General features: G+C 67.2%; 38 protein-coding genes, 1 tRNA gene and 1 pseudogene. 21 read left to right on the forward strand and 19 right to left on the reverse strand.

Annotated elements, in window-relative coordinates; all coding sequences use genetic code 11:
* Positions 1 to 130: 130 nt before the first annotated feature.
* Positions 131 to 838: an alpha/beta fold hydrolase gene (locus QRO93_RS08180; protein ID WP_180879425.1), complete on the forward strand. Its 708-nt coding sequence runs from the start codon at positions 131 to 133 to the stop codon at positions 836 to 838.
* Between the two features lie 115 nt (positions 839 to 953).
* Here QRO93_RS08180 and dkgB read toward each other — a convergent pair whose 3' ends face one another.
* Positions 954 to 1,763 carry a 2,5-didehydrogluconate reductase DkgB gene (gene dkgB / locus QRO93_RS08185; RefSeq protein ID WP_180879404.1) on the reverse strand — a complete coding sequence of 270 codons (810 nt, stop codon included), beginning with the start codon at positions 1,761 to 1,763 and terminating at the stop codon, positions 954 to 956.
* An 87-nt stretch (positions 1,764 to 1,850) separates the two neighbouring features.
* Positions 1,851 to 3,065, reverse strand: a complete 1,215-nt coding sequence (locus QRO93_RS08190; RefSeq protein WP_180879406.1) for an MFS transporter — start codon at positions 3,063 to 3,065, stop codon at positions 1,851 to 1,853.
* A 106-nt stretch (positions 3,066 to 3,171) separates the two neighbouring features.
* On the opposite strand from QRO93_RS08190, the gene QRO93_RS08195 reads away from it, so the two are divergent.
* Entirely contained in the window at positions 3,172 to 4,074 is a 903-nt protein-coding gene (locus QRO93_RS08195) for a LysR family transcriptional regulator (RefSeq protein WP_164086432.1), read from the forward strand.
* Positions 4,075 to 4,236: 162 nt separating this feature from the next.
* On the opposite strand, the gene QRO93_RS08200 is transcribed toward QRO93_RS08195, so the two are convergent.
* Positions 4,237 to 6,357, reverse strand: coding sequence for a methyl-accepting chemotaxis protein (locus QRO93_RS08200; RefSeq protein ID WP_180879408.1), 2,121 nt, complete (start codon positions 6,355 to 6,357; stop codon positions 4,237 to 4,239).
* A 184-nt stretch (positions 6,358 to 6,541) separates the two neighbouring features.
* On the opposite strand from QRO93_RS08200, the gene QRO93_RS08205 reads away from it, so the two are divergent.
* Together QRO93_RS08205 and QRO93_RS08210 are read left to right on the forward strand one after the other, a co-directional pair.
* A complete protein-coding gene (locus QRO93_RS08205; protein WP_180879409.1) occupies positions 6,542 to 6,997 on the forward strand; it encodes an Rrf2 family transcriptional regulator in 456 nt (151 codons plus the stop codon).
* Positions 6,987 to 7,892, forward strand: coding sequence for an NAD(P)/FAD-dependent oxidoreductase (locus QRO93_RS08210; RefSeq protein ID WP_180879411.1), 906 nt, complete (start codon positions 6,987 to 6,989; stop codon positions 7,890 to 7,892). The genes QRO93_RS08205 and QRO93_RS08210 overlap by 11 nt, the downstream gene beginning before the upstream one ends.
* A gap of 127 nt (positions 7,893 to 8,019) precedes the next feature.
* Here QRO93_RS08210 and QRO93_RS08215 read toward each other — a convergent pair whose 3' ends face one another.
* The 4 genes from QRO93_RS08215 to QRO93_RS08230 form a co-directional block, all read right to left on the reverse strand.
* Positions 8,020 to 9,240 carry an RtcB family protein gene (locus tag QRO93_RS08215; RefSeq protein WP_180879413.1) on the reverse strand — a complete coding sequence of 407 codons (1,221 nt, stop codon included), beginning with the start codon at positions 9,238 to 9,240 and terminating at the stop codon, positions 8,020 to 8,022.
* A 56-nt stretch (positions 9,241 to 9,296) separates the two neighbouring features.
* Entirely contained in the window at positions 9,297 to 10,421 is a 1,125-nt protein-coding gene (locus QRO93_RS08220) for a slipin family protein (protein ID WP_180879415.1), read from the reverse strand.
* Between the two features lie 355 nt (positions 10,422 to 10,776).
* Positions 10,777 to 10,848: transfer RNA gene (locus QRO93_RS08225), tRNA-Gln, on the reverse strand.
* Positions 10,849 to 11,491: 643 nt separating this feature from the next.
* Entirely contained in the window at positions 11,492 to 12,448 is a 957-nt protein-coding gene (locus QRO93_RS08230; RefSeq protein ID WP_180879417.1) for an aldo/keto reductase, read from the reverse strand.
* Between the two features lie 169 nt (positions 12,449 to 12,617).
* Here QRO93_RS08230 and QRO93_RS08235 point away from each other — a divergent pair, with 169 nt between their 5' ends.
* From QRO93_RS08235 to QRO93_RS08245, 3 genes are all read left to right on the forward strand, one after another.
* A complete protein-coding gene (locus QRO93_RS08235) occupies positions 12,618 to 13,475 on the forward strand; it encodes a class I SAM-dependent methyltransferase (protein WP_180879419.1) in 858 nt (285 codons plus the stop codon).
* 50 nt (positions 13,476 to 13,525) lie between these two features.
* Positions 13,526 to 13,840: a hypothetical protein gene (locus QRO93_RS08240; protein WP_238581836.1), complete on the forward strand. Its 315-nt coding sequence runs from the start codon at positions 13,526 to 13,528 to the stop codon at positions 13,838 to 13,840.
* A gap of 68 nt (positions 13,841 to 13,908) precedes the next feature.
* Positions 13,909 to 14,448 carry a pseudouridine synthase gene (locus QRO93_RS08245; RefSeq protein WP_180879427.1) on the forward strand — a complete coding sequence of 180 codons (540 nt, stop codon included), beginning with the start codon at positions 13,909 to 13,911 and terminating at the stop codon, positions 14,446 to 14,448.
* A 73-nt stretch (positions 14,449 to 14,521) separates the two neighbouring features.
* Here QRO93_RS08245 and QRO93_RS08250 read toward each other — a convergent pair whose 3' ends face one another.
* Positions 14,522 to 14,896, reverse strand: coding sequence for a hypothetical protein (locus QRO93_RS08250; protein ID WP_008266133.1), 375 nt, complete (start codon positions 14,894 to 14,896; stop codon positions 14,522 to 14,524).
* Between the two features lie 135 nt (positions 14,897 to 15,031).
* Positions 15,032 to 17,536, reverse strand: a complete 2,505-nt coding sequence (gene hrpB / locus QRO93_RS08255; protein WP_180879421.1) for an ATP-dependent helicase HrpB — start codon at positions 17,534 to 17,536, stop codon at positions 15,032 to 15,034.
* A 67-nt stretch (positions 17,537 to 17,603) separates the two neighbouring features.
* Here hrpB and QRO93_RS08260 point away from each other — a divergent pair, with 67 nt between their 5' ends.
* On the forward strand, positions 17,604 to 18,401 hold the full coding sequence (locus QRO93_RS08260) for a TatD family hydrolase (protein WP_164086442.1): 798 nt from the start codon (positions 17,604 to 17,606) through the stop codon (positions 18,399 to 18,401).
* Between the two features lie 76 nt (positions 18,402 to 18,477).
* On the opposite strand, the gene QRO93_RS08265 is transcribed toward QRO93_RS08260, so the two are convergent.
* The 4 genes from QRO93_RS08265 to QRO93_RS08280 form a co-directional block, all read right to left on the reverse strand.
* Entirely contained in the window at positions 18,478 to 19,362 is an 885-nt protein-coding gene (locus tag QRO93_RS08265) for an NAD-dependent epimerase/dehydratase family protein (protein WP_285304081.1), read from the reverse strand.
* Positions 19,359 to 20,297: a 2-dehydropantoate 2-reductase gene (panE, locus tag QRO93_RS08270; RefSeq protein ID WP_180879429.1), complete on the reverse strand. Its 939-nt coding sequence runs from the start codon at positions 20,295 to 20,297 to the stop codon at positions 19,359 to 19,361. The genes QRO93_RS08265 and panE overlap by 4 nt, the downstream gene beginning before the upstream one ends.
* Before the next feature lie 261 nt (positions 20,298 to 20,558).
* Complete coding sequence (locus QRO93_RS08275; protein WP_008267475.1) at positions 20,559 to 21,350, reverse strand: ABC transporter permease; 792 nt, start codon at positions 21,348 to 21,350, stop codon at positions 20,559 to 20,561.
* Positions 21,347 to 22,315 (reverse strand): ABC transporter ATP-binding protein, encoded by a 969-nt coding sequence (locus tag QRO93_RS08280; protein ID WP_180879431.1) that lies wholly within the window; start codon positions 22,313 to 22,315, stop codon positions 21,347 to 21,349. Before QRO93_RS08280 ends, QRO93_RS08275 begins: the two co-directional genes overlap by 4 nt.
* Positions 22,316 to 22,400: 85 nt before the next feature.
* Between QRO93_RS08280 and QRO93_RS08285 the strand changes: the two genes are divergently transcribed.
* Positions 22,401 to 23,150: a ferredoxin--NADP reductase gene (locus QRO93_RS08285; RefSeq protein ID WP_285304082.1), complete on the forward strand. Its 750-nt coding sequence runs from the start codon at positions 22,401 to 22,403 to the stop codon at positions 23,148 to 23,150.
* Between the two features lie 89 nt (positions 23,151 to 23,239).
* Here the strand turns inward: QRO93_RS08285 and QRO93_RS08290 are convergent, their stop codons facing one another.
* The 3 genes from QRO93_RS08290 to QRO93_RS08300 form a co-directional block, all read right to left on the reverse strand.
* Complete coding sequence (locus tag QRO93_RS08290; RefSeq protein WP_180879435.1) at positions 23,240 to 24,403, reverse strand: lytic polysaccharide monooxygenase; 1,164 nt, start codon at positions 24,401 to 24,403, stop codon at positions 23,240 to 23,242.
* 181 nt (positions 24,404 to 24,584) lie between these two features.
* Positions 24,585 to 25,757, reverse strand: a complete 1,173-nt coding sequence (locus QRO93_RS08295) for a lytic polysaccharide monooxygenase (RefSeq protein ID WP_180879437.1) — start codon at positions 25,755 to 25,757, stop codon at positions 24,585 to 24,587.
* A gap of 233 nt (positions 25,758 to 25,990) precedes the next feature.
* Entirely contained in the window at positions 25,991 to 26,476 is a 486-nt protein-coding gene (locus tag QRO93_RS08300; protein WP_180879439.1) for a DUF1203 domain-containing protein, read from the reverse strand.
* Between the two features lie 155 nt (positions 26,477 to 26,631).
* On the opposite strand from QRO93_RS08300, the gene QRO93_RS08305 reads away from it, so the two are divergent.
* The 7 genes and pseudogenes from QRO93_RS08305 to QRO93_RS08340 all read left to right on the forward strand — a co-directional run bounded on the left by QRO93_RS08305 (position 26,632) and on the right by QRO93_RS08340 (position 36,116).
* On the forward strand, positions 26,632 to 27,834 hold the full coding sequence (locus QRO93_RS08305) for a GGDEF domain-containing protein (protein WP_164086472.1): 1,203 nt from the start codon (positions 26,632 to 26,634) through the stop codon (positions 27,832 to 27,834).
* A gap of 67 nt (positions 27,835 to 27,901) precedes the next feature.
* The gene (locus QRO93_RS08310; RefSeq protein WP_180879441.1) at positions 27,902 to 29,428 is read left to right on the forward strand and encodes an alpha/beta hydrolase; all 1,527 of its coding nucleotides are present in this window, start codon (positions 27,902 to 27,904) and stop codon (positions 29,426 to 29,428) included.
* Positions 29,425 to 30,171 (forward strand): ATP-binding cassette domain-containing protein, encoded by a 747-nt coding sequence (locus tag QRO93_RS08315; protein WP_040006902.1) that lies wholly within the window; start codon positions 29,425 to 29,427, stop codon positions 30,169 to 30,171. The genes QRO93_RS08310 and QRO93_RS08315 overlap by 4 nt, the downstream gene beginning before the upstream one ends.
* A complete protein-coding gene (locus QRO93_RS08320) occupies positions 30,168 to 31,352 on the forward strand; it encodes an ABC transporter permease (RefSeq protein ID WP_053451114.1) in 1,185 nt (394 codons plus the stop codon). The genes QRO93_RS08315 and QRO93_RS08320 overlap by 4 nt, the downstream gene beginning before the upstream one ends.
* Before the next feature lie 204 nt (positions 31,353 to 31,556).
* Positions 31,557 to 32,405 (forward strand): DUF4123 domain-containing protein, encoded by an 849-nt coding sequence (locus QRO93_RS08325; RefSeq protein WP_148565002.1) that lies wholly within the window; start codon positions 31,557 to 31,559, stop codon positions 32,403 to 32,405.
* Positions 32,402 to 35,107: pseudogene (locus QRO93_RS08335) on the forward strand (T6SS effector BTH_I2691 family protein). The gene QRO93_RS08325 and the pseudogene QRO93_RS08335 overlap by 4 nt, the downstream one beginning before the upstream one ends.
* A gap of 4 nt (positions 35,108 to 35,111) precedes the next feature.
* Entirely contained in the window at positions 35,112 to 36,116 is a 1,005-nt protein-coding gene (locus tag QRO93_RS08340; protein WP_180879446.1) for a DUF6708 domain-containing protein, read from the forward strand.
* Positions 36,117 to 36,161: 45 nt separating this feature from the next.
* Here QRO93_RS08340 and QRO93_RS08345 read toward each other — a convergent pair whose 3' ends face one another.
* Positions 36,162 to 36,950, reverse strand: a complete 789-nt coding sequence (locus QRO93_RS08345; protein WP_180879448.1) for a helix-turn-helix domain-containing protein — start codon at positions 36,948 to 36,950, stop codon at positions 36,162 to 36,164.
* A gap of 77 nt (positions 36,951 to 37,027) precedes the next feature.
* On the opposite strand from QRO93_RS08345, the gene QRO93_RS08350 reads away from it, so the two are divergent.
* Positions 37,028 to 37,282 carry a hypothetical protein gene (locus tag QRO93_RS08350; protein ID WP_006475840.1) on the forward strand — a complete coding sequence of 85 codons (255 nt, stop codon included), beginning with the start codon at positions 37,028 to 37,030 and terminating at the stop codon, positions 37,280 to 37,282.
* A gap of 69 nt (positions 37,283 to 37,351) precedes the next feature.
* On the opposite strand, the gene QRO93_RS08355 is transcribed toward QRO93_RS08350, so the two are convergent.
* Together QRO93_RS08355 and QRO93_RS08360 are read right to left on the reverse strand one after the other, a co-directional pair.
* Entirely contained in the window at positions 37,352 to 38,353 is a 1,002-nt protein-coding gene (locus tag QRO93_RS08355; RefSeq protein ID WP_006475839.1) for an energy transducer TonB, read from the reverse strand.
* Positions 38,354 to 38,554: 201 nt separating this feature from the next.
* A complete protein-coding gene (locus QRO93_RS08360; protein ID WP_053451107.1) occupies positions 38,555 to 39,196 on the reverse strand; it encodes a TIGR00645 family protein in 642 nt (213 codons plus the stop codon).
* Between the two features lie 110 nt (positions 39,197 to 39,306).
* Here QRO93_RS08360 and QRO93_RS08365 point away from each other — a divergent pair, with 110 nt between their 5' ends.
* From QRO93_RS08365 to QRO93_RS08380, 4 genes are all read left to right on the forward strand, one after another.
* Positions 39,307 to 39,996 (forward strand): glutathione binding-like protein, encoded by a 690-nt coding sequence (locus QRO93_RS08365; RefSeq protein ID WP_180879450.1) that lies wholly within the window; start codon positions 39,307 to 39,309, stop codon positions 39,994 to 39,996.
* A 188-nt stretch (positions 39,997 to 40,184) separates the two neighbouring features.
* On the forward strand, positions 40,185 to 42,410 hold the full coding sequence (locus tag QRO93_RS08370) for a S9 family peptidase (protein WP_180879452.1): 2,226 nt from the start codon (positions 40,185 to 40,187) through the stop codon (positions 42,408 to 42,410).
* Positions 42,411 to 42,435: 25 nt separating this feature from the next.
* Positions 42,436 to 42,951 carry a cytochrome c oxidase assembly factor Coa1 family protein gene (locus QRO93_RS08375; RefSeq protein WP_133935869.1) on the forward strand — a complete coding sequence of 172 codons (516 nt, stop codon included), beginning with the start codon at positions 42,436 to 42,438 and terminating at the stop codon, positions 42,949 to 42,951.
* A gap of 67 nt (positions 42,952 to 43,018) precedes the next feature.
* On the forward strand, positions 43,019 to 44,818 hold the full coding sequence (locus QRO93_RS08380) for a DUF885 domain-containing protein (protein ID WP_180879454.1): 1,800 nt from the start codon (positions 43,019 to 43,021) through the stop codon (positions 44,816 to 44,818).
* Positions 44,819 to 44,983: the final 165 nt, after the last annotated feature.

Genomic DNA, 44,983 nt, shown 5'->3' on the forward strand with positions numbered 1-44,983 from the left:
CGACTCTACGGCGGGAAGCAGTCGAGCAAGCTCGACTCTACGGCGGGAAGCAGTCGAGCAAGCTCGACTCTACAACCCAATGACCCGATGCGGCATGGCTCCGTCACCGTACTGGCGCGACAATACCGCCATGACCGACCGCATTCCCTTGCTGCTGCTACCCGGCCTGCTCAACGATGCCGAGCTGTGGCGCGCCCAGCTGGCCGACCTGGCCGATATCGCCGACTGCACGGTGGGCGACCAGACCCGTGGCGAAACCCTGCAGGCGGTTGCCGAAGACGTGCTGGCGCAGGCACCGGAGCGGTTTGCGCTGGCCGGCTTCTCACTGGGTGGTTTCGTCGCCCAGCAGATCCTGCGTATCGCTCCGGAGCGGGTACTGCAGCTGGCATTGATCGACACCTCGATCCATGCCGATTCGCCCGAGCGCGCCGAACAGCGCCGCAGCCAACGTGCCAGCGTGCGCCTACCGGGGAAATTCCATGGCTTCGGTGACGTACTGATGCGCAGCTATATCGATGCCTCCCGGCTGGACGACTATGTGCTGGTTCAGCGCGTGCGCGACATGACCGCACGGCTGGGCGCCGAAGTGTTCCTGCGCCAGAGCGCGCTGGAGCGCCGCGATGGGCATGACGTGCTGGCGAGCTACCGTGATCCGTTGCTGATTGTGTGCGGTGCCAACGATCGCATCACGCCGCTGGCAGTGAGCGAGGAAATGCACGCGCTGGTGCCGCACTCGCAGCTGGTGGTGGTGCCCGATTGCGGGCACCTGGCGCCGATGGAAAAGCCGGATGAAGTGAGCGCCGCCATGCGTGGCTGGTTGCTGCAGGACGAGGAATAACCCCTGCACTTGGTAGGTGCCGACCTTGGTCGGCACGCTGTGTCATCGACCGATCAGAGCCCAGCGCCGACCAAGGTCGGCCTCTACCAAAGCAACTCCGCGCCCGCCGCTGGGATCAATCCCAGGCCGGGGCGATGCCTTCCGGGTTGGCCAGACGCTGGCCGCGGTCGAGCTTGGCGATCTGCGCCATGTCTTCGTCGGTCAGGCGGACGGCCGCCGCGTCCAGGTTGGCCGCCAGGTTGTCGCGCTTGGTCGACGACGGAATGACCGAGAAGCCCTGCTGCAGCGCCCAGGCCAGCGCAACCTGCGCCGGGGTGGCCTGGTGGCGGCCGGCAATGGCCTGGATCACCGGGTCCTTCAGCACTTCGCCATAGGCCAGGCTCATGTAGGCGGTGATGTGGATGCCATTGTCCTGCAGGAACTTCACCAGCAGGCGGTTCTGCAGGTACGGATGGATCTCGACCTGGTTGGTGGCGATCGCGTCGGCACCGAGGATCTCGATCGCCTTGCGGGTCTGCGCGATGGTGAAGTTGGAGATGCCGATCTCCCGGGCCAGTCCCTGCGCCTTGGCTTCGGCCAGTGCCGGCAGGTATTCCTCCATCGGCACGTCGACCTTGTCGTTCGGCGACGGCCAGTGGATCAGCGCCAGGTCGACGCGGTCGGTGCGCAGTTTTTCCAGGCTGGTGCGCAGGCTGGCCAGCAACGCATCGTGCTTGAACTCGGTGATCCACACCTTGGTGGTCAGGTACAGATCGTCGCGCGGCACACCCGATTCGGCGATGGCCTGGCCGACTTCGGCTTCATTGCCGTAGATCTGCGCGGTGTCGATGGCGCGGTAGCCGACCTCCAGCGCATTGCGCACCGAGTCGATCACGGTCTGGTCCTTCAGGCGGAAGGTACCGAGACCAAAGGCGGGGACAGTCATGGGAAGCTCCAACGGGGGGAAGGGAGTAGCAGGAGAAGAGGGTAGGGCAGGCACCGTATGCATGCCGGCAACGGTGCATTGCATGAATCAATGCACGGTGGCGGCAATGCCGTCGGCGCGCGGATCGATACCATCGCGACGGTCGAGGCGACCGCTGAGCGCGGTCAGCGCATAGGCGCCAACCACCACCAGCGCACCCAGCCACGGCGTGTGCATCAGGCCGATGTGTTCCACCACCAGCCCACCGAGCGAGGCGCCCAGGGCGATGCCGATGTTGAACGCGGCGATGTTCAGGCCCGAGGCCACATCGGTGGCCTGCGGCGCATAGCGCTGCGCCTGCTTGACCACGTAGACCTGCAGGCCTGGCACGTTGCCGAAGGCCACGGCCCCCAGCGCCAGCACCGTCAGCAGCATCAGCACGCTGTTGGAGGCGGTGAAGGTGAGCACGAACAGCACGATGGCCAGCAGCGTGAAGATGCGCTTCAACGCCGGTACCGGGCCCAGGCGGTCGGCCAGTCGACCGCCCCACAGGTTGCCGATGGCCACCGACACGCCGTACACCAGCAACACCAGGCTGACCGCATTGGCCGAGAAGCCGGTGACGTCCTGCAGGATCGGCGCCAGATAGGTGAAGGCCAGGAAGGTGCCGCCGTAACCCAGTGCGGTCATTGCATAGACCAGCAACAGGCGCGGCTGGCCCAGCACCGCCAGCTGCTGGCGGAAGTTGGCCGGCGCGCTCTGCGGCAGGTTGCGCGGAACGAACAGCAGCGCGCCCAGCAGGGCGATCACGCCGAGGCCAGCCACGGCCAGGAACGTGGCGCGCCAGCCCAGGTGCTGTCCGATGAAGGTACCCAGCGGCACACCGGTCACCAGCGCCACGGTGAGCCCGGTGAACATGATGGCGATGGCACTGGCGGCCTTCTCCTTCGGCACCACCGCGGTGGCGATGATCGCGCCGATCGAGAAGAACACGCCATGTGCCAGGCCGGTGAGGATGCGTGCGGCGATCAGTGAGCTGTAGCCCGGTGCCATGAAGGCGATGACGTTGCCGAGGGTGAACAGCACCATCAGCGCCACCAGCAGGGTCTTGCGCGGCACGCGGCCGGTCAGCGCGGTCAGCACCGGTGCGCCGATGGCCACGCCCAGTGCATACAGCGAGACCAGCAGGCCTGCCGAGGGCAGGCTGACCTGCAGGTCGGCGGCAATGGTCGGGATCAGGCCGACGATGACGAATTCGGTGGTGCCGATGGCGAACGCGCCGAGGGTCAACGCCAGCAGGGCGAGGGGAATGCCACGGATCATGACAGGGTCCAGCAGGGGAAGAGGCTGCGCAGTCTGCGCCGCCATCTCTGGCCGAAAAACCGGTCTTCACGCCAATCACTCTTGCCGTGCAGTCAATAATGGCGGCATGAAGACGACGCTTGATGAAATGCAGGCCTTCTTGGCGGTGATCGACAGCGGTTCGATCAGCGCCGCCGCCGAGCAGCTGGGGCAGACGCCGTCGGGCGTGAGCCGCGCGCTGGGGCGGCTGGAGGACAAGCTGGGCACCACCCTGCTGACCCGCACCACCCGCCGCCTGCACCTTACCGCCGAGGGCGAGGCGTACCGGCGCCATGCGCGCGCGATCATCGACGCGGTGGAATCGGCCGAGGAACAGATGGCGGCGCGCCGCGAGCGCCCGGCCGGGCGCCTGCGCGTGGACGCGGCAATGCCGTTCGTGCTGCACGTGATCGCGCCACTGGTGGCCGGCTATCGGGAGCGCTACCCGGACGTGCAGCTGGAGTTGAACAGTTCCGACCGCTACATCGACCTGCTGGAGAGACGCACCGACCTGGCGATCCGGATCGGGCCGCTGGCCGACTCCACCCTGCATGCACGGCCGCTGGGCCGCTGCAGGCTGCGGCTGGTGGCCAGCCCGGCCTATCTGGACAGGCTGGGCGAGCCGAGCACGGTCGCCGCGCTGGGCCAGCACACCCTGCTTGGTTTCAACGAGCCGGAATCGCTGAACCGCTGGCCGCTGCCCGGGGAGTCGGAGGGATTGCTGCTGGTGCGACCGGACATCGCCGTGTCCAGTGGCGAGACGCTGCGCCGGCTGGCGGTGGAAGGGGTGGGGATCACCTGCCTGTCCGACTTCGTCACCGATCGCGACCGCGCCGCCGGCACGCTGGTGCCGGTGCTGGCCGCGCAGACGCTGGAGGTGTACCAGCCGATCCATGCGGTGTACTACCGCAACACGGCGGTGTCAGCGCGGATCAGCTCGTTCCTCGATTACCTCGGTGAAGCGATGGCGCAGAGCGATTACCTGCGCTGAGCGTTGCCGCCGGGTTGCCGGCCAGCGGCCTGCACTACCGTGGAGCGCGGACATGGGTGGCGCCCGAGCGTGGGTCGGGCGACGGCAGGTTCGGTGCGGACCGACGGTCCGCACCCACCAGAGCGTGCGGTAGTGCCGGCCGCTGGCCGGCAGCCGGATCAATCAGGCCGCGCGTTGCAGCGCATTCTTCGCCGCCGCCGTGGTCGACAGGTCAAATACATCCACGGCGTCGATCAGGCGGTTCGCCTGCTGCTCCAGGCTGCGTGCAGCGGCGCTGGCCTCTTCCACCAGCGCAGCGTTCTGCTGGGTGGTCCCATCCATCTGGATCACGGTCTGGCTGACCTGCTCGATGCCAGCGCTCTGCTCCTGCGACGCGGCGGAGATCTCGGCCATGATGTCGGTCACCCGCTGCACCGAGGCCACGATCTCGGCCATGGTGTCGCCGGCCTCGCGCACGCGCTGCGCGCCGTGCCCGACCTGTTCCACCGAGGCTTCGATCAATGACTTGATCTCCTTCGCCGCAGCGGCCGAGCGCTGCGCCAGCGTGCGCACCTCACTGGCGACCACGGCGAAGCCCCGGCCCTGTTCGCCGGCACGCGCGGCTTCCACCGCCGCGTTCAACGCCAGGATGTTGGTCTGGAACGCGATGCCATCGATCACGCTGATGATCTCGGCGATCTGCCGCGACGAGGTCTCGATCGCGCCCATGGTCGCCACCACCTGGCCGACCACGCTGCCGCCCTGCGAGGCGACGCTGTGCGCGCCGATCGCCAGCTGGTTGGCCTGGCGTGCGTGCTCGGCATTCTGCCGCACGGTGGAGGTCAGTTCCTCCATCGACGCGGCGGTCTCTTCCAGGTTGGCAGCCTGCTGCTCGGTGCGACGCGACAGATCGTTGTTGCCGGCGGCAATCTCCGCCGCAGCCGTGTGGATGTTGCCGGAGGCGTGCTTGATGTCGGTGACGATGGTCGCCAACTGCGCGGCGGTGGTGTTGGCGTCGCCTGCGATGCGGGCGAAAACGCCCTGGAAATCGCCGTGCATGCGTGCGCCGAGGCGACCATCGGCAATCGCGCGCAGCATGCCGGAGACCTCACCGAGGTTCAGTTCGGTGGCCTGCATCAGGCGGTTCAGGCCGTCGACCATCGCGCGGAAATCATGTTCGAAACGCGCACTGTCGCCGCGCTGGCTGAAGTCGCCGGCGGCGGCGGCTTCGGCCAGGCGGCGGATCTCGCCATTGATGGTGCCCAGATTGGCCTTGGCGGTATCCAGTGCTTCGGTGATCACCGCCTTTTCGCCGGGCAGGCGTTCCATGTCCTGGCTGAGGTCGCCGATGGCATAGCGGCCCATGATCGCGATCGCGCGCATCTTCACCTGGATGTGCGCGTCCACCAGCGCGTTGCTGTCGGCCACCATCTCGCCGAACGCGCCGGGGAAGGCGCTGGCATCCATGCGATGGCTGATGGTGCCGGCCTCGTGCGCCTGCGCCATCGCGCCCTGTGCGTCCAGTACGCCGCGCAGCGTCGATTGCACCGCCTGCATCGCCTGCGCAAGGCGGCCGATCTCATCGCGGCTGCTCACCCGCACCACGTGCTGCAGGTCGCCAGCGGCGACCGCGCGTGCGGCAGCTTCCACCGCCAGCACCGGCTGCACCACCGCACGCCGCAACCACCAGGCCAGGCCGATCAGCAGCAGCACTGCGGCCAGCACGGTCAGCGCCGCGCACAGCAGCAGGGTCTGCCGCGCCTGCTGCGAACGTGCCGCCAGTGCCGCTTCGGCCACCTGCGTGGCCTGCGTGCTCAACGCATCCAGTGCGGTGGCCACCGGACGATCCTTGCCACGCACCAGGGTGTCGCCAGCGGCGGGATCGTAGCCGGCGGCGGCGAAGGCCTGCAGCGCGGCGTGATAGTCCTTCTGCAGCTGCGCATGCAGTCCGATGAAGGCCTGGGCCTGCTCGCGCGTGCGCGCATCCGGGCTGCTGGCGAGGCCCTTGGCCAGTTGTTCGACCAGACGGCCTTCGCTGTCGAAGGCCTCCAGGTGACGCTGACGCAACGCGTCGTCGTGCCCGCGCAGCAGTACGTTCTTCCATTCCTGCACCTGGCCGCGGAACTCGCGCTGCAGGCGTTCGGCATCGCGGCTGTGCGCGACTTCGGGCGGGACATCGGTGGACAGCTTCAACCAGGCGGAAGCAAGACCTGCAAGGGCGCACAACAGGACTACGGCCAGGCCAACGGAAACCGCGCCGAGCAGCTTGGACTGCAGGCGGGGTGCACGGACAGACGCATTCATCGGAAGGGGCTCTCGGGAAGGGGCGATGCGGTATCGACCGGTTTCGATCACCTCTGAAGTGCGACGTTGATCACATTCGCGTTTCGTTTAGCGAAGTGAAGGAAACATTTCATAGGACAAATGTGTCCATATGGAACGAAAGCAGACTCTGGACAGGGGATTTAAATGTAACTATTGTTGTTACATGAAATCCGCGAACCCGCTTTCCGATGCCCTGCACGTGATGGCGCACCTGGTCGGCCAGAGCGCACCGCGCACCTCCGAACAGCTGGCGTCGTGCCTGCCGACCCATCCGGTGGTGATCCGGCGCCTGCTGGCGCAGCTGCACAAGGCCGGCCTGGTGCACACCGCACGCGGCCACGGCGGCGGCAGCCAGCTGGCCCGCGACGCCGCCACCATCACCCTGCACGACATCTATCTGGCCGTGGGCGCGCCGCCGCTGGTACAGGTCGGTGCCCGCGATTCCGGGCGTGGCTGCCCGATCCAGCAGCTGGTCAACAGCGCCCTGCTGGAGGGCGCACGCGAGGCGCAGCGGCTGCTCGAACAGCGCCTGCAGGCGGTCACGCTGGACCAGCTCGGCGCCGAGTTCGCCCGCCATCTCGCCCATCACCGTTCCCTGGAAGGTCACCATGAATCCTGATGTGCTCATCGTCGGCGGCAGCTACGCCGGCATCGCTGCAGGCCTGATCCTGGCCCGCGCCCGTCGCCCGGTCACCGTCATCGATGCCGGTTCGCCACGCAACCGCTTCGCCAGCCATTCGCATGGCGTGCTGGGGCTCGATGGTGTCAGCGGCGCCGAGCTGCTCAAGACCGCCCGCCAGCAGCTGCTGGACTATCCCAGCGTACGCTGGCTGCATGCCGATGCGGTGCATGCCCGCAGCACCCGCGATGGGGTTGAAGTGGAGACCGCCGACGGCCAGGTGCTGGCAGCGCGCAAACTGCTGCTGGCCAGCGGCATCGCCGACCAGCTGCCGGAGCTGCCCGGCCTGGCCGAACGCTGGGGCAGCACCGTGCTGCACTGCCCCTACTGCCATGGCTATGAAGTCGGTGGCGGTGCGATCGGCCTGCTTGGTGGCCACCCGATGTCGGCCAGCAAGGCGCCGCTGTTCGCCGACTGGGGCAACGTCACCTTCTTCAGCCAGGGCCTGCCGATCACCGATGACGAACGCGCCGCCATGCAGCAGCGCGGCGTCCAGATCGAGACCTCGCCGGTACTGGGCGTGCAGGGCGACCAGCCGAGCTGGCTGGAAGTGGAATTGGCCGACGGCCGTCGCATCGCCCAGCGTGCGCTGTTCGTTCCGGCCACCCAGGCGATGGCCACGCCGCTGGTGCAGCGGCTGGGCTGCACGTTGGCCGAGAGCCCGCTGGGCGTTCTGATCGAGGTCGATGCGATGAAGCAGACCTCGGTGCCGAACGTGTATGCCGCAGGCGATGCGACCACGGTCGGCAACATCACCCTGGCCACCGCCGAAGGAGTGCGCGCGGGAATCGGCATGCATCATGCGCTGGTGAGCGAAGACAGCGTGCCGCGCTGATCGGGCTTGTTCTGTAGAGGCCGACCCTGGTCGGCGCCGCTGCATCCACGCATGGCGTGGATCTACTGCAGGGTGGTCGGGCACCATTGAGGCACGGTGGGTGCCGGCCTTGGCCGGCACCGTTCCCTCATCCCTTCACGCACAGCACCTGGCGCAGGGTGTGCACCACGTCCACCAGGTCCAGCTGTGCCGCCATCACGTCATCGATCGACTTGTACGCCGCCGGTGACTCGTCCAGCACGCCGCTGTCCTTGCGGCATTCCACGTGCGCGGTGGCTTCGCGGTGCTGGGCCAGGGTGATCTGCTGGCGTGCGCTGCCACGGCTCATCACCCGGCCGGCGCCGTGGCTGCAGCTGTGGAAGCTGTCCGCGTTGCCCTTGCCACGCACGATGTAGCTGCGCGTGCCCATGCTGCCGGGAATGATGCCCAGCTCGCCTTCGCGGGCACTGACCGCCCCCTTGCGCGTCACCAGCAGCTCCTGCCCGTTGTGCGTCTCCTTCTGCACGTAGTTGTGGTGGCAGTTCACCGCCATCGCCGCCAGCTGGAACTTCGGCAGCCGGTGGCGCATCTCGGCCAGCACCCGCGACATCATCGCCTCGCGGTTCTGCCGGGCGTAGTCCTGCGCCCACGACACCGCCTCGACGTAGTCATCGAACAGCGGCTCGCCTTCCATGAAGAACGCCAGGTCCTTGTCCGGCAGGTGGAAGCCGAGCACGCGCCGGGCCAGCTCCTCGCGCGCCTTCTCGATGAAGTAGGTACCGATCAGGTTGCCGCTGCCACGCGAGCCGCTGTGCAGCATCACCCACACCGTGTCCGTCTCGTCCAGGCACAGTTCGATGAAGTGATTGCCGCCACCCAGCGTACCCAGCTGGCGGTCAAGCTTGTCGGTGCGGATCCGGCGGTGCTTGTCCTTGATCTTCTCCAGCCCGGCCCCCAGCCCGGACTGCACCAGCCGGGTGTGGATGCTGTCGGGCATGCGCTGGTGCTCGCCACCGCGGCCGTTGCCGACCGGAATGCTGCGCTCGATGCTGTTGCGCAGCTGCCGCAGGTCATCGGGCAGGTCGTTGGCGCGCAGCGTGGTACGCACCGCGGCCATGCCGCAGCCGATGTCGACGCCGACCGCGGCCGGGATGATTGCGCCGCGGGTCGGGATCACCGAGCCCACGGTCGCGCCCTTGCCCAGGTGCACGTCCGGCATCACCGCCACCCACGGCCCGACGAACGGGATCGCGGCGATGTTGCGCAGCTGCTCATGCGCCTGTGCTTCCAGCGGCACACCGTTGACCCAGCCCTTGATCGGCGTGGTGCCCTCGGCGTGCAGCCATTGATAGTTGTGTTGAGTGTCCATGTCTTCGTGTATGTCCCTGATGGGCCGGCGGCGCGTCCCTGCGCCGCCGCTACCCCCTACCTGATCGTCACCAGCTGCTTCAGCACGCCATCCAGGCCGCCGAACACGGTGAGCGTGTCGATCTTCTCGGTGACCTTCTCCAGTGCCTCCAGCTCCTTCAAGCGCATCAGCACCGGGTTGTCCTCGATCAGCTTTGCGGTGTTGAGCTGCGAACGCGTGGCGTTGGCCTCCTCGCGCCGGCGGATCACGCTGGCCTGGGCCTGCTTCTCGGCCAGCACCACACCGTTGAGGATCTCCTTCATCTCGCCCGGCAGGATCACGTCCTTGATGCCGACGCCGAGCAACCGCACGCCGTGGCCCTCGATCGCCGCCTGCACATGCGCGGCGATCTCGCCGTCCAGTGCCGCCTTGTCGCCCAGCAGCTCGTCCAGGCTGCGCGCGGCGATCGCCTGGCGCAGGCCGAACTGCAGCTGCCGGTAGACGAACTCGTCGGCATTGCTGAGCGTGCGGTGTGCACGCACCGGGTCAACCACCTGCACGGTCGCGGCCAGGTTCACCCGCAGGGTCACCTTGTCGCGGCTCAGCAGTTCCTGGCCGGACACGTCCAGCGAACGCGCACGCAGCTCCACGCGCTCCACCGACACATTGCCGTTGAAGTTCCAGAACGCGTGCAGGCCGGCGTCCAGCGTCTGCCGCAGCGTGCCATCGATGAACAGCAGGCCGACCGACTCGCTCGGCACGGTGCTGATCACCGCTACACGCGGCAGCACGCCCAGCTGGCCCAGGCGCTGCTGCACGTCCGCCGCAATGCGCGGCTCGTCACCCAGCGCCATCACCCGCACCCGGGTGTCGACCGAACCCCGCCAGTACAGGCGGCGGCTGCCCGGCGGCAGGACTTCATCGATGCGGCCATTGCGCAGCAACAGGCCGACCTCGGCAGCACCGACGTTGGCCAGCGCGAAGTGCGTGTCCAGCCGTGCGCCCAGTGCCTCGATCAGGCTGTCCTGGTCGCTGCCGGTGTAGGCCGCGCCCTTCGATGCGGTGTGGATGTCCACCTGCGGGCGGCCGCCGAAGGGCGACAGGCGGTGCACGCCCGGCAGCAGGATCTGCTGGAAACGACGGTTGCGATACACCAGGCCGCGCTCGCCGTCGCCGATCACGACCTTGATGGTCCAGAACATGGGAATCTCTCCTTGTATGGCTCTGGTGGTTCGACCCGATGGGATGAAACGCCATGACCCGGGCCGATCAGGTCGTGGCGTGGCCGGCTGCACAGCGTGTGCAGCCCGCGGAAGAGGGCGGCCATCGCCGGACGGTCCGCACGCGGAGCCTGCGGCGGGTCATCACCCGTGCCATCGTCGTTGCCGGCAGACGGCACCGGTGCGGAGCGGGGCAATGGGTGGCGACGGGCCAGGGCCCGGCGTGTGGTCCGTTGCCTTCCTGGCCGCGCCCGAAGGCGGTGGCAGGGAAGGCGGCGATGGCCGCTGGGGCTTGCGCCCCCGGGTGTTGCTTCAAGTCATGACGTGACAGGTCATGTGGTTGGAGTGGGAATCGAACCCACGACAGACGGAATCAGGATCCGTTGCTCTGACCAAGCTGAGCTATCCAGTTGGGAACCGCGCGGAATCGAACCGCGTACCGGCGAACCGGTGCCTGCGTCCAGCAGGCGATCCAGGCGATGGCTTGTCCGCGACCTCCGGCATACGCCACGGCAACGCCGCGCGCACCAGCCCGTGGTGGAAACGGGACCGTTGGAAAATCGAGGGTGCAGGCCGCCGACATTATCGCGAGCGATAATGTTTGGGTGCGATGCAGATAATGTCCAGGCGTCGCCGTTCGCGCGAAGTAAATCCTTCGGCGGGGCGGAAAACCTGGGTCAGTGAGCGGCGGGTTGCCGCGCGGGGTGCAGTTCTGGCATCGCGGGTCCTTGTGCCGACGCAAACGAAAACGCCCCCGGGACTTGCGTTCCGAGGGCGTCGTCAGGCCTCGGAGATCGGGGTGGCCGATCTCCGCAGGGCGGGTATCAGGCCGTTGTCAGCTCGACTTCCTTGCCGAACGCGCGCGCCAGCACGTCCATGCGCAGGCATGGCAGCAGTTTGGCGATGGCGACGGAATGCGCGTTCAAGGGAAGTTTCCAGTGGTTGTTGAAACGAGGTGCGCACGATAAACCACGATTTAGTCGTGCGCAACCATTTTGTTCAATTATTTTCTTCGCTGTTGTGCGATGCCGGCCAGCGGCCGGCACTACACCTCAGCCCTCTTTGCTGGCGGCATCCAGCTGCGCGACATCCTGCACGCTCAGTGACACGTTGGCCGCCGCCAGCAGGTCGTGCAGCTGCTCGACGCTGGTGGCGCTGACGATCGGTGCGGTGATCGACGGCCGCGCGATCTGCCACGCCAGCGCGATCTGCGCGGCGCTGGCGTTGTGCTTGCTGGCCACGTCATCCAGCGCTTCCAGGATGCGCAGGCCGCGCGGGTTGAGGTAACGCTTCACCACGTTCTCGCCCCGCGCCGGGCTCTTGGCCGCATCGGCCGCGGTGCGGTACTTGCCGCTGAGGAAGCCACTGGCCAGCGCGTAGTAACCGATCACGCCGATCTGCTCGCGCTGCACCAACGGTTCCAGCTCCTTCTCGTAGCCGGCGCGGTCGTACAGGTTGTACTCCGGCTGCAGGGATTCGTAACGCGGCAGCTTGTAGTCGGTGGACACCTTCAGCGCATCGGCCAGGCGCGTGGCGCTGTAGTTGGAGGCACCGATGGCGCGCACCTTGCCGGCTTCGATCAGGCGGCCGAACGCGGCAAGCGTGGCTTCCAGCGGCGTCGACTCGTCATCTTCGTGGGCCTGGTACAGATCGATCACGTCGGTCTGCAGGCGGCGCAGCGAATCCTCGACGGCGGCATTGATGTTGTCCGGGGTCAGGCCGGGGCGCTCGGCCCACTTGGCCACCTTGGTCGCCAGCACCACCTTGTCGCGCTTGCCGCTACGGGCAAACCATTTGCCGATCAGCGTTTCCGATTCGCCGCCGGCATTGCCCGGCACCCACGCCGAGTACACGTCGGCGGTGTCGACCAGGTTGAAGCCGGCGTCGACGAAGGCATCGAGCAGGGCGAAGCTGGCCTTCTCATCGGCGCTCCAGCCGAACACGTTGCCACCGAAGGCGAGCGGACGTACATGCAGGCCGGAACGGCCCAGTTCGCGGGTTGCCGTCATGGGCACGGACTCCTTGGGGGAAGTGCTCCAGAATAGAACGCGTTGTGTGACCGCGCTGCGGCGGCGACCACAAAACAGTGTTCCGCCGCGCGCCTCCGGCTAACGTTTTGTGAACACCTGGGACGCCGCGACTGCTAGTCTCGCCGCATCTTCCGCTGGAGTCGCCCCGATGATGCCTGCTTCGTCCCTGCGTGGTTGCCGCCTGCTGCTTGCCTCGGCCCTGCTCGCCGCTGTTCCCGCATTCGCCGCACCGGCCACGGTGGCACCGGCGAAGATCCAGGTCTCACCGGCCATCGATGCGGCGGTGAAGGCGTCCACCCGCGATGCCAACAACGTCAAGCGCGATGGCTTCCGTCATCCGGCGCAGACGCTGTCGTTATTCAAGGTCGCGCCTGACAAGACCGTCATCGAAATCACCCCCGGCAACGGCTGGTACTCGGAAATCCTGGCGCCGTTGCTGCATGACAAGGGCCACTACGTCGCCGCCGTGGTCGATCCGATGGCGGTACCCGAAGGCCGTGGCCGTGATTACCAGCAGCGCAGCCGCGACAGCCTGGAAAAGAAGTACGCCGCTGCACCGGCACAGTTCGGCAAGACCGCCGTGGTCGCCTACGATCCGGCCAAGCCGGTGTTCGGCCCAGCCGGTTCAGCCGACGTGGTGCTGACCTTCCGCAACGTGCACAACTGGCGCAAGGCCGGCCAGGCGCAGGGCATGTTCCAGGGCTTCTTCAACGTGCTCAAGCCGGGTGGCGTGCTGGGCGTGGTCGAGCATCGCGCCAAGGCCGATGTGGCCGACGACGATGACACCGGCTACGTCGGCCAGCAGCAGGTGATTGCGATGGCCGAGGCGGCCGGCTTCAAGCTGGACGCACGCAGCGAGGTCAACGCCAACCCGCGCGACACCAAGGACCACCCGAACGGCGTATGGACGCTGCCGCCGACCAACCAGCATGACAAGGCCGACGACGCGAAGTACCAGGCAATCGGCGAAAGCGACCGCATGACCCTGCGCTTCATCAAGCCGTAAGGCGGCACGCCGCATTGCCCGCGCGGAGTGCCCACCATGGAGCCGGGCCCATGCCCGGCTCACCGCGCGCGCCGGGGTTCAATCGTATTCAAGGACATGGACTGTTGAAGAAGATCCTTTACATCGCCGTCGCGGTACTGGTGCTGACGCGGCTGATCGATTTCGTGTTCTACGGCGGCCACGCCCACGACCTGGTCGGGGCCGCTGGTTTCGGAGTGCTGTTCGCCGGCGTCCTGCTGGAGGATCGTGCACGCAGCGCCCGCCCGCCCTCCGCACGCCTGCGGCGCCGCGCCAATATCATCGCGGCGTGCGGCATCGCGCTGGTGCTGGGATCGTTCCTGCTGGAATGGAAGGTGTTCGGCTGAGCCGGCGATGATCGCGGCGGCGGCGCGGGAATGGGACAATGCCGTACCCACCGCCTGCCGCACCCGCGATGCTGATTGCCTTCAACAAGCCCTTCAACGTGCTCTGCCAGTTCACCGACCGCAGCGTGCCGCCGCGGCCGACCCTGGCGGGATTCGGCCTGCCGCTGCGGGTGTACGCCGCCGGCCGCCTGGACCACGACAGCGAAGGCCTGCTGCTGCTGACCGACAACGGCACGCTGGCACACAAACTCACCGACCCGAAGCACAAGGCCGACAAGACCTACTGGGTGCAGGTGGAGGGAACGCCCAGCGACGAGCAGCTGCAGCAGCTGCGCGACGGCGTGCTGCTCAATGACGGGCCGACCCTTCCGGCGAAGATCGAACGCCTCGATCCAGCACCTTCGCTGTGGACACGTGATCCGCCCGTGCGCTTCCGCAAGACCGTGCCCGATGCGTGGCTGGCGATCACGATCCGCGAGGGCCGCAATCGCCAGGTGCGGCGGATGACCGCGGCGGTGAACCTGCCGACACTACGGCTGGTGCGGATGGCGATGGGGCCGTACCGGCTGGACGACCTGCAACCGGGGCAGTGGCGGCAGATCGGCTGAACACACCCGCAGAAACGGAAAGGGCCGGAGCGCCTCCCGTGGAAGCGGTCCGGCCCTGGCAACGCGCAATGCCTCAGGCGTCGCTGCCGATGTCGCTATGCTCGTCAACCACGGTGGCATTGCGGCGGTCACGTGCGCTGATGCGCTGCGCCTGCCCATTCACCACGTGGCCATTGGCGGCCTTCTTCTTCTGCTGCTTGCGGTACAGCGCATAGCCCAGCAGGCCGACACCCACCGCGGCTGCGGCCACGGCCACCGCCGGGTTGCGGCGCACGAACTTGGTGGCGGCCTTGCCGCCAGTCTTCACTGCGCCGATGGCGGCACCGGTCTTGATCCAGTCCGCATTGCGCAGGCTGCCACCGGCGCTCTTCAGGCCATCGCCGGCGGTGTGGGCCAGCTCCAGGGCGCGCTCCAGGGCGCGGTCGGTGATTACAGTCAGCTTGCTCATGCGGGGGTCCTTTGCCTCGGGTCGAAGTCCAGTGTCGCGTGTTGCCCGTAAACGGTATGTCAGGCGGGGCCGTGCGTGGCGTGACTCCAGCGCAGCCATTCAGGATCAGGCAGGGTCTACAGCCGGCACGACCGGTCAGGTCCCGCGCGGCTTGGCCCGGTGCGTGGCGGTGGCCGTCCATGGATCATCCGGCCACGGATGGCGCGGGTAACGGCCCTTCATTTCCTTCTTCACTTCGGCGTAGGTGTTTTCCCAGAAATTGCGCAGGTCCTGGGTGACCTGCAGTGGGCGGCCGCCAGGCGAGAGCAGGTGCAGGGTCAACGGCACGCGGCCATCGGCGATGCGTGGGGTGTCGGCCAGGCCGAACAGTTCCTGCAGTTTCACCGCCAGCACCGGCGGCAAAGGTTCGCCGCTCTCGCTGTCCAATGCGTAGGTGATCGACCGCTCCAGTCCGGACGGCACGGTGATGCGGGTCGGCGCATGACGTTCAACCAGTTGCCGCTGCGACCACTCCAAGGGCGACTTCAGCGCCTCGCCGAAACTGGCCTCGTCCAGCGCATCCAGGCGGCTCTTTCCGGCGAACGCGGGTTGCAGCCACTGCGCGCGGTTGGCCAGCAGGGCGGCGTCGCTGCAATCGGGCAGTTCCAGCTCCGGCATCCAGCGCCGCAGCGATTCCACCCGTGCCTGCCACTGGCGCAGGCCTTCGGTCCACGGCAGCGCCTGCAGGCCGAGCTCGGCCACCGCGTCGGTCAACGCCTGCGCGGCGTGCTGCGGATCGACACGGCCGGCCGAGCGGCTGTCCAGCACGATGCGGTCGAAACGGGTCTCGCGCAACGCCACCAGGGCGCGACGCTCGCTGTCCCAGCGCACCACATCTTCGGTCATGAAGCGTTCCGGCCACGCCGAGCGCAGCTGGTCTTCATCCACCGGCGCGGCGCGCAGCAGCAGTGCATCGCGCGCCTCGAAGCGCAGTTCGCTGGCGACCAGCCAGGGCTCGCCGCGCAGGTCGCTCAGTTCGTGCAGGCGTGCACTGCGGCCATTGGTCAGCAGGTAGCGCAGCGGATCGTTGGGGTGCTGGACGCCAATGCGGTCTGGGAAGGCATGCGCAAGCAGGTCACCCAGTTCATGCGCTTCGATGCTGGAGGGCGGGGTGGCCTCGCAGCGCAGGCGTCGGCGCCACTGCTTGGCGGCCGCATCGATGGCGGCCAGCCCGCTGCGGTTGGCATCGCCCGGCGCACGGCCATTGCGGAACGCCGCCAGCGCCCGCCAGCGTGCCGCCAACGCGTCACCGCCCTGGCGCAGCGGATCGCGTGCCTCCAGCAGTGCGGCCAGATCGGCGGCCAGCGCCTGCGCACGTGCATCCGGCGCGGCCAGCAGCATCGCCGCCATGCGTGGATGCGTGCCCAGCGCCAGCACCCGGCGACCGAGCGCGGTGATCGCGCCGGACTCGGACAGCGCGCCCAGTCGTTGCAGCAGTTCGCGTGCCGCGCCCATCGGGCCGGCCGGCGGCGGGTCGAGGAAGCGCAGGTCGCTGCTGCCCCAGGCCGCCAGTTCCAGTGCCAGCCCGGCCAGTTCCACCTGGTCGATCTCGGCGCGGCGCTGTGGTTCCAGCCGCTGCGACTGCGGCCACAGCCGCCAGGCCACGCCCTCGGCCACGCGCCCGGCACGGCCGGCGCGCTGGTCGGCCGAGGCCTGCGCAATGGCGACCACATCCAACCGGGTGAAGCCGCTGTTGGGGTCGTAGCGCGGTTCGCGTGCCTGGCCGCTGTCGATCACCACGCGCACACCGGGCAGGGTCACCGAGGATTCGGCCACGTTGGTGGCCAGCACCACGCGGCGGCGGCCATCGCTGGCGGCCTGCAGTACGCGCGCCTGCTGCTCCACCGGCAGTTCGCCGTGCAGGGCCAGCACCTCGACACCTGCATCGAGAGATTCCTGCAGGCCGGCCTGCACCCGCGCGATTTCGCGCTGGCCGGGCAGGAACACCAGCAGGTCACCGGGATGTTCCGCCAGCGCCTGCTGCACCGCACGGCGCACCTGCAGTTCCAGTGCTTCGTCGCGACGCGCCGGGAAATGGCTGATCGCCACCGGGTAGCTGCGGCCCTCGCTGCTCAAGCGCGGTGCATCGAGGAATCGCGCCAGTCGCTCGCCATCCAGCGTGGCCGACATCACCACCAGGCGCAGGTCGTCGCGCAGCTGCGCCTGCACGTCCAGCGCCAGTGCCAGGCCTAGGTCACCACTGAGATGGCGTTCATGGAATTCATCGAACAGGATCGCACCGACGTCTTCCAGCATCGGGTCGTCCTGCAGCATGCGGGTCAGGATGCCCTCGGTGACGACCTCGATGCGGGTGCGTGCCGAGACCTTGTTCTCGAAGCGGATGCGGTAGCCGACCGTGCCGCCCACCTCTTCACCCAGCTGCCGCGCCATGAACAGCGCCGCGCTGCGTGCGGCCACCCGTCTCGGTTCCAGCAGGATGATCTTCCGTCCCCGCAGCCACGGCGCATCCAGCAGCGCCAGCGGCACCTGGGTGGTCTTGCCGGCGCCCGGCGGGGCTTCCAGCACCAGCCGCGGCTGTGCGGCCAGGTGCTGCTGGATCTGCGGCAGCAGTGGGGAGATCGGGAAGAGCGGGGCGTTCATGTGCAAAGGATAAGGGGCCACGGCGGGCGCAGGTACAATGCGCGGGCACTTTTCTCCCGCGATGACCATGCACCTGATCGATATCGGCGCCAACCTGACCCACGACTCCTTCGACCGCGACCGTGACGCCGTGCTGGACCGCGCGCGCCAGGCCGGCGTGGTGCAGATGGTGATCACCGGCGCCAGCCGCGAGCACTCGCCGCTGGCCCTGCAGCTGGCGCAGCAGCATCCGGGTTTTCTGTATGCCACCGCCGGCGTGCACCCGCATCACGCGGTGGAGTACACCGAAGAGTGCGACGCCGAGATGCGCGCGCTGCATGCCCATCCGGAAGTAGTGGCGGTGGGCGAGTGCGGGCTGGACTACTTCCGTGATTTCTCGCCGCGCCCCGCCCAGCACCGCGCGTTCGAACGCCAGCTGCAGCTGGCCGCAGACAATGGAAAGCCATTGTTCCTGCACCAGCGCGACGCGCATGCCGATTTCATGGCGCAGATGAAGAACTTCGAGGGGCGCATCGGCCCCGCGGTGGTGCATTGCTTCACCGGCGAACGCGATGAACTGTTCGATTACCTGGACCAGGACTGGTACATCGGCATCACCGGCTGGTTGTGCGATGAGCGCCGGGGCGCGCACCTGCGCGAGCTGGTGAAGAACATCCCGGCCAACCGCCTGATGATCGAAACCGATGCGCCGTACCTGCTGCCGCGCACGCTGAAGCCGCTGCCGAAGGACCGTCGCAACGAGCCGATGTTCCTCTCGCACATCGTGGAAGAACTGGCACGCGACCGGGGCGAAGAGGTGGCAGTGACCGCCGCAAATGCCACCGCCGCCACACGGGCTTTCTTCCGCCTGCCCGACGCCGGTTGATCGGGTAGTGCCGGCCGCTGGCCGGCAGCAGCATGAACGCCGCAAACATCGCGCGATTGCCGGCCAGCGGCCGGCACTACCGGAGCAGGTCGCGCAGGCCCTCACGGTAGCTGGGGAAGCGCGGCTCCCAGCCCAGCGCTTCACGCGTGCCACGGCTGTCGATGCGCTTGTTGCTTTCATAGAAGCGCCGCAAGGTCGGGCTCAGCGCCGGGTCGTCCCACGCCACGGCAGGCGGCATCGCAAACCCGCCCAGCTGCGCGGCGAAGGCCAGCACGTCCTGCGGCGGTGCCGGCTCATCATCGGCCGGCAGGTACACCGCATGAGGTGTGGGCCACCGCATCGCAGCGATGACCACCGCCGCCAGGTCCTGCACGTGCAGCCGGTTGAACACCAGGCCAGGCCGCACCACATGGCGGGCACGCCCTTGCGCCAGCTGCAGCAGCGCATTGCGACCGGGCCCATACAGGCCGGGCAGGCGCATCACCGCCGAGGCGATGCCGCGTTCCTCCGCAAGTGCACGCCATTGCGCTTCGGCCTGCCTGCGTTGCAGGCCGGCGACTTCGGTGGCGTCCGCCACGCTGGTTTCGTCGATCCAGCCGCCGGCCCGGTCGGCATACACCGAGGTCGACGACAGATAGCCGACCCAGCGCAGCGCAGGGCTGGCCTGCAGTGCAGGCAGCAACAGGCGCAGTGCAGGATCGCCTTCAGTGTCGGGTGGCACGCTGCACAGCACGGCGTCGGCCTGCGCTACATCGTCGAGCAGAGCCGGTGACAGTGTCGCGTCTGTGCGCAGTTGATGGCGCCGCACGCCGTCGTGCGGCGCCGACGCCGGATCGCGCACCGTGCCGGCCACGTGCACGCCCCGCGCCTGCAGCTGCGCGGCCAGCACGCGCCCGCTCCAGCCCAGCCCGAGGATCAGCACCCTGGTGGGCAAGGCACCCGCAGGCGAGGCGAGGCTCACGCGCTGCGCAGCGCCTGGTAGGCCTGCAGGCTGCTGTAGGCGACCTGCAGCAGCAGGGCTTCCTGGTCGGCCTTGCGCGCGCGCGCCAGCATGTCGCCGACGATCTGTTCGGCCTCCACCTGCTGGCCGGCTTCCAGGTCGCGCAGCATCGATGCCTTCAGCGCTGAACCGGCCTGGGTCAAGGTGCCGCGCGCTGTCTCCTGCGCAGCATCGGGAACCGGCTCACCGGCCGCTTCGGCCACCGCCAGGCATTCGTCGTACAGGCCACGCACGATGGCCTGCCCATCATCGGTGGCGACGATGCTGCCGATATCCGCGCGCAGCAGGCAGGTGGCCGCGGCCAACGCGGTCAGGAAGGTGTACTTGATCCACTGCTCCTGGCCGATGTGCTCGCTGGCCAGATGCTCGAGGCTGGCCTGCGCACAGGCGGCGGCGAAGGCCTGCACGCGCGCGGAGATTGCGCCGCCATCACGCTCGCCAAAGGTGAGCTTGGCCGGCTTGCCCAGGTGCAGCACCGCGCCATCGGGCGCCTTGGTCGCGCTGATGAAGCACAGGCCACCGAGCACGGCGTCGCGGCCGAAGCGCGCGTCCAGCACGTTGTAGTGATGCAGCCCGTTCAGGATCGGCAGCACGGTGGTGTCTGCGCCCACCGCAGGGGCGATCGCGTCAATCGAGCTGTCCAGGTCGTAGGCCTTGCAGCTGAGGATGACCAGGTCGAACGGTCGTTGCGCGGCGAGCGCGGGCAGGGCATCGGCAGTGACATGCTGCACCGGGAAGCTGGCATCGCCCAGCGGGCTGCGGATGACCAGACCGTCGCGGTTCAGCTGGGCGGCGCGTGCAGGGCGTACCAGGAAGGTCACGTCCACGCCGGCCTGGGCCAGGCGGCCGCCGAAGTAACCGCCGGTACCGCCGGCACCGAGAATCAGGATGCGCATTGCACGTTCACCGTTTCTGGGGGAATCAGACCTGCGATTGTGCCGGAGATTGCAGGCAAAAAAGAGCCGAGCATGGGCTCGGCTCTATGGGCAATACCTTGACCACGCATGACGTGAGTCCTTCGTGTCGACCAAGGTCGACACCCACCAAAAGCGGGTCATGCCACCCCGCCCGCCTACGGAATGCATGCTTTTGCTTTTGCCGGCCAGCGGCCGGCACTACCACCGCGGGTGCAGGGCCGCAGGCCCTGCGCGCAGAACTCAACTACGCATGCCCACGCCACGGCGCAGCAGCCACAGCGCCAGCGCCGTCAGCACCACCACGAAACCGATCATCAGCCCGTAGGCCATCGGCAGCGGCACGTCGCTGCTGCCCAGCAGGCCATAGCGGAACGCATTGACCATGTAGAAGATCGGGTTCGCGTGCGTGGCCGCCTCGGCCCAGCCCGGCAGCAGTTTCACCGAATAGAACACGCCGCCCAGATAGGTCAGCGGGGTCAGGATGAAGGTCGGCACGATCGCCACGTCATCGAACTTCTTCGCGTACACCGCGTTGATGAAGCCGGCCAGCGAGAAGATCGTCGCGCCCAGGATCACCGTGGTCAGCATCACGATCGGGTGCGGGATGCGCACCGGGGTGAAGAACATCGCGATGATCAGCACGATCACGCCCACCATCAGGCCACGCAGCACGGCACCGGCCACGTAACCCCACAGGATCACCCAGTTCGGCATCGGGCTGACCAGCAGTTCCTCCACGTGGCGGCCGAACTTGGCGCCGAAGAACGAGGAGCTGATGTTGCCGTAGCTGTTCTGGATCACGCTCATCATCACCAGGCCCGGCACGATGAACTGCATGTAGGTGTAGCCGCCCATGTCACCCACGCGCGACCCGATCAGGTTGCCGAAGATCAGGAAATACAGGGTCATGGTGATCGCCGGCGGCACCAGGGTCTGGCCCCAGATGCGCATGATGCGGGCGACTTCGCGGCGCACGATGGTCATCAGCGCGACGCGGTTGCGCTGGCCGTCGGTCAGCTCGGTGGTGCTCATGCGGAGGTCTCCAGGTTGCCGGTGAGGCGCACGAACAGCTCCTCCAGGCGATTGCTCTTGGTACGCATCGAACGCACGCGGATGCCGGCCTCGTTGAGCGTGGCGAACACGCGGTTGAGATCCATTGCGCGCGGCATGTCGATGTCCAGCGTATGCGGGTCCGGTGCGGTCAGGATGGCACCCTCGATCACCGGCAGCTGCGCGGGCAGCTCACCGTCGATGTCCAGCAGGAAGCCTTCCACGTCCAGCTTGGCCAGCAGGGCGCGCATCGGGCCCTGCTCGACGATCTGGCCGTGGTTGATGATCGCCAGGTGGCGGCACAGGTACTCGGCTTCTTCCAGGTAATGCGTGGTGAGGATGATCGTGGTGCCGGCCGCGTTGATCTCCTTGAGCACGCGCCACATGTCGCGGCGGATCTCGATGTCCACGCCGGCGGTCGGCTCGTCCAGGATCAGCAGGCGCGGGCGGGTCATCATCGCGCGCGCGATCATCAGCCGGCGCTTCATGCCGCCGGACAGCGTGCGGCTCATCACCTGGGCCTTCTCCCACAGGTGGGCACGCTTGAGCTCCTCTTCGGCGCGCTGCTCCGCTTCCTCGCGCGGCACGCCGTAGAAGCCGGCGTAGTTCACCAGGACGTCGAAGGGCTTCTCGAACAGGTTGAAGTTGATTTCCTGCGGTACCAGTCCGATCAGGCGCATGGTGGCGCTGCGGTTGCGCACCAGGTCGCTGCCGAACACCTCCACCTGGCCCTCGCTGAGGTTGACCAGGGAGCTGATGATGCCGATCAGGGTCGACTTGCCGGCGCCGTTGGGGCCGAGCAGGGCGAAGAAGTCGCCCGGGGCCACTTCCAGGGAAACCCCCTTCAGGGCCTGGGTGCCGTTGTCGTAGGTCTTGCGCAGGTCGCGCACGCGCAGGGCGGGCGCCATATCGTTCTGGGATGCCAAGCTCGAAGCCTTCGCGCCCATGGGCTGGCGCTGGAGAGGGGGCGGGGAGGGGCTATTATAGAAGACCCCGAGGGCTTGCCCCGGCTACACACTGTCCCGAAAAGTCGTGCCTGTTCAATTCCCCCTCAAGCTGGTCGGCCGCCGCATGCTGGCCCCGACCGTCGGCCACTACCAGTTCGTGCGTGATGACGGACAGCCGCTGGATTTCCAGCCGGGCCAGTTCATCCAGGTCCATTTCAGCTACGCCGACGGCACCGAGACCAAGCGCAGTTATTCGCTGGCGACCATCCACGACCACGCGTTGGGCCCGGGCGAGGCGGTGGATATCGCGGTCAGTTTCGTGCCCGGCGGCGCCGCCACGGCCCTGTTCGAGGCGCTGGAGCACGGTGGCCAGGTCAGCGCGTCCGGCCCCTACGGCCGCTTCTGCCTGAATCCCGGTGACCACAACGGCCGCTACCTGCTGATCGCCACCGGTACCGGCGTCACGCCCTACCGCTCGATGCTGCCGCTGCTGGAAACGGCCATGGCCGAGCGCGGCGTGCAGATCGTGCTGCTGCAGGGCGCGCGCAGCCCCGGCGAACTGCTGTACAGCGAAGATTTCTACAGCTTCGCCGAAAAGCACGAGAACTTCCGTTATGTTCCGTGCCTGTCGCGCGAACTTCCGGCCGATCCGCACCCGGACCTGCAGCACGGCTACGTGCAGCAGGCGCTGGCTGGCTTCACCCCGGACCCGGCCACCGACATCGCCTACCTGTGCGGCAACCCGGACATGGTCGATGCCTGTGCCGAGCTGCTCAAGGCCGCCGGCCTGGGCAACCCGCAGATCCGCCGCGAGAAGTACGTCAGCAGCAAGTAAGCCAGGTAATGCCGGCCGCTGGCCGGCAACCTCATGGCGCCTTGAAATGCCCACCGGAGGCGGCATCACGCCGCCCCCGGTGCCGTGACTCAGTACTCGATCCAGGCATCACGCCAGGCAGAGCCGGTGCCCGGGCGGTAGGCCTCTGCATTGACGTTGCACCAGGCGCCTTCCGGGAACGGGCGGCAGGCGTACAGCTTGCCGTCGGTGCCCTTCACCACGGTCTGGCCGGGGATGTAGCTGCCAATGCCCGCCGGGTACACGAAGTCGTAGTCGCCCGGCGGCGGATCGACCGGATCCGGATCCGGCATCCGGGTATCGAGCTGGAACAGATGGCCTGGCGTCAGGTACACGCGGTTCTCGGTAGCCGATGCCACCGGCGTGATCACGCCATTCTTCAACACACCCACGCGGGCATGCTGGGCGCTGGCGTTGACCTTGCGGGCCAGGGCCAGCGGCCACTGCGTCGCGCCGGTCTGGCCGGCAGCCAGGGTGATTTCCGGGCGTTCGAGGTCGTTGCCGTTGCCATTGAACACGCGCAGGGTCAGGGTCGTGCCCACTTCCAGCGCGCCACGGGCGGTGACCGGGCCGGCGTCCTGCCACTGCGGGGGCGGGGTGACGCCGCCACCGTCTTCAAAGCGCACGTCCATGCAGGTGTAGAACGCTTCGGTCGAATCGGCGCGCTGCCAGGTGTTGTAGATCACGTGCTGGCCGCTGCGCTTGGGCAGCGGGCAGTCCAGCTTGTAGACGTCGCCGGAAAGCGGCACGTTGCCCAGCGTGCAGAACTCCTGCAGGTCGGCCCAGCGCAGCGGGCTGCCCGGTTGCCAGCCTTCGCGGGTGACGTAGAACTTCCAGTCGCGGGTGGCGTGGGGGGCCGGCGCCTTGAATTCGAAGGTGTAGCGACCGCGTGCGTCGGCACGGATCGGTGAGGTCTGCCAGTCAGTGCGGTTCAGGTCCAGCCCGCGGTACTTGCTGTTGCCACCACTGCACAGCTCGCCATCGGGTACCACGGCCTGGTGGTTGCCGTTGGCGTTGGCCTGGTTGATGCCGGCCCAGTCGTAGAACGGCTGCGCACCCCCGATGGCCTTGGCCGCCGCACAGGCCGGATTGGTCGGGTTTTCGGGGTTGCCCTGGTAACAGGAATAGACGCGGCTGGAGGGTTTGGACATGGTGCCGTGGGCGAACGCGCTGCCTGAAACGGCTACGCCGGCGATCACGGACAGCGCGAGGACAGCCCGGTGGGACAGATGCATGGAGATCTCCTGTGGGTGGTGGAACCCGGTGAAGTCTCGGTATGCCGACTGCCTGTATCCATCGGATAACTTTCAAAAAAGCGGTGCGTGATCTGGAGTGGGAACGGCTTCACGGCGGGAAGCCAGTGCGTCGCACGTTTTGCAGGGAACGGTGCGTCGTCACCGTTCCCTGCATCCGGTCTCAGTATGCGATCCAGGCATCGCGCCAGGCCGCGCCCACGCCCGGCCGGTACGCGTCGGCATTGACGTTGCACCAGGCGCCTTCCGGGAACGGGCGGCAGGCATACAGCTTGCCGTCGCTGCCCTTCACCACGGTCTGGCCGGGCACGTAGCTGCCGATGCCGGCGGGGTACACGTGATCGAAATCGCCGCCCGGCGAGGGCGTGCCCGGGTCCGGTAGCTGGGTGTCGAGCTGGAAGCGGTTGCCGTTCTTCAGGTACACCCGGTTGCCGGTGGCCGAGGCGGCGGGTGTGATCACACCGTTGCTGAGCACGCCCACGCGCGCATGCTGCGCGCTGGCATTGACCTTGCGCGCCAGCGCCAATGGCCATTGCGCGGGCGCGGTCTGGCCACTGGCCAGCGTCGCCTCCACGCGCTCCACATCGTTGCCGTTGGCGTTGAACACCCGCAGGGCCAGGGTGGTTCCGACCGGCAGTTCGCCACGTGCGGTCACCGGGCCGGCATCCTGCCATTGCGGCACCGGCGTGGTGCCGCCGCCGTTGCCTTCAAAGCGCACGTCCATGCAGGTGTAGAACGCTTCGGTCGAATCCGAGCGCTGCCAGGTGTTGTAGATCACGTGCTGGCCGCTGCGCTGCGGCAGCGTGCACTGCAGCTTGTAGGTGCCATCGGCCGACAGCGGCGTGTTGCCCAGCGTGCAGAACTCCTGCAGGTCGGCCCAGCGCAGCGGGCTGCCCGGCTGCCAGCCGTCGCGGGTGACGAAGAAGCGCCAGTCACGCGTGGCGTGCGGCGCGGTCGCCTTGAAGACGAAGGTGAACTTGCCGTTGGCATCGGGCTGGATCGGCGTGGTCTGCCAGTCGCTGCGGTCCAGATCCAGGCCGCGGAAGGTCGGGTTGTTGCCGCTGCACAGCTTGCCGTCGGGGACCACGGCCTGGTGATTGCCGTTGGCATTGGCCTGGTTGATGCCGTTCCAGTCGTAGAACGCCTGCGAACCGCCCACTGCCTTTGCGGCGGCGCAGGCCGGGTTGGTCGGGTTCTCCGGGTTGCCCTGGAAGCAGGCATAGACGCGGCTGACCGGCGTGGTCATGGTGCCGTGGGCGAACGCGGTGCCGGCCAGGGCCAGGCCTGCGGCAGCGAATGAGGTGGTCAGCAACAGCGGTGTGGATCGGAATGACATGGCGCATCCTTGTGGTCGTCGAAAGGGAGCGGTGACCGCAGGAACTGCGCTGCGCGGCGGACTTCCGGCGCCACCCAGGCGAGTATCGAGTCGCACTGCAGGGTGTGGAACCGTGGACGTTCCGATCCGTGACTGCGCATGTGAAGCCCTTCCCGCAGGCTTCACGTGGGGCTGAACGGATGCGCTGGGCGTCACGCGATCGGCGTGGCGCCGATCACGTCATGGAGGCCACGCTACGCGGCCTGTGCATCGACCCTGTCCGCCTGGCACGAGAAGCAGCCATGCGCGGCGTTGTGCAACTGCACGAACGCCACCGCCGCGTTGGCGAACAGCGCATCCAGCTGCGCGGCGACGTCGCTGCCCGCACAGACCTGGGCACCCAGCATCAGCGCAGACCGGTCGTAGGCACGCACCGAGATCATCCGCCGCTGCACATAGGGAGGCACCACGCCGGGTGGCAGCACGCACCGGGTCACGCCGCGCTGTACGAAGATCGGGCCGGACGCGTGATAGGGCGAGTGCAGGGGCAGATGGACATGCGACAGCAGGAGCAGTTCGCTGCCACTGGGCGGGTCGCTCAGGCTGATCCGGCAGGGATGGCCGCCGCCATCACCGGCCCAGCGGCGCTGGATGCCCAGCGTGGCAAGCGCAGTGTCGTTCTTCTCGAACAGGTGCTGGAAAGGGCGGTGGTCGAGGCCACCGAGGTACCACGCGTGCATGGGCAGCTCCTTGGTTTTCCGCGGATTCTGCGTGTGCATCGGTGGCATTGCTCGCCGTTTTCCGACCTCGCATCCACGCCAGGCCAAGCAACACCGCAGGCATCGCGCGGCAAGGCGCTAAGATGCGCGCGCCTGCCCCGGCCGACGAGCGCCGCATGTCCCTGGATTTTCCCACCATCACCGTGCTTGGCTTCCTGCTCTGCATCGGCATCGCCGTGGGCTTCTCGCTGCTGCTGGTGGTGCTGCGCGGGCAACCGGTACTGCGGCAGTGGACCATCAGCCTGTGGCTGCTGACGCTGGGGGTGACCCTGCTGGCACTGCGGCCCTACCTGCCGCTGGCGCCTGCCGTGCTGGCCGGCAATGCAGCGATGGCCGGCTGTGGCCTGATGATGCTGCGCGGGGTGGCCCTGCACCTGCAGCAGCCACTGCCGCTGTGGCGGCCGCTGCTGATGGCGGCGGCATTCATGGCCTGCATTTTCGCCTTCCTGGTGCTCTGGCCGGACCTGCACATGCGCCTGCAGGTGTTCAGTGTGTTCGCACTGATCGTCGATGGCTGGATTGCCTGGCTGCTGCTGCGCCATGCGCCCGCGCAGCAACGCACCAGCTGCCGGCTGGCGGCGGTGGTGTTCCTGGCCGAAGCCACGCTGTATGCCGTGCGCCTGTTCCTGCCGGTGGCGCCCGACGCCGGCGAGGACATCATGCGCACCGGCTCGCCGATGTTCGCCACCTATATTGCCGGGGTGATGCTGGAGCTGGCGCGCTGCTTCGCCATGGTGCTGCTGCTGGTCGAGCGCATGCTGGTCGACCTGCGGCACGCGGCGCGCACCGATGGCCTGACCGGCCTGCTCAACCGCAGCGCGGTACTGGCCGATGGCCAGGCGCAGTTGCAGCGCGTCCGCCAGCAGGGCCGCCCATTGGCGCTGTTGCTGGTCGATGTCGACCATTTCAAGCAGATCAACGACCGTTGGGGGCACCTGGCCGGTGACCAGGTGCTGCGCCACTTCTCTGCCGTGCTGCAGCACTGCACGCAGGGAAAGACGCACCTGCTGGGCCGCTATGGGGGAGAGGAATTCGTGCTGGTGCTGGCGGGCAGTACGTCGAGCGACGCCGCCACGCTGGCGGCAGTAATCCGCACCCGCCTGCAGCGGCACCCGGCCGTGCTGGCGACGGGGCCGGTTGCGGTCACCGCCAGCGTGGGGCTGGCCATGGACGAAGGCCAGGGCGACCTGTCCACGCTGCTGGCCGCCGCCGATGCGGCGCTGTACCAGGCCAAGGCCGCCGGGCGCGATCAGCTGGCCTGCGCACCGGCAGCGGCGATTTCACCGTTTCCCATCGCCGTCGAGGCCGTGCCCGTGTAAGTTGGGTCACATCTTCCGCGGCAGCCCGTCGTGGTCGACAGGAACGCCTCCAGGGGAAACGAGCACGATGCAAAGACACCACCTCGCGCTGGCCGGAATGCTGGCCAGCCTGATGCTTGCCGGTTGCAGCCAGCCGCCGTCAGCCGACACCCAGGGCGCCAGCGACGCCCCAAGCCGCCGCTTCGGCGCCATCGATTTCCAGCCCTGCACGCTGTCCACCGAAGGTGCCAGCGCCAATGTCGAAGCCCAGTGCGCGACCCTGCAGGTCCCGGAGGACCGCGCCCACCCCGGCGGCCGTCAGATCGACCTGCGCATCGCCTGGCTGGAATCGGGCAGCAGCGGAGCCGGCCAGCCTGATCCGGTGTTCTTCCTGGCCGGTGGGCCCGGGCAGGCCGCCAGCGAAGTGGCGGTCATCGTCGACAGCGCGCTGCGCCAGGTGCGCAAGCAGCGCGACGTGTTCCTGATCGACCAGCGCGGCACCGGCGGTTCCAACCCGCTCAGCTGCCTCGGCGCGGATGGCAAGGAACTGCAGATGGACGAGGACGCGGCCCCCACCGAGGCCTCGCTGCGCGATTACGCGCAGCGCTGCGCAGCCTCGCTGCAGGGGCGCGCCGACGCACGCTTCTACACCACCGCCGAGGCCATCGCCGATCTGGACGCCGTACGCCAGGCGCTGGGCGTGGACAGGCTGAACCTGGTCGGTGGTTCCTACGGAACGCGCGTCGCCCAGCGCTACGCGATCGCCTACCCGCAGCACACCCGCAGCCTGGTCATCGATGGCGTGGTGCCCAACGACCTGGTGGTCGGCGGCGAGTTTGCCCGCACGTTCGACAACGCGATCACCCTGCAGTCGGCGCAGTGCCGCAAGGATGCCGTCTGCAGCAAGCGGTTCCCGGTCGATACCCGGGAACAGCTGCGCGCCGTGGCCGAGACCCTGCGGCGTGCGCCGGTCACGGTCGATTACCGCGATCCCGGCACCAATGCGCCCCGCCAGGACGTGCTGACTCCGGACAGCGTGGTAGGCCTGGCCTTCGCATTCTCCTACGTGCCCGAATATTCTTCGCTGCTGCCGCTGGTGCTGGATGAAGCGGCGCAGGGCCGATACGCACCGCTGGCCTCGCTGGTGCGCGGCGCGACCCGCAGCATGGATTTCCAGATCAACCGTGGCATGCAGTGGTCGGTGATCTGCAGCGAGGATGCGCCGCGCTTCCAGGCCCCGGCAGAGAGCGATGACGCCCTGTTCGGTGCCGAAGCGGCACGTGCGTTCTTCGCGGCCTGCCCGGTGTGGCCGCACCAGCCGGCGCCGACCGCGCTGACCGCGCCGCTGAAGTCGAACCTGCCGGTGCTGCTGCTCTCCGGTGAACTGGATCCGGTCACCCCGCCGCGCTATGCCGAACAGGTGCTCAAGGGCCTGCCCAATGGCCGTGCGCTGGTCGCCCGCGGGCAGGGCCATGGCACGCTCAACGCCGGCTGCATGCCGCGGCTGCTTGGCCAGTTCATCGACACCACCGATGCCAAGGCGCTCGATGCCAGCTGCCTGGATACGCTGAGCTACGTGCCGGCGTTCACCTCGTTCAACGGATGGACCCCATGATCGTCGCCGACAACCTGCACAAGGCCTTCGACACCCGCACCGGCCGCATCCAGGCGGTGTCCAACGTCGGTTTCCGTGCCGCCGATGGCCAGATCACCGGCCTGCTCGGCCCCAATGGTGCCGGCAAGACCACCACCATGCGCATGCTGTACACGCTGATGACACCCGACCAGGGCAGCATCAGCGTCGACGGCATCGACGCCGCCCGCGACCCGGTGGAAGTGCGGCGCCATCTTGGCGTGCTGCCCGATGCGCGCGGCGTCTACAAGCGCCTGACCGCGCGCGAGAACATCGCCTACTTCGGTGAACTGCACGGATTGTCCGCGCAGCGCATCCGCGAACGCATCGAAGTGCTGTCGCATGCACTGGACATGGGTGACATCCTCGACCGCCAGACCGATGGCTTCTCGCAGGGCCAGCGCACCAAGACCGCCATCGCCCGCGCGCTGGTGCACGACCCGCGCAACGTGATCCTCGATGAACCCACCAACGGCCTGGACGTGATGACCACGCGCGCGCTGCGCCGCTTCCTGCTGGGCCTGCGCGAGGAGGGCCGCTGCGTGATCCTGTCCAGCCACATCATGCAGGAGGTGGGCGCGCTGTGCGACCACATCGTGATCATCGCCAAGGGCACGGTGATGGCCGCCGGCAGTGCCGATGAACTGCGCGCGCAGTCCGGCGAATCCAACCTGGAAGACGCGTTCGTGAAACTGATCGGCAGCGAAGAGGGCCTGCACGCATGAGCATGATGTCGACCCTGATGACGGTGATGCGCAAGGAGCTGCGTGACCTGTCGCGCGACCGCCGCACACTGGCGCTGACCCTGCTGTTCGGCCCGCTGCTGTACCCGCTGCTGATCCTGGGCATGGGCAAGCTGTCTGAAAGCCGCGTGCGCACCCAGATCGAGCAGCCGCTGCAGATTCCCACCATCGGTGCCGAGCACGCGCCGAACCTGGTCCGCTTCCTGGCCGCCCAGGGCCTGAATGCCACTGCCGCGCCGAAGGACCTGGCCGAGGCCATCCGCTCGCAGGAGATCGACGTGGCGCTGCGCATCAGCCCGGAGTTCGGCAGCAACTGGGCCGACGGCAAGCCGGCGCTGGTGGAGGTGATCCGTGACAGCACGCGGCGTGCCGCGGAGGTGCCCACTGCGCGCCTGCAGGCGGCATTGGCCACCTACAACGGCCAGGTCGGCGCGTTGCGGCTGATGGCGCGTGGCATCGACGCCCAGGTTGCACGGCCACTGGACATGGCCAGCCAGGACATGGCCAGTGCCGAAGCCAAGCGTGGCCTGATGCTGTCGGCACTGCTGCCGATCCTGTTGACCCTGACCTCGTTCCTGGGCGGCGCCTATCTGGTGATGGACACCACCGCCGGCGAGCGCGAGCGGCAGTCTCTTGAACCGCTGCTGGCCACGCCGGGGTCGCGCAGCGCCATTGTCAGCGGCAAGATCGCCGCCGCCTGCATGGTCGGCTTCGCGTCGCTGCTGCTGACCCTGATCGCGTTCAAGGTCAGTGCCCAGATCGCGCCGGGCAACATCGGCCGCCAGCTCAACATGAACATCATGGCGATGGTGCAGATGCTGCTGGTGATGCTGCCGATGCTGCTGATCGGCACCTCGCTGCTGACCTTCCTGGCCGCTGCGGCCAAGAGCATGAAGGAAGCCCAGAGCCACATGACCTGGCTGATGCTGTTGCCGATGCTGCCGGGTTACGCGCTGATCGCCTATCCGGTGAAAAGCCAGCTGTGGCAGTACGCGGTGCCGTTCCTGTCGCAGAACCAGATGCTGCTGAAGGTGATCCGGCACGAGACCATCACCCCCTCGGTGTGGGCGATCTACCTCGGCGCCAGCCTGGGCCTGGCCGCCGTGCTGTGGTTCGCCGCGGTTCGCCGCTACCACAACGAACGCCTGGCCATCTCCGGCTGACCCCAGGGCACGCGCCGGGCTACGCCCGGCGGATCTAAAGCGAGGCCCGGTCATTCCGGGCCTCGTCGTGTCCGGCTGCAGGGCGTCGGCACCGCCGTACGAAAAGTTGCAAAAGTGGGGCGATTGCGCGAACTGTCGCGTCTGCCTCTTAACGCCTCAGGTGCAGGGTCCTACCGTGGAATCACACTTTCCCACCGTGATCCAATGGACCTGGACTCACCAGACGCGGCCCCTGTCGACATGGGGCACCGCACCTTCCTCGCGCAGACGCATGGCATCGTCGATCCGACGCAGGTCGCTGCCGCACAGTTCGCCGATCTTCCCGTCGAACCGCTGAACCCACCGCTGCTGGGCAGGCGACTGCACAATCCCCCCTTGCTGGTGCCACTGCATGCACTGCCTTGGCAGACGCGGCTTGAACTGCTTGAGCGGGCCGATGCCCAGCTGCGTGATCGCGGCCGGCCGCTGTTCTGCACCCTGCTTGAGAGTGACGTACCGGACCGGGTCCGAAACCATCTGATGAACCGGATGGCCCTTCTGCGACCGCATGCCGGAAGGGTGTTGTTCCGCATCCACGACGCACGGGTGTTCCGACACCTTCGGTGGCTGCTGGGTCCTTCGCAGATGGCACAGTTGATGGGACCGATCTCGGCATGGACCTGGCATGAGCCGCTGGGCAACACGTGGCGTACTCACCCGCGGCCGGTTGCCGAGGGTCCGCCCGGCCCTTTGATCCATCCGGACCAGTGGAGTGTTCTGGCCCAGGTCGCCTGCATCAATGGTTGCCTGAGAGATCTTTCCGAAGAGAGGGGCGGCCATGCAAGCACGCTGCTGCCTGCGGTGCTGCAGGCGATCGGCGAAGCCCAGAGCATGGGGCTGCAGGATCTGGACGATCAGCAGGTGTATGCGTGCCAGCGACTGCGCGGCACCGGGGATCCGGCCGAGCAGGCGGCACTGAACCTGCGGCTCCAGCGTGTCCATCAGCAGGGGATGTCCTATCGCATGGCCTGCGAACTGGAACGCCAACACGGTCTGCAGACGGAGGCGGCATGACTGGACTCGAAAGCGATCCCGACTACTGCCCGAACTGCATCACGTCCGGATTGCCGCTGCTGCTTGCGCGCTACGCGGTGGCGCGGGCAGATGCGGAGGTCCGTGAGGCGGCGCCGGTGCTGCAAGCGCCATTCGATGGCGTTGCGGGCGAGCAGCCGTTGCCGGAAGTGTCTGCACGTTATGCACTTCGCCTCCTGCGCGGCGGCTATGTCTACAGCTACCACCAGGCGCGCGATGAGTGGAGGGCATGGTAGTTGAATGAATACGGCGACCTCAGTGCGTTCGACATCCGCGACCAGACCCCGCCGCCGCAGAACGATACACGGCCGGCGAGGTGCTCGCGCCACGGCGAAACGCTGCTGTCCAAATGCATCATCGTGCCCGATGCCGCCCAAGCAACCCTGTTGTGGCTGGCCTACAGCAGCGCACCGTGGACGCGCAGGGTGTGGGGGATGCACCAGGACCCCGCCTATCGCCAGCGGCACATGCGATGCATTGACGTTGCCGCGTGGCGGGCCGGTGGGCAGCCGCAGCCACACCTTGCCGAACTCGGGCAAGCTCCCGCGCTGGTGGCTGAACTCCATCTCGCCAAACCATCCACGACATTGACAGTCTCCCGCAATGATCGGGGAGTGCAGGGCATACCGGCGATCAACGCAGTTCCCGGTGTGCATGCGTTCGAATACAGCCTGGATCAATGGGCAAACTACTCCACCGCGCAGGTCGACCAGTTGATCGCGCAGGCAGGCATTGCTGCTGGCCACCCGCAGGTATCGCCGCCTGCGCTGGTGGCGCTGGACGATCCGATCGGCATCATTTCCGATCTCAACCAGCTCGCCATCGAACGCATTCTTGAATGGGAGGCCGAGCCTGAGCGGCGGGAGAGGGTCCAGTCTGCCTCGTCCATCTCGCTGATGGAGGGCGCCGTGCGACAGGGGGCCTTCGAAGACGTCGGGTACCGCCGCAGGGAAGCGGCCCTGTTCGGTCGTGGCGTGGTCAGCATACTGGGCGGAAAGACCAACGCGGAGCAGCTGGCCAGGCCACTGCAAGCGTGGAATCACGACATATTTGCTGTCGAGGATGAGGAGGCGGTGCTGGCCCAGGCAGAGAAGTCCTGGCGCAAGTACAGCCGTCACCTGCGCAAGGCCGATGCGCATACCCACTGGTTGAAGAAGATCTACGCGCCTGCGCAGGAGCGGTTCTATGAGCACACCGTGGCCGATCTTGATCGGGCAATGATCGCATGGTGGCAGGCGCCTGCCTTCAAGCAGCACATGCAGAGCAACTTCGACAGCAAGGACAGCACCAGCGGGGTGCTCTACCAGGAAGTCGTGACCAACCTGCTGCGTGACTCAGCCTCGCGCGGCCTCATCATGGGCTATCTGCTCGAGCAGCTGCAGCTGGAAGATCTGCAGGACCCCGGAGCCATCCTCCTGCGAGCACAGATGTGGAACCAGGATGCGTTGCTGAAGACCTGGAAGCAGACCATGGAGAAGGCCAGTGTCGCGCCGGGCACGCGGGACTGGCTGACAGCGGCCAACGGCCTGTCCAACGCGCTCAAGGCACTGCTGGATGCAGAATCCGCCGGAAAGCTGAGTGCGATGTTCCAGGGGACGGCACGGCTGGTGGAGCAGCTTTCAGGGCCACTGACGCGAATGATCGGAGCCGGCGTCAGGAAGGCGTTCGAGGGCAGCGCCATGCTGTTGCCCACCCGGATGCAAGTGGGGATGCTGACCGCACTCGCCCAGTCGGCATCGCCGGATGCCGAGCTGGTGGACCTGAGCGGATACACGACGCCCAAGCGCGCGCGCAATGCTCTGGCGATGGCCGTCAGCGAACGCGCAGGCTTGAACGCGGCCAGCCAAGCACGCGCGGTGGCAGCGCACGCCGTTGCTGCGGCTGATGCCGATATGGACGGAAAGCGTTTCAGGATCGGACTCGTTGCCCTGGTGGACAGCGACCAGTTGCGGTTGTTCAAGGCGCTGAACGCGAAAGCGGTGATCACCGGAACGTCGCGCCATGCAGAGCTGTCACGAACGCTGACCACCGTCGATATGTATGACGCGATACGGGGCAGCTTCGCCAAAGTCGGTAACCCCTCGTTCGCCTATGGCACGGCCAGCCTGGTATTTGCCTCCGCCAGTCTGTTCGAACTGAGTCGGCAGTACAGCAAGGCACTGCCGCGTGACCGCCCGCTGCTGGGCGCCAACTTTGCCGCTGGGGTGGGTGCGCTGGTGGGAGACTCGGCGATGCTGTTGGGTGAGATCGGATCGAAGTTGCCCTGGTTCTCGCAGAAGCTGGCGGAGCCGTTGGGGCGATGGGCGGCCTATGCTCAGACTCGTGCAGCAGCCGTCTACGCGTCGGGGCGGTGGTTGAGTGGGATTGCTGGCATGGTGTTGGGCGGATTGACGATCTACGAAGGGGCGCGTGAGTCCAAGCTCAATAAAGCATACGGTTTTGGGCTCGGTCTCAGCGGTACATTGTCAGTAGTGTCCTCCTTGCTGGTTCTGTTCGGCATGGCTATACCGTTAGCGATCATTCTGATGATCATCGCGGCTGCCATAACTGTGGTTGTCGCGTGGTTCAAGCCGGACGACACCGAACGCTGGATGGATCGGGCGCTTCACTTCGGAAAGAATGCCGCTGGGGAGTTCCAAGGGGTAGATGAGCAGATGCATGAATTGAAAAGAATCAGGTTGTAACCAGATGCTTACTGGGTGGGTTGCGAAATTTCCGAAAGATCGTGGGCTGGATCATGTCGAGAGGCGTGCTGCGCTCAAGAATGATGATTTTGGAAAGTCAGTTCCTGATGACGCCTTCGGCCTGATTCGCTTCAATTCGACGTACATTGAATTTGTTGATAGGACTTTTAAGGTTAAGGGTATGGCGCACTGCATTGCTGCGCTCGTTGGATGCACTATCGGCATATGGATGTTCCTTGCATTTGCACAGTCTGCTTCGGAGACCGAAGAGGGTGTCATCGGCAGCGGCGGTTATCTCGCCATCGTGGCGGTAATGTCACTTGGCATCATCCTTCCTACGTGGCTTATATATCTGAGACATGACCTCTTCCAGTACACCCACTACCCGGTCCGCTTCAATCGCATCACCCGCAAGATCTACTTCTTCAGGCACAACGGCCCTGGAGGCGTGACGGTCGTGCCCTGGGGTTCGCCTTACGCTTTCTTCCACATCGGCCGGGGCGCACAGAACCGTGAGCTGCGTGATCTCAGGTGTCACCTTCTTGACCGCAATCAGCAGATACAGCAGACCTTCACCGTCGGACACTTCTGGCATCACGACGATCACATTCTCGAGGAATGGGCACTGATCTGCCGCTACATGCAGGACGGCCCGGAAAACTGTTACGACGACCCACGTGACAGGGTCATCACGCTCTCGCCGGACCCAACGATCCGCAACTGCTGGCTGATGGTCATCCTGATGATGGGCACGGCACTGATGCCGTTGCGTACCAACCTGATGTTCCCGATCTATGGCGCGCTGACGCTCTGCCGATGGCTGACTTTCAAGACCTGCCGCAAGCCGGTCTTCCCACCTGAGATCGAGGCGGAATGCCAGATTGATCCTGAGGATCCCTATCGACTTCCAGAGCCAAGGTTCATGGCTGAATTCGCCAGCGATCCGGACATCTATGCGCGGGCGTTGGAGCGTCACAAGGAACGGATGATGTGGCGTCCAGAGGAGTAGCATCTCTGGTGTGGCTGGCCCTTTTCCGGTCCACCATGCCAAGTCTCACCCCGCACCATAGCGTGCCGGTGTCACCCCCATCTCGCGCTTGAACACGGCGATGAATGCACTGGGTGTTTCATAGCCCATCGACAGCGCGACTTCGATGACCGTTTCGCCTGACAGCAGGCGCGGTAATGCCAACAGTACGCGCAACCGCTGCCGCCAGTGGCTGAGCGGCATGCCCGTTTCGGCCAACCAATGGCGAGCCAGGCTGCGGCCAGACAGGCCGTTGGCAGCGGCCCAGTCCTGCACGCTGCGCGGATCATGTGGGGCGCGGGCCAGCGCGGTGGCGATCCGTCGCAGGCGGCGATCGCGTGGCTGCGGCAGTGCCAGCGGCAACGGAAGACCAGCTGCGATCTCATCGCCAATTACTCCGGCCAGCCTCAGCTGCGCATCCCCCAATGCGCCGTGCCTCCACTGCAGAGCGCGTGGCACCGCCGCCTGCAGCAGCATGCTGGGCTGGAACACGCGCGGTACAGTGGGCAATGGCGCGCAGGCCGAAGTACTGAAGTACAGGCTCCAGCCGTCGAAGTCACCGAGGCTGGCCAATGCATGCGGCAGGCGAGGCGGGACCCACGCGACGTGTCCCGCCGGAAGCAGCCAGTGCTGGTCGCCGGCTTCGATGCTCATAAGGCCGCGGCGCGCACCCAGCAGCTGCCCGCGTGCGTGCTGGTGACGCGGCGTGCGTCGCGTCCCCGGCATGGTCAGCTGTACGCCCAGCAGCCACGGCCCTGTGGCCGCATCGGCCAGTGCGGGATCGATCAAAGGCACTTGGGTTGGCTGATCTGCCATATACGTTGGCAGTTATACGGCAGAACGGTCGAACTGCAAGCCTGAGACTGGCGGCCCATCCCAAGGAGCCCATTCCCATGAAACCGCAGGACATCCTCCCCGATCACCAGGACGACGTGCACGTGAACGGCCTGACCGTGCGCAAGGGCAGCGTCGGCGCTTTCCTCGCCAGCGTGCGCGACTGGCAGGATCCTGCGGGCAGTGCTGCCACCCGTGCCGCGGCAGAGGTCGATCTTCGCGATCTGCTGCCGGCATTGCACGCGCTAGGCCTTTTCAGAGTAATGACGGCGCGCGATCCGGTCCTGCAACGGCTGATCGACGCGGCAGCCTGAAAAACACAAGGCCCGGGCATGCCGGGCCTTGATCCAGACCGCCGGGCGTGGCCCGGCGTTGCCGCGGCATCAGCCGCCCGGCGCGAACACCAGAGTACGGCGGGTGGTAACCGGGGCGCTGACCGGCTCGAAGCGCCAGCGCTTCACTGCGTTGAGGGCTTCGCGGTCGAACACGCGGCCGGGCGTCGCGCGCAGCACGCGTGCGTTCACCACCGAGCCGTCGGTGCCGACGGTGATCTCCACCAGCACTTCGCCCGAGGTGCCCGAGCGCAGGGCCTCGCCCGGATAACGCGGCGCCGGCGTGCTGACCGGGCGCAGGGTCGGTGCAGCCGGCGCCGCAGCCTGGCGTGCGGCGCTCGCCTGCTGCGCGGCGGCCTGCTGCTGCTTCTGCTCGGCTTCACGACGGGCGGCGGCCTGGCGCTCGGCCTCCTGCCGTTCGTTGTCGCGGCGTGCGGCATCCTGCTGCGCGGCAATCTGCTTGGCGGCATCGGCCTCCTTGGCGCGTTGCTCGGTCAGACGCTGCTGCTCGGTCTGCTGCTTGCTGCGGTCCTCTGCGTCTTTCTTCGCCTTTTCGGCTTCCGCTTCGGTGCGCTTGGCGGCGTTCTGCACGCCCTTGGCCAGGCCTTCCTTCAGGCGCGGCAGCGCCGGCGCTGACGCATCCACTTTCTCGATCAATGCCACCAGGCGCTGCGCCTCGGTGTAATCCTCGCGCGCCAGATGCTGCTCGGCGGCGATCAGGGTGTAGGGCAGCAGGTCGGTCAGCGCACTCTTCACCGAGGCGTCGTCTGGCGTCTTGTCACGCAGGGCGAGGTAGTACTCGATGGCGTTGTCACCGGCCGGTGCGTACATGCGGTTCTCGCGCAGCGCCTGGCTGGCCGATTCGCGCAGCTGTTCGGTACCCATCGACTGCACCTTGGCAGCGACCACCGGAGCGGCCGGTGCAGCAGCGGCGGGCGCCTTGTCCGGCGCGGAAGCCGGAGCTTCCTCCTTGCCCGAGCAGGCGGCCAGCGCCAGTGCCAGGGCAACCGGCAGCCACCGGCGCGCGGCGGTGATCATTGAGACGTGCGACATCCTGCTCCCCTCTAGAAGACGACGTGACGTAAATCATTGATATGCATGGCCGGGACCTGTGGTCCGGGCGCGGCTGGGTGACGTTTCCCGACGCCACCGCCGGCAACGGCGAGGGTGCAATCTAGCATCCCGGCCACCGCCGCGTACAAGGGGCGGTGGCCGGGACAGGCAACGGCGGTCAGGCCGCTGCCGGCGACGGCCTCAGTGGTCGTGTGCCTTGTCGTGCGGCTTGCTGTGGCTGTTGGACATGAGCTTGTCGGTCCAGGCGATGCCGATCGCCGACAGGATGAACACGCAGTGGATGATGGTCTGCCAGAGCACGCCTTCCTGGGTCATGGTCGTGCAGGTCTCGACGCCAGCGCTGTAGAAGCTGGTCGAAGCCGACGACACCGCGGCCGCCCATTGTTCCGGCTTGCACAGCGGCAGGCCCTTCAGCGCGCTGGTGGCGATGAACGTCTTCAGCAGGTGGATCGAGGAAATGCCGATGATCGCCATTGCCAGCTTCACCTTCAGCACGCTGGCATTGACGTGGCTCAGCCATTCGGGCTGGTCCGGATGGCCTTCCAGGCGCAGGCGCGAGACGAAGGTCTCGTAGCCGCCAACGATCACCATCACCAGCAGGTTGGAGATCATCACCACGTCGATCAGGCCCAGCACGATCAGCATGATCTGCTGTTCGCCCATCGAGACGGAGTGGGACAGCAGGTGCCAGAGCTCCTTGCCGAACAGGAATACGTAGACGCACTGGGCAAGGATCAGGCCCAGGTACAGCGGCAGCTGCAGCCAGCGCGAGGCGAAGATCAGCGAGGACAACGGGGACAGGGGACGAGGACTGTGGCTCATGCAGGACAGTGCGTTTCGGGGGAGCCGCGAGGTTACCGACCCGCCATGACGGTGCCAACCCAACTCTCGCACTAGACTCCAGGTTCCTTTCCGCACCCCGAGCCGCCGCCATGATCGACCTGTATTACTGGCCAACCCCGAACGGCCACAAAGTGACCCTGCTGCTGGAGGAAACCGGCCTGGAGTACCGCATCCACCCGGTCAACATCGGCTCGGGCGACCAGTTCAAGCCGGATTTCCTTGCGATCTCGCCCAACAACAAGATGCCGGCCATCGTCGACCAGGCCCCAGCCGATGGCGGTGCCCCGCAGAGCGTGTTCGAGTCCGGCGCAATCCTGCTGTATCTGGCCGAGAAGACCGGCCAGTTCCTGCCCAGCGACCCGCGCGGCCGCGTCACCACCCTGGAATGGCTGTTCTGGCAGATGGCCGGGCTGGGCCCGATGAGCGGCCAGATGGGTCACTTCAATGTGTACGCGCCGGAGAAGATCCCGTATGCCATCGAGCGCTATGACAACGAAGTGCGCCGCCTGCACGGGGTGATGGACAAGCGCCTGGCCCAGCACGCCTTCCTGGCCGGCGATGAATACACCATCGCCGACATGGCCAGCTACCCGTGGATCGGCGCCTACGACAAGATCCCGGTCGACTTTGCCGCGTTCCCGAACCTGAAGCGCTGGCATGAAGCGATCGCCGCGCGCCCGGCCACCCAGCGCGCCTACGCCCTGCGCCAGCAGGTGAACCCGAACGCCGGCAAGCCGCTCAGCGACGAAGAACGCAGGCACCTGTTCGGCCAGCGCTGACCCGGGACGGCGTCATCCACGCATGGCGTGGATCTACTGGTGGTGGGTGCCGACCGTTGGTCGGCACTCGTCGGCACTCCGTATGGGCAAAAGGTCATGCTGTCTTCCTGCACGGGCTTGGTTAGGATGGGGGACGACCGCCGCGTGCCCACCGCGCGCAGCGGACCTGTCGTTTGCCGGGATACTCCATGCGCCACCTGTTCGCTTCGCTCGCCCTCATGCTCGCCACCAGTACCGCCGCCCACGCTGAAAAGCTGACCCTGGAAGCCATCACCGGCCCGCTGCCGTTGTCCGGCCCGACCCTGATGAAGCCCAAGGTGGCGCCGGACGGGTCGCAGGTCAGCTTCCTGCGCGGCAAGGACAGCGACCGTAACCAGCTGGACCTGTGGACCTACGACATCGGCAGCGGCCAGACCCGCCTGCTGGTCGACTCCAAGGTGGTGCTGCCCGGCACCGAGACCCTCAGCGATGAGGAGAAGGCCCGCCGCGAGCGCCAGCGCATCGCCGCGATGACCGGCATCGTTGATTACCAGTGGTCGCCGGACGCGCAGCGCCTGCTGTTCCCGCTCGGCGGCGAACTGTATCTCTATGACCTGAAGCAGCAGGGCCAGGCCGCGGTACGCCAGCTGACCCACGGCGAGGGCTTCGCCACCGACGCCAAGCTGTCGCCGAAGGGCGGTTTCGTCAGCTTCATCCGCGGCCGCAACCTGTGGGTGATCGACCTGGCCAGCGGCAAGCAGCTGCAGCTGACCCGCGACGGCAGCACCACGATCGGCAACGGCGTGGCCGAATTCGTCGCCGATGAAGAGATGGACCGCCACACCGGCTACTGGTGGGCGCCGGACGATTCGGCCATCGCCTTCGCGCGCATCGACGAGTCGCCGGTGCCGGTGCAGAAGCGCTACGAAGTCTATGCCGACCGTACCGACGTGATCGAGCAGCGCTATCCCGCCGCGGGCGATGCCAACGTGCGCGTGCAGCTGGGCGTGATCGCGCCGGCCGCCGACGCACAACCGCGCTGGGTCGACCTGGGCAAGGAACAGGACATCTACCTGGCCCGCGTCGACTGGCGCGATGCGCAGCACCTGAGCTTCCAGCGCCAGTCGCGTGACCAGAAGCAACTGGACCTGGTGGAAGTGGCGCTCGATTCCAACCGCCAGCGCGTGCTCGCCCACGAAACCAGCCCGACCTGGGTGCCGCTGCACAACAGCCTGCGCTTCCTGGAAGACGGCAGCGTGCTGTGGTCGTCCGAACGCACCGGCTTCCAGCACCTGTACCGCATCGACAGCAAGGGCAAAGCCACCGCGCTGACCCGCGGCAACTGGCCGGTGGACGAGCTGCTGGCGGTCGATGAGAAGGCCGACAAGGCCTATTTCCGCGCCGGCATCGAGACCTCGCGCGAAAGCCAGATCTACGCGGTGTCGCTGCAGGGCGGCGAGCCGCAACGGCTGTCGAAGGCGCCGGGCATGCACAGCGCCAGCTTCGCCCGCAACGCCAGTGTCTATGTCGACAGCTGGTCCAACAGCAGCACGCCGCCGCAGATCGAGCTGTTCCGCGCCAATGGCGAGAAGATCGCCACCCTGCTCGAGAACGACCTGGCCGATCCCAAGCACCCGTATGCGCGTTACCGTGACGCGCAGCGCCCGATCGAGTTCGGCACGCTCACCGCCGCTGATGGCAAGACGCCGCTCAACTACAGCCTGATCAAGCCGGCCGGTTTCGATCCGTCCAAGCGCTACCCGGTGGCGGTGTACGTCTATGGTGGCCCGGCCAGCCAGACCGTCACCGACAGCTGGCCCGGCCGCGGTGATCACCTGTTCAACCAGTACCTGGCCCAGCAGGGCTACGTGGTGTTCTCGCTGGACAACCGCGGCACCCCGCGTCGTGGCCGTGACTTCGGCGGCGCGCTGTACGGCAAGCAGGGCACGGTGGAAGTGACCGACCAGCTGCGCGGCGTGGCGTGGCTGAAGCAGCAGCCGTGGGTCGACCCGGCACGCATCGGCGTGCAGGGCTGGTCCAACGGCGGCTACATGACCCTGATGCTGCTGGCCAAGGCATCGAACCAGTACGCCTGCGGCGTGGCCGGTGCGCCGGTCACCGATTGGGGCCTGTACGACAGCCACTACACCGAACGCTACATGGACCTGCCGGCGCGCAATGAAGCGGGCTACCGCGAAGCGCGCGTACTGACCCATATCGAGGGCCTGCGTTCGCCGCTGCTGCTGATCCACGGCATGGCGGACGACAACGTGCTGTTCACCAACTCGACCAGCCTGATGAGCGCGCTGCAGAAGCGTGCCCAGCCGTTCGAACTGATGACCTACCCGGGCGCCAAGCATGGCCTGTCCGGTGCCGATGCGCTGCATCGCTACCGCGTGGCCGAAGCCTTCTTGGGACGTTGCCTGAAACCCTGAACCACAGCCGGGAAGGAGCCCGCCGATGACCCTGCCACCGCCGATTCCCGCTCATCAGCAGCGATCTGCTGGCTGGTGGTGCCGCCACTGGCGCTGGGCGATGCCGTTGACCGTGGTGCTGGTGCTGGGCACGGTCGGTGGCGTGGTGGCCTGGAGCGTGCTGGGTTGGAGCGAGGCGGCGCGCGAGAGCCCGCCGATGCGCGAAGCACTGCGCCGCGCCGGCTGCAGCATCGAGCTGGTGGACGCGTTCGGCGAGCCGCTGCGTGCCGGGTCGATGCCGCTGGGCAGCATGCAGACCGCGATCAACGGCCAGCGTGATGTCGGCCTGACCGTCTCGCTGGAAGGGCCGCACGCGCACGGCCGGTTGTTCGTGAAGGGCACCCGCAGCGATGACGTGTGGGATTACCCGGTGATGTACGTGCTGGCCGAGGACAAGCAGACCTTCGACCTGACCGCGCTGGATGATGATGAAGCGGCGCACGAATGCGCGCTGCAGGCCTGCCGTGATCGTGGCGAGTGCCCGCTGACCGCCGCATTGTGACCTCCGGCCGATTGTCGCCGCCGCACTGAACGCGTAGGGTGCGGGCAACCCTGTCCTGGAGTGCACCATGAAGCCGATCGCGTTGGCCGTTGCCCTGGCCCTGACTGCCGCCCCGCTGCTGTCCGCACCGCCGGCCCTGGCCGCACCCGCCGCCAAGGCCACCACCCCGGCCAGCCCGGCCTGGGTCGCCCGCAGCAATGCGCTGGCGCAGATCCTGCTGGATGCGCAGGGGCCGTTCCAGCCGGAAGAAACCGGCTTCTTCGGCGTGCCCGGCTACGACGACAAGGTGGCCGACCTGGGCCCCGACAACGGCAAGCGCTACCGCGCCGCGATGGCCAAGGCACGTGATGAGCTGAAGGCGAAGCTGGCCACCGAGCAGGATCCCAACGTCCGCCAGGACCTGGAGATCATGATCCATGCCGCCAGCCAGAACATCGAAGGCAGCGAGCTCAACGAGAAGTACCTGCTGCCGTGGAGTGATGCGCCGCAGACGGTGTTCAGCGGCCTCAACCTGCTGTTGTCCGACCAGGTGCCGGCCGAGCGCCGCGCCAAGGCGATCGACCGCCTCAAGGCCTATGCCGGCCTGCAGCCGGGTGGCACCGCCTTCACTACGCTGGCGCGCCAGCGCTACGAAGAGCGGCTGAAGGACAGCACGCTGCTGCAGCCGACGAAGATCGAAGTGCAGCAGTCGCTGGACAACGTCGAGACCTACATCACCGGCATCGAGTCGCTGCTGAAGAAGTACCAGATCGCCGGTGCCGACGAGGCGATGAAGACCCTGGCCGGGCAGATGAAGGACTATGCGGCCTGGACCCGCACCGAGGTGCTGCCGAAGGCACGTGCCGACGCGCGCCTGCCGGCGCCGCTGTACGCCTACCAGCTCAAGCAGGTCGGCATCGACATCGACCCGAAGCTGCTGATGCAGCGTGCGCAGCTGGAGTTCATGGAAACCCGCTCGGCGATGCAGCAGCTGGCGCCGCTGGTGGTGAAGGACAAGGGCCTGAAGGTGGCCGATCCGAATGACCCGGTGGCGGTGATCCGCGCGCTGAAGGCCGACAAGATCGCTGACGATCATCTGGAAGGCCATTACCGCAAGGTGATCGATGCGATCGACCCGCTGATCCGCGAGCACGCCATCGTCGACGTGCCCAAGCGCGCGATGCAGATGCGCCTGGGCTCGGCCGCCGAGAGCGCGGCCAGCCCGGCCCCGCACTTCCTGCCGGCGCCGCTGGTCAACAACACCGGGCAGCAGGGCACCTTCGTGCTGCCGCTGGGCAACCCGGCCGCGGGCCCGGGCGCGCAGTACGACGACTTCAGCTTCGGGGCAGCGGCATGGACGCTGAGCGCGCATGAAGGCCGCCCGGGCCACGAGCTGCAGTTCACCGCGATGGTCGAGCGCGGCATCTCGCTGGCGCGCACCATGTTCGCGTTCAATTCGGTGAACGTGGAAGGCTGGGCACTGTACGCGGAAGCCGAGATGGTGCCGTACGAGCCGCTGGACGGGCAGATGATCGCGCTGCAGTTCCGCCTGCTGCGTGCCGCGCGCGCGATGCTCGACCCGATGCTCAACCTAGGCCTGACCGACCGTGCCAACGGCGAGCGGGTGCTGATGGAGCAGGTCGGCCTGTCCAAGGCGATGGCCACCCAGGAGCTGGACCGCTACATGGTGCGCATGCCGGGCCAGGCCGGCAGCTACTTCTATGGATATACCCGGATCCTGGAACTGCGCATGCAGACCGAGCTGGCGCTGGGCGCGAAGTTCGACCGCCTGGCGTTCAACAACTTCCTGCTCGACCAGGGCCTGCTGCCGCCGGACCAGCTGGCCGACGCGGTGAACAAGGTGTTCGTGCCGAAGTACAAGCGCTGAGCATCGCCGGGTAATGCCGGCCACTGCCCGGCAATCGCCGTCTGTAGATGCCGATCTTGGTCGGCGCCGTGGGTTTCGTGCCAACCAAGGTTGGCACCTACCAGAACGATGCGTCGTCTGTTGCAGGGGTAGTGCCGGCCGCTGGCCGGCATTCCCTTGGCGCAG

The sequence above is a fragment of the Stenotrophomonas maltophilia group sp. Smal17 genome, from assembly GCF_030237045.1.
Lineage (GTDB): Bacteria > Pseudomonadota > Gammaproteobacteria > Xanthomonadales > Xanthomonadaceae > Stenotrophomonas > Stenotrophomonas forensis.

Excerpts from the sequence above, each read along its gene's own strand:
- QRO93_RS08180 (WP_180879425.1), top strand. The coding sequence starts at position 131 with ATGACCGACCGCATTCCCTTGCTGCTGCTACCCGGCCTGCTCAACGAT.
- dkgB (WP_180879404.1), bottom strand. The coding sequence starts at position 1,763 with ATGACTGTCCCCGCCTTTGGTCTCGGTACCTTCCGCCTGAAGGACCAG.
- QRO93_RS08190 (WP_180879406.1), bottom strand. The coding sequence starts at position 3,065 with ATGATCCGTGGCATTCCCCTCGCCCTGCTGGCGTTGACCCTCGGCGCG.
- QRO93_RS08195 (WP_164086432.1), top strand. The coding sequence starts at position 3,172 with ATGAAGACGACGCTTGATGAAATGCAGGCCTTCTTGGCGGTGATCGAC.
- QRO93_RS08200 (WP_180879408.1), bottom strand. The coding sequence starts at position 6,357 with ATGAATGCGTCTGTCCGTGCACCCCGCCTGCAGTCCAAGCTGCTCGGC.
- QRO93_RS08205 (WP_180879409.1), top strand. The coding sequence starts at position 6,542 with ATGAAATCCGCGAACCCGCTTTCCGATGCCCTGCACGTGATGGCGCAC.
- QRO93_RS08210 (WP_180879411.1), top strand. The coding sequence starts at position 6,987 with ATGAATCCTGATGTGCTCATCGTCGGCGGCAGCTACGCCGGCATCGCT.
- QRO93_RS08215 (WP_180879413.1), bottom strand. The coding sequence starts at position 9,240 with ATGGACACTCAACACAACTATCAATGGCTGCACGCCGAGGGCACCACG.
- QRO93_RS08220 (WP_180879415.1), bottom strand. The coding sequence starts at position 10,421 with ATGTTCTGGACCATCAAGGTCGTGATCGGCGACGGCGAGCGCGGCCTG.
- QRO93_RS08230 (WP_180879417.1), bottom strand. The coding sequence starts at position 12,448 with ATGACGGCAACCCGCGAACTGGGCCGTTCCGGCCTGCATGTACGTCCG.
- QRO93_RS08235 (WP_180879419.1), top strand. The coding sequence starts at position 12,618 with ATGATGCCTGCTTCGTCCCTGCGTGGTTGCCGCCTGCTGCTTGCCTCG.
- QRO93_RS08240 (WP_238581836.1), top strand. The coding sequence starts at position 13,526 with ATGCCCGGCTCACCGCGCGCGCCGGGGTTCAATCGTATTCAAGGACAT.
- QRO93_RS08245 (WP_180879427.1), top strand. The coding sequence starts at position 13,909 with ATGCTGATTGCCTTCAACAAGCCCTTCAACGTGCTCTGCCAGTTCACC.
- QRO93_RS08250 (WP_008266133.1), bottom strand. The coding sequence starts at position 14,896 with ATGAGCAAGCTGACTGTAATCACCGACCGCGCCCTGGAGCGCGCCCTG.
- hrpB (WP_180879421.1), bottom strand. The coding sequence starts at position 17,536 with ATGAACGCCCCGCTCTTCCCGATCTCCCCACTGCTGCCGCAGATCCAG.
- QRO93_RS08260 (WP_164086442.1), top strand. The coding sequence starts at position 17,604 with ATGCACCTGATCGATATCGGCGCCAACCTGACCCACGACTCCTTCGAC.
- panE (WP_180879429.1), bottom strand. The coding sequence starts at position 20,297 with ATGCGCATCCTGATTCTCGGTGCCGGCGGTACCGGCGGTTACTTCGGC.
- QRO93_RS08275 (WP_008267475.1), bottom strand. The coding sequence starts at position 21,350 with ATGAGCACCACCGAGCTGACCGACGGCCAGCGCAACCGCGTCGCGCTG.
- QRO93_RS08280 (WP_180879431.1), bottom strand. The coding sequence starts at position 22,315 with ATGGGCGCGAAGGCTTCGAGCTTGGCATCCCAGAACGATATGGCGCCC.
- QRO93_RS08290 (WP_180879435.1), bottom strand. The coding sequence starts at position 24,403 with ATGCATCTGTCCCACCGGGCTGTCCTCGCGCTGTCCGTGATCGCCGGC.
- QRO93_RS08295 (WP_180879437.1), bottom strand. The coding sequence starts at position 25,757 with ATGTCATTCCGATCCACACCGCTGTTGCTGACCACCTCATTCGCTGCC.
- QRO93_RS08300 (WP_180879439.1), bottom strand. The coding sequence starts at position 26,476 with ATGCACGCGTGGTACCTCGGTGGCCTCGACCACCGCCCTTTCCAGCAC.
- QRO93_RS08305 (WP_164086472.1), top strand. The coding sequence starts at position 26,632 with ATGTCCCTGGATTTTCCCACCATCACCGTGCTTGGCTTCCTGCTCTGC.
- QRO93_RS08310 (WP_180879441.1), top strand. The coding sequence starts at position 27,902 with ATGCAAAGACACCACCTCGCGCTGGCCGGAATGCTGGCCAGCCTGATG.
- QRO93_RS08315 (WP_040006902.1), top strand. The coding sequence starts at position 29,425 with ATGATCGTCGCCGACAACCTGCACAAGGCCTTCGACACCCGCACCGGC.
- QRO93_RS08320 (WP_053451114.1), top strand. The coding sequence starts at position 30,168 with ATGAGCATGATGTCGACCCTGATGACGGTGATGCGCAAGGAGCTGCGT.
- QRO93_RS08325 (WP_148565002.1), top strand. The coding sequence starts at position 31,557 with ATGGACCTGGACTCACCAGACGCGGCCCCTGTCGACATGGGGCACCGC.
- QRO93_RS08340 (WP_180879446.1), top strand. The coding sequence starts at position 35,112 with ATGCTTACTGGGTGGGTTGCGAAATTTCCGAAAGATCGTGGGCTGGAT.
- QRO93_RS08345 (WP_180879448.1), bottom strand. The coding sequence starts at position 36,950 with ATGGCAGATCAGCCAACCCAAGTGCCTTTGATCGATCCCGCACTGGCC.
- QRO93_RS08350 (WP_006475840.1), top strand. The coding sequence starts at position 37,028 with ATGAAACCGCAGGACATCCTCCCCGATCACCAGGACGACGTGCACGTG.
- QRO93_RS08355 (WP_006475839.1), bottom strand. The coding sequence starts at position 38,353 with ATGTCGCACGTCTCAATGATCACCGCCGCGCGCCGGTGGCTGCCGGTT.
- QRO93_RS08360 (WP_053451107.1), bottom strand. The coding sequence starts at position 39,196 with ATGAGCCACAGTCCTCGTCCCCTGTCCCCGTTGTCCTCGCTGATCTTC.
- QRO93_RS08365 (WP_180879450.1), top strand. The coding sequence starts at position 39,307 with ATGATCGACCTGTATTACTGGCCAACCCCGAACGGCCACAAAGTGACC.
- QRO93_RS08370 (WP_180879452.1), top strand. The coding sequence starts at position 40,185 with ATGCGCCACCTGTTCGCTTCGCTCGCCCTCATGCTCGCCACCAGTACC.
- QRO93_RS08375 (WP_133935869.1), top strand. The coding sequence starts at position 42,436 with ATGACCCTGCCACCGCCGATTCCCGCTCATCAGCAGCGATCTGCTGGC.
- QRO93_RS08380 (WP_180879454.1), top strand. The coding sequence starts at position 43,019 with ATGAAGCCGATCGCGTTGGCCGTTGCCCTGGCCCTGACTGCCGCCCCG.